Raw genomic sequence first — 41,529 nt, 5'->3', positions numbered from 1 at the left:
CGCGGTTCTTCGTCGCTGCGCTCACGCCCTCGTTCCTCGGGCGTTCGCTCCACTCCTGCAGAACCCCGCCGGCGCCCTCACGGCACACCCCCTGGAGCGCGGGTGGGCTTGCGGGCGACCGGCGCTTCGGTCCGCACCTCGCCCGCCACCACCCTCGTCAGAGGAAGCGCAGCACCAGCATCGCGGTGTCGTCGGTGTGGCCGCCGGGGGAGTACTCCTCCAGCTCGCGCTCGATGCGGCTGATGACGGCCTGGGCGGTGAGGCCCGCGCAGCCCGAGAAGATGCGCTCCAGGCCCGTGTCCCCGAGCATGTCGGAGTTGCTGCGCCGCTCGGTCACGCCGTCGGTCACCGCCAGCACCACCTCGCCCGGGCGTATGTCCACGCTCTCGGTGGTGAAGCTCACGTCCTCGAACGCGCCCAGGAGCGGCTGCGAGGTGCCGAACTGCTCCACCTCGCCCTTGCGGTTCAGCCGCAGCGGTAGCGGATGCCCCGCGCACACCATGCGCACCCGCATGCCGCCCTCGTCGTCGGTGGCCGGGGCCATCTCCCCGTACAGCATGGTCAGGAACCGGGTCGAGGTGTTCTCGTCGAGGATCGCCGTGTTCAGCCGGTGCATGATGTGCGACGGCGCGAACCCCTCCTTGGCTAGGGCCCGCAGGGTGTGCCGGGCCAGCCCGGTCACCGCCGCCGCCTCCGGGCCCGTTCCGCACACGTCGCCGATCGCGAAGCACCACCGGCCGCTGGCCGCGAACACGTCGTAGAAGTCGCCGCCGACCACGTTCTTCTCGTCCGCCGGGTTGTAGAACACCGCATGGTCCACGCCCGGGATCGTGGGCTCCTTCTCCTTGGCGGGCAGGAGGCTGCGCTGGAGCGCCACGCTCATGGACGCCTGCCGCTCGTGCAGCCGGGCGTTCTCCATCGCCGAGGCGACCCGGCGGCTGAGGTCGTCGGCGACGTCCACCTCGTCGCGGGTGAAGTCCTCGCCCTCGTTCTTGCCGATGGTCATCCTGCCGAGCTCGCGCCCGTGCGCCACGAGCGGGATGCTGATCGCCGGGCCGTGCGCCAGCTCGTGCACCAGCGGTTCGTCCAACCCGTGCTCGGCCAGGCCGGCCGCGGTCCACAGGGGCTGCGGGTCGCGCTGCTCGCTCGGCGGAGGGCCCTTCAGGAGCTCCCGCAGGACGTCGTTGTAGTTCTCGTTGCCGTGCATGACGTGTGTCAGCTTCGGCACGCCCAGCTCGGTGACGGTGTGGATCGCGCACCACCTGCCCAGCCGCGACGTGATCAGCTGCGCCGTCAGCGCGCCGGTCATCCGCTCGTCCAGCGTGCCGGCGAGCAGGTCGCTGGCCTCGGCCAGGAAGCTCAGCGACGCCCGCCGGTTGCGCTCCACCTCCGCCAGGCGGGCGCGCTCCACGGGCAGCGCGATCAGGTCGGCGCCCTCCTGGAGCCGCCGCGCCGCGGACTTGCCGAAGTGCCGGGCCCGCCGCGAGGCCACCCCCAGCAGACCGGTCACACGGCCGTCCACGATGAGCGGCGCCGTCACCAGGGAGCGCATGCCCGCGTGCGCCAGGCGTCCGCGGTGCGCACGGGCGGTGGCCAGGTCGTCGTTGATCACGGCGCCCGGCTCCGGCGCCGCCGACGCGAACGCCTCCTCGGTCCGTATGCGCAGCGGGCGCCACGGCAGGCCCGACGAGGAGAGACCGATCGCCGCGCGCACCTCCCACATGGTCTCGTCGGAGGTGGCGAGAGCGATGTAGGCCGCGTCCCCGCCCAGTGCCGTGGACGCGTACTCCACGGTCCGCTCCAGGAGCTGCGGCAGCGTCAGCCGCGAACCCAGGGCCGCGTCCAGGGCCGACCACGCGGCCGGGCGCGGTGTACGGACCTGCTGGGCGCGGCGCGGCACCGAGGGCGCCTCCAGGGTGGTCCGGCCGCCGCCGGAGTCGTCGATGCGGAACCACACGGCCTTGTCGGTGTGCCCGTAGCTCACGCCCCAGCTCGTCGCGATCGCCGACGCCAGGGCCAGGCCCAGTCCGCCGACGCGGCCCTCGCCCGCCGGTCCGGAGGCGTCCACGCGCAGTGGTCCCGCCTGGGGGACGGAGCGCTCGGGGGCGGAGTCGGTGACCATCACCTCGGTGGATCCCTCCAGCCGCCGCAGGACCACCTCGAGAGGGGAGCGCGCGTGTACGACCGCGTTGGTGACCAGCTCGCTCACCAGGAGGATCACATCGTCGAACGGAGTGGGCACACCCCAGAACAGAAGGGTGTCGTGGACGAACTCCCGGGCCGCGGACGCGGTCTCCGGAGCGGGTGGGAACTCTCGTCGAGCGACCTTCAACGCGTCGTGTGCTGGCAAGCCCTCGGGTCCTTCGTCGCTGGATACGGGGTTCGGAAAAGAGTGGTCGTTGACACGATACGCCGACTTCCCGGGCCCGACCGGACGGTATGCCCGCACGGCGGAGCAGCTCGGCGAAGGGACTGCCGACAGGAAGCCGCCTCTGTACTGTGGGATCGGCGGTTAGTGTAAGTCGACACTCCGCTCTTTCGGGCGGTGGTCCCGACGGTGCACTGGGAGGGATTCTTCGATGCCCGAGGCGGTCAACGAGGTTGCCGACGACCAGCTCGACGAGATTCTGCGTGCCCTGTACCGCATGCGCGACGGGGACTTCACGGTGCGGCTGCGCAAGCGCGGAGACGGCACGATGCGGGAGATCGCCTCTGTGTTCAACGAGGTCGTCGACAACAGCGAACAGCTCTCCAGCGAGCTGAAGCGGGTCGGCGACGTCGTACGCAACGAGGGGCGCCTCAACGAGCGGATCGTCATCAACTCGGCCCAGAGGGGCGCGTGGGACGAGAGCTCCAACGCCCTCAACAGCCTTCTCGACGAGGTCGCCGAACCGGTGACCGACGTCGCCCGCGTCCTCGACGCCGTCGCCGACGGCCAGCTGACGCTGCGCGCCTCCACGCAGGGGCGGCGCGGTGAGCTCAAGGGCGACCTGCTGCGCCTGGCCACCACCGTCAACCGGATGGCCGACCAGATGAGCGGCTTCACCCACGAGGTCACGCGCGTGGCCCGGGAGGTGGGCACCGAGGGCAAGCTCGGCGGCATCGCCAGGGTGGAGGACGTCTCGGGTGCCTGGCGCGAGGTCACCGAGGCGGTCAACCAGATGGCCTCCCGCCTCACCGTCCAGGTGCGCGACATCTCCGCGGTGACCACCGCCGTCGCCCGGGGCGACCTGAGCAAGAAGATCACCATCGACGTCCAGGGCGAGATGCTCGAGCTCAAGGACACGGTCAACACGATGGTGGACCAGCTGTCGACGTTCGCCGACGAGGTGACCCGGGTGGCCCGCGAGGTGGGTACCGAGGGCAAACTCGGCGGTCGCGCCAACGTGCGCGGGGTGCAGGGCATCTGGAAGAACCTCACCGACAACGTCAACTCCATGGCCGACAACCTCACCAACCAGGTGCGGGACATCTCCCAGGTGACGGCGGCGGTCGCCCGGGGCGACCTGACCCAGAAGGTCCAGGTGGACGTCCAGGGCGAGATGCTCGCCCTGAAGAACACCGTGAACACCATGGTCGACCAGCTCGACTCCTTCGCCGACGAGGTGACCCGGGTGGCCCGCGAGGTGGGTACCGAGGGCAAGCTGGGCGGTCGCGCCAACGTCAAGGGCGTGTCGGGTATCTGGAAGGACCTGACCGACAACGTCAACTCCATGGCCAACAGCCTCACCTACCAGGTCCGCAACATCTCGCAGGTGACCACCGCCGTCGCGGCCGGCGACCTCACCAAGAAGATCACCGTCGACGCCCAGGGCGAGATCCTCGAGCTCAAGGACACCATCAACAAGATGGTCGACCAGCTCGACTCCTTCGCGGGGGAGGTCACCCGTGTGGCCCGCGAGGTGGGTACCGAGGGCAAGCTGGCCGGGCAGGCCCACGTCCGCGACGTCTCCGGCGTCTGGAAGGACCTGACCGACAACGTCAACTCCATGGCCAACAACCTGACCTACCAGGTGCGGCAGATCTCCATGGTCACGCGGGCCGTCGCGGCCGGCGACCTCACCAAGAAGGTCACGGTCAACGCCAAGGGCGAGATCCTGGAGCTGAAGGAGACCATCAACGTGATGGTCGACCAGCTCGACGCCTTCGCCGACGAGGTGACCCGGGTGGCCCGGGAGGTGGGCACCGAGGGCAAGCTGGGCGGTCGCGCGGACGTCAAGGGCGTGTCGGGCATCTGGAAGGACCTGACCGAGAACGTCAACTCGATGTCGCACAACCTCACCACGCAGGTGCGCAACATCTCCGAGGTCACCACCGCGGTCGCCGCCGGTGACCTCACCAAGAGGATCGACGTCAACGCCCAGGGCGAGATCCTCGAGGTCAAGACGACGGTCAACGCCATGGTCGACCAGCTGTCGGCGTTCGCCGCCGAGGTCACCCGCGTCGCCTACGAGGTCGGCACGCTGGGCCAGCTGGGCGGGCAGGCCAAGGTGGAGGGCGTCTCCGGAACCTGGAAGCAGCTCACCGACAGCGTCAACGGCCTGGCCGGCAACCTCACCACCCAGGTCCGGGCGATCGCCGAGGTCGCCAACGCCGTCGCCAAGGGCGACCTCACCCGCAGCATCCAGGTCGATGCCCGCGGCGAGATGGAGCAGCTCAAGGACAACATCAACCTGATGGTGTCCAACCTGCGCGAGACCACCGCCACCCAGCACGACGCCGACTGGCTCAAGTCCAACGTGGCCCGCATCTCCGGCCACATCCAGGGACACCGCGACCTCAAGGAGCTGGCGCGCCTCATCATGACCGAGGTGACGCCGCTGATGAACTCCCAGTACGGCGTCTGCTACCTGCCCGAGGACATGGACGACCAGGAGGTCTTCCGCCTCTACGCGGGCTTCGGCTTCGACCCGGGGGAGGAGCGCCGCCGTATCCGCAAGGGCGTCGGGCTCGCCGGCGAGGCGCTCGCCCAGCAGACCGAGATTCTGGTCAGCTCCATCCCGCCGAACTACGTGACCATCAGCTCGGGGCTCGGCCAGGCCCCGCCCCGCCACGTGTACATCCTCCCGATCATCTCCGAGGAGCGGGCGCTGGGCGTTCTGGAGTTCGCCTCCTACGAGGAGTTCCACGAGATCCACAAGAACTTCCTGCGCCAGCTGGTCTCGCTCCTCGGCACCACCATCAACACCATCCTCGCCAACAAGCGCACCGAGGACCTGCTCGAACAGTCCCAGCAGCTCACCAACCAGCTGCGCGAGCGCTCCAACGAGCTCCAGCGCCAGCAGGAGGAGCTGCGCAACAAGAACGCCGAGCTGCGCCAGAAGGCCACCCAGCTCGCCAACCAGAACCGGGCGATCGAGCTCCAGAACCAGCAGATCCAGCGCTCCAGGAACGCCCTGGAGGAGCGCGCCCACCAGCTCCAGGTCTCCTCCAAGTACAAGTCGGAGTTCCTGGCGAACATGTCGCACGAGCTGCGCACGCCCCTCAACAGCCTCCTCATCCTGGCGCGCCTGCTCGCCGACAACGCCGAGCAGAACCTCACGCCCAAGCAGGTCGAGTTCGCCCAGACCATCCACAAGGCCGGCAGCGACCTGCTGCTGCTCATCGACGAGATCCTCGACCTGTCCAAGGTCGAGGCCGGCCGCGCCGAGGTCCAGCCCAGCGAGGTCTCCATCTCGCAGCTGGTCGACTACGTCGAGGCGACCTTCCGTCCCGTCACCGGGGACCAGGGCCTGGCCTTCACGGTGGACGTCTCGCCCGACATCCCCGACACCCTGTGGACCGACGAGCAGCGCCTCCAGCAGATCCTGCGCAACCTGCTGTCCAACGCGGTCAAGTTCACCCCGCAGGGCGAGGTGCGGCTGCTCATCGAGCCCGCGTGGGCCCTGGAGGAGGCCGACCTGGAGATGTTCGTGGAGGACGAGGAGGTCATCGCGTTCACCGTCGCCGACACCGGTATCGGTATCGCCGAGGACAAGCTCCAGGTCATCTTCGAGGCCTTCCACCAGGGTGACGGCGGCACCTCGCGGCGCTTCGGCGGAACCGGGCTCGGCCTGTCCATCAGCCGCAACTTCGCCCGTCTCCTGGGCGGTGAGATCCGGGTCCAGAGCGTGGCCAACCAGGGCTCCACGTTCACCCTCCTGCTGCCGGTGAGACTGCCCGAGGACGCGGGCGACCGGGCGGGCGAGGACACCGGCCTGGACGCGGTCCCGGTCCTGTCCTCGGTCCTGGGCACCGACCAGGACGACTACGTGATGCCGGCGGAGGACTTCGACGAGGCCATGGCGGCCCTCACCGACCTGGGTACCGAGACACTGCCCACGGTCCCGGTGCTCAAGACGCCCGAACTTCCGGCGGCCGGCGGGGAGAGCGGGAGCAGGGAGAGGTCCGAGCCGCGTTCCGACCCCGAACGCCAGGCGGTGCTGGCCGGGCAGCGCGTGCTCATCGTCGACGACGACGTCCGCAACGTCTTCGCGCTCACCAGCGCCCTGGAGGCGCAGGGGCTGGAGGTCCTCTACGCCGACAACGGCCACGAGGGCATCGCCAAGCTCGAGGCCAACGAGGACATCTCCCTGGTCCTGATGGACGTGATGATGCCCGAGCTGGACGGCAACCAGACGACCGAGCGCATCCGCCAGATGCCGCAGTTCGCCGACCTGCCCATCATCTCCCTGACCGCCAAGGCGATGCAGGGCGACCGCGAGCGCAGCCTCGCCGCGGGTGCCACCGACTACGTCACCAAGCCCGTGGACCTCGACCACCTACTGGACGTCATGCGCCGCTGGCTCACCGCCGGCCGGGAGGAGACCATCGCCGGTGCCGCGGCCGACGACGCGCGGGCCGCGCTCGCCGAGGAAGCGGACGGCCCGGCGGGGGAAGGCGATCCCGGTGAGGGGCACAATGGCGCCTGAGCCCCCTGCCGCCGCACCGGGGGCAACGAGCACAGAAGTGGGGGCGCCGCCGCCGGGGCCCCCACCGAGGACCTGGAGTAATCAGCCGTGACCCAGAAGGCCAACATCCTCCTCGTCGACGACCGCGACGAGAACCTGATCGCCCTGGAGGCGGCCCTCACCTCCCTCGACCAGAACCTCGTCCGGGCCAGCTCGGGCGAGGAGGCGCTCAAACAGCTTCTGGGCACCGATTTCGCGGTCATCCTCCTCGACGTGGTCATGCCCGGCATGGACGGGTTCGAGACGGCCGCGCACATCAAGCAGCGGGAGAAGACCAAAGACGTCCCGATCATCTTCCTGACCGCCCAGGAGATCGACCGGCACGAGGTCTTCCGCGGCTACGCCTCACGCGCGGTCGACTTCCTCCTCAAGCCCTTCGACCCCTGGGTGCTGCGCTCCAAGGTCGAGGTGTTCGTCGAGCTGCACCACCTCAAGGCGCAGATGCGCGAGCAGGCCCGGACCCTCCAGCGCGACCTCGGACAGGAGACGGGCGAGCCCGGCAAGATCCTCGCCGACCAGCTCGCCCAGCGCGCCCGCCAGGTCCAGCACGACCTCGCCGCCCTGCGCGACCACGTCGTGGCCCACTACCAGGAGGGCGATCAGCCGCTGGTCGAGGGCGTGCGCCGGGTCGACCAGGCCGTGGCCCGCCTGACCACCCTCGTGGACGCCCTCCACGGCCCCGACGCCCGCCCCTGATGCCCCCCACTCATCCCTTCAGACGGCCGACCGGGGCGGCAGGGCGAGGCCGATGTGCTCGCCGATCTCCTCGATCACGCCCAGGTCGGCGAGGCGGAAGCTGCCCCGGTTGCTGCGGCGGATCAGGGTGAGCGCTCCGCGTACGCCCCGGCTGCCCCGCAGCGGGACCGACAGCAGCGAGCCCGCGCCCAGGAGGGCGAGCAGGGGGGCGCCGGAGGAGGCCCGGCCCAGAACCTCCTCGTCCTCGATCAGGGGGAACAGCAGCGACTGCCCGCGGCCCAGGACCTCCCCGGGGATGCCTGAGTCCCCCGGGGCCGCCTCGGCGACCTCCCGGTGCTGGTCGGGCGTGGCGTCGGGTGGGCCCGCCACGGCGGCCCGCCGGGCCGCCTCCGGCCCCGACGGCAGGTCGCACACGTCGACGATCACCCAGTCGGCGTACGAGTCGGCGAGCAGTTCGGCGGCGTCGGCGAGCGCCGGCGGCCGACCCTCGCCGCCCGGTCCCGCGGAGCGCAGCAGAAGCCGGGTCATCCTCGTCAGCACGTCCAGGCGGCGGGCGGCCAGGACGACGACCTGGTCCTCCACCTCCGGTTCCAGGGGCGCGGGACCCTCCTCCTCGCCGCCGTTCATCGGCGGTGACATCGCCACCAGCACCAGCGGGTGCGCCTCGGTGGGCAGGTCGAGGCGGGTCATGGACAGGTGCACGTCCTCGGCCCAGCCGCGCTGGGCCAGCCTCGACTCCAGGTCGGCGTCGCCGTCGCCGCGCAGCACCGCGGCCAGCCACGACTGCATCGCCGCACGCCTGCGCAGGTCCACGAAGTGGGCGAAGGGCTTGCCGGTGAGATAGCCGGGCGCGCTGCCCAGCCGCTCGGCGCCCGCGTTGTTGATCCTGCGGATGTAGCCCTCGTGGTCGAGCAGCACCACGGGGACCGGCAGCTGGGTGAACAGCGCCCGGAGCAGCGGGCGCTCTCCCTCGTCGTCGGAGCGGCGCGGCTCGGGCTGCTCCGCGTGCACGCGGGCCAGCTGGTTCCCGGCCTCGCCCAGCAGCCGTTCGGCGTACTCCAGCTCGGCCAGTGCCGCCTCGGCGGTGCCCCGGGCGTCGTCGGGGTACATGGTGTGCGTGTCGCGCAGGGCCGCGATGCGCCCGCCCAGTGCGGTGATCTCCTGCTGCAGCCCAGCGAGGTTCACGCTCGGGTCTCCCTGTCGTGCCGGTGTCTGTGCCTTGCTCCGAAGCTAACGGATGTGCGACCCCTCGGCGGTACGCGGCTACCTTGGTGATGACGAGAAGCAGGGAGGCCGGATCGTGTGGACCGAGCGCCTGGCCCGGGAGATCGGCGCGCTGGTGCAGGCCGAGGGCACCACGCTCGAACGGGCCCTCGACCAGATGAGCAGGGCCGCGGCGCTCGGCGTCCCCGGCTGCTCCGCCGCGATCGTCGTCCTGTGGCGGGAGGTGGAGGGTGCCGACGGGTCGGTGCGCCACGTCGTCACCGAGTACGGGGCCTCACATGCCGACCTGTCCGCCGCCTTCGAGCACCAGTACACCACCGACCAGGGCCCCACGGTGGAGGCGGTGCGCGAGATGCGGCAGGTGCGTGTGAGTGACATCCTCCGGGAGTCCCACCGGTGGCCCCGCTACACCAGCATGGCCGTCCAGTCGGGTGACCGGTCCTCCCTCACCCTGCCGAGCCTGCTGCCGGGCGAAGGCGCCGACGACGACCGGGTGGTGACCTTCGGCGTGCACTCGGGGCGGGCCGACTCCTTCGACGAGAACGTGGTCGCCCCCCTGACGGCGCTGCTGGCCGAGCACGCCGCGGCCGCCCTGTACAGCGTGGGCCGGGCGGCCGACTCCGACCGCCGGACGGCGCACATGCGGCGCGCGATGTCGGCGCGGGCGGTCATCGACCAGGCCAAGGGCATCATCATGCACGCCCGGGGATGCGATGCCGACACCGCGTTCGAGGCCCTGCGCGAGGTCGCCCAGCGCAACCGCAAGAGGGTCGTCGACGTGGCCCGCGACCTCGTTCGGGAGAACACGGGGCCGCAGCAGGGCATGCGCAGGAGCGGTCGTGCGGGAAGGTGACAGTGGCCTTCCGGAGAGGAGGCGCACCCGCCCTGGCCGGGGACGAAGACCCCTGCGACATCAGGCGGGTGAGTCCCGAGCGTGACAGAAAAGCGTAATGATGATCGCAGGGGTGTTCCCGGTGCGGCCTCGCCGGTGGCAGTGCCGGGACATCCGGGGCCCGAGAGCGATCAAGGAGAACCGAGCGTGACCTCAGACATCTCGATCCGCCGAGAGGACGATGTCGTGGTCGTCACCCCCGCCGGGGAGATGGACGCGGTGACCTCCCCGGCCCTGGCCGAGGCCATCGACGGCGTCCTCCTCCCGGACACGCCGACGGGGGTGGTCGTCGACCTGTCCAAGGTCGGCTTCTGCGACTCCCGGTGCATCGGGGTCCTCGTGGCCGCCTACCGGCAGGCCCGGGACCTGGGCGCCGGCCTGATGGTCGCCGAACCCCAGAGACAGGTCCTGCGGCTCTTCGTGATCGCCGGGATCGACCAGGTGATCCCGATCGCGGGGACCGTCGGCGCGGCCGTCGAGGACCTCAGAGACTGAGGGGGAGGACGGCCTCCGTCCGGTCCAGGAAGTGCAGCCGTACCAGCGAGCCCTCCCTGCCCCCGCAGATCTCCACGAGATCGCTGGTCTGCCGGGCGATCCACAGGCCGTAGCCGCGCGTGCGCCGGCCGTCGGAGGGCCGGTAGCCCGTCAGGGGGTCGGTGAGCCGGCCGTGCTCGTCGAACACGTCGCACACCCAGCGGTCGGGCGCGCGCCACACGTGCAGGGTCCCCTTGCCGGCGCCGTGTTCCAGCACGTTGGCGGCCAGTTCGTTCACCGACACCACCATGCGGTCGGTGTCCTCCTCCGACAGGCCCGCGGTCTCGGCGAGCGCGATCAGGTCGCGGCGCACGCGCGGAAGCGGCTCGCGGATCTCCAGCCGGTGGACCGGTCCGCGCACCGGCAGCGGTTCGGGCGCGGACGGCAGACCGCGGAAGGCGGCCGTGCCCAGGTAGCGCGGATTGCGGTGCGGCCCGTGCGGCCCGGGGAGGACCGGGTGCGTCGCCAGGACTCCGGACCGGGCCTCCGGGGACAGGGCGTCCTCCTGGTGGACGCACAGCAGGCGCAGCCGGGTCTGCGCCAGCGCCGTGCAGAGCACCGACTCCAGCCGCTGCCACTCGCGCAGCTCCAGCGGGTCGGCGGGCACCACCGGCTCGGCCAGCACGGCCACGGGTGAGGGCTCGTGGGCGAGGGCGAACCGGTGCAGGAACGCCAGGGTGCGCCCCGGGGCGTCGTAGAGCCGGTTCCGGTCGACGACGCGCACACGGGCGCGCTCGGCCTCGCCGAGCAAGCCGGTGAGCGCCTCGGCGCGCCCGCCGGCCACGGCGAGGACGACGGGGCCGCCGGTGCCCAGTACGGAGCTCAGCCACGCGTCGGCCACCTCGAGGAAGTGTCGCTCGTGGCGGAAGAGCAGGCCCTGGTGTTCACAAGTCATGGGTTCATACGCGGGAGGTGTTGCCCGGGTCGGTGGTCACGGTACCCCCGGGCGGGGGCACCGCGAAAGGGTGTACCCGCCCCCCGGTGCTTCCGCACCGGGAGCGGGTACACCCGACCGGGGTGGGACGCGCCACGGGGCTCAGCGGTTGCTCCCCGAGAGCAGGAGACCGTCCGCCGGGTCCTCCTCGTGCTCGCCGGCCTCCGCCTGCTGCGGGCGGGACTGCTTGTAGGCGAGCTCGGTCTCCACCGCGATCCTCTGCCAGGTGAAACGGGAGCGGGCGCGGTCCACCGCGGCGATCCCGTACGCGGTACTCATGGTCGGGGTGCCCAGCACGGCGCGCACGGAGCGCGCGACCTCGTCGGGGCGGCCGGAGCGCATCAGCACGCCGCTGGTGCGGTGCAGCACCGCACCGGGCACGGCGCCCGTCGCGGTGGCCACCACGGGAAGGCCGCAGGCCATGGCCTCCAGCACGGCTCCGCCGTAGGGGTCGTAGGCGGCGGCGGACACGTACACGTCCGCGGAGCGCAGCAGCCGGGGCAGTTCCTTGCGCTCGACCGGGCCGGTCATGTGGAGGCGGTCGTCGACGCCGGCCTCCTTGGCCCTCAGCTCGATCCGGCGGGCGTTCTCGTCCAGGGACACGTCGGTGTGCTCGGAGGTGGACACCAGGAGCAGCTCGGCCTCGGGCAGGCGGACCAGGGAGTCCACGAGCCGGTCGGCGCCGCCCTCCTCGGACAGGGAGGTCACGGACACCATGCGGGGGCGCTCGCCCCGGCGCGACCGCCAGTACTCGGAGGAGGCGCTGCCGTCGGTCGTGAACTGGTCGGTGTCCACCCCGAAGGGGACGACGCTGACGTGCTGCCGGGGCACGCCCAGGCGGGCGAGCTCGTCCTGCTGGTCGGCGGAGCCGACCAGGACGCGGTCGGCGCGCGAGGCCAGGATCGCCTCCATGCGGGCACGCTGGGGCTCCTGGGCCAGGCCGGAGCGCTGCTCGCCCGCGTTGAGGGAGTGGAAGGCCTGGACGATCGGGATGCCGCTCTGGTCGCGTTCGCTGTGCGCCTGGGCGTGCAGTGCCGCCAGGCCGCTGGTCCAGCCGATCGCGTGGAGCACGTCCGGCACGTCCTCGTCGAGGACGGAGGCGAGGGCGGTGCCGAAGGCTCCGGTGTGGTCGGCCTGTTCTTGCTCGGACAGCGGCCTGGCGGGCCCTGCGTCCAGGTGGGACACGGAGACCCCGCGCGCCATGCGGGTACGTCCCTCGGGCTGGTCGGGGTCGCTGCGGCGGACGTAGACGGTCACCTTGTGGCCGCGCTTGGCCAGCTGGCGGGAGAGCGCGCACAGGTGCAGGCTCGCGGGGCAGGAGGGCTCTCCCCGGTGGGCGGGCAGGGGATGGGCGTGTTCGGCGACCATGGCGATCTTCACTGGGTCTTGACTCCTAGGACACGTGTGTCCGTCATGGGGCCCGAGGGGACTTCGGAGCGGGGAGCGAAGCCCGGGCGGGACGGGTGGTTCGGGAAAAAGGGGGGCCGGAATCCGTTACGGAGACGGCGGGGCAGCACGAGCACCCGAGTACTCGGTGAGTACACGGGTGAGCTGACGAGATAAGGGAAAGAGGCAGGGGAGACGCATGGAGACCACACCAAACGACCGTCGACAAAGGGACATCGCTCGCCACTGTGCGCAACCGGAGAGAGTCGCGCAGGGCGGGTCGTGTGTGTCTGCGTCTTAGACACCCAACGGGTTCATTGTGCCAGACCCCGGGGGAAGCGACAACGGGTGGTTCGGGCCCGTCTCTGCAACGCAGGTCGGAAAGGGCGTTCGGGTTCGGCCGCAACCTGGGTACCGAGGGACCCTGCTGAGCACAGAGCGCTGCCGTTACTGTCGGATCCGGGCACGTCCTGTCGCGCTCCGTACATCCGGCCGTGAAATCCGCAGCGGGAACTGCATATCCGGGCGTTTTCCGCCATGATGTACGCGGATTTCGACCGTCCCCGGCAACTGCTCGGTACGGTTGCAGGATCCGGACGCTGAACGGGATTCGACCAAGGTCCGGCGCGAGCCGGGAACCGGCCACGGCCGACGAAACGGGAGGAAGGGCGTATGGGTGTCGCTGGTGGGGAAGTCATTGTCACGGCCCTCACGCACCGGGGCGCTATCCGTCCCGCCAACGAGGACGCCGTCGTCATGGGAGCCCTGACCGTCGCCAGTGCGAACATGACCTCGCCGGTGCGCTGCGTGCTGCCGGTCGGCGAACCCGTCATCCTGGCGGTGGCCGACGGCATCGGAGGTCAGGCGGCGGGAGAGATCGCCTCCGAACACGCCGTGCACCGCATGGCGGAGATGGGGCCGCGGTTGGAGGGTCCCGAGGAGATCGCCCAGCTGCTCGTCAACATCGACGAGGAGATCAAGGACCACGCCCTCCAGCACACGGAGTTCGCCGGTATGGGCACCACCGTCGCCGGTGTCCTGCTCAACAGCGAGGGCAACTTCTGGTTCAACGTGGGCGACTCCCGGACCTATCGCCTGGAAGGGCGCCGCCTGGTCCAGCTCTCCGAGGACGACTCCCCCGCGCTGCCGCCCTCCGAGGACGGCCGCCCGGTCACGACCAACTTCATCACCCAGTCCCTGGGCGGCAGCTCCGGCGGGACGATGGTCCCGCACGTGGGACGCGACGACGCCGCCGACCCGAGCACCTGGCTGATGTGCAGCGACGGACTCTCGGACCTGGTGCTCCCCGAGGAGATGGAGCGCATCCTCGCGGAGGCGGGCAGCGACGAGGCCGCCGTGCACGCACTGTGGCAGGCCGCGATGGAGGCCGGGGGCAAGGACAACATCAGCATCCTTCTGGCCCGCCGTGTCTAGGCCGTCTTTTTCGGGCGCTCCCGCCGCATCGGCGGAGCCGATCGCCCGGCCGTGCAGCCCGAGATGATCCGCGGAGCAGGGCCTGGGGAGTGTCCGGGAACACCGCCGGTCCGGCGGACGGGGCCCGGCCCGCGACGGCGCTTCTTGTCCCTGGTGGCACTGCCGGCTCCGGCAGTGCCACCAGGAGCAAGACCCCGAGGGCGGGCCGGGACACCTCCGCGGCCACCGCGGTGGACGGAATTCCCCCCGCACCGTGCGGGCGGAGCGTCGACGGGCGGGGGCCCGGACACCGACCGGCGTCCGGGCCCCCGCGCTCGGTGCTACTCCTGGGAGCGGCCGCGCATGCGCAGCGCGACCACCGCCACCGCGGCGACGGCGATCACGCCGACCGCCACGACCACGATCAGGGCCGTGGGCACACCGCCCTCGTCCTCGGCGGCCTGGGCCTCCTCCTCGGCGGGCGCCGGTTCCTCCTCGGGGACCTCCTCGGCGGCCTCGTCCGGCGCGGGGGCCTCGGTCTCCTCCGGTGCGGCGGCGGCAACGGCCTCCTCGGTCACCGTGAAGACCAGGGAGTCCTGGATCGGGTGGCCGTCGGAGGAGACCACGCGGAAGCCGATCGTGTACTCGCCGGCCTGGTCCAGCGGGCGCAGGCCCACGGAGACGTCGGTGCCCTCGTAGGTGAGCTCCCCCTCCTCGTAGGTGGTCTCGCCGTCGGGACCGGTGACGACGACGGCGCTGCCGCTGCCGGCCTCCATGGGCGCGTTGTTGAAGGTGAGGACGATCTCCTCGGGAACGGCGTCCAGGGTCGCGCCGTCCTCGGGGTCGGAGCCGGTCAGGGTGTCGTGGGCCAGCGCGGGGGAGGGCGCCAGGGCCAGGACCGCGGCGGCCAGGAGCGCCGGCAGGGCGGCGGCCGCGCGGCGGCGGAGGGCGTGGGTCATTCTTCTCTTCTCTCGGGTTCGGCTCGTGCCCGGACGGGGTCCGGGCTCCTGCGTGCTGTGGTGGGGCAGGCGCGGGGGAGCGCGTGCCGGGCACGTCGGAGGAGCCGTGCGGGACGGCGGTGCCGGGAGCGGCGCGACCGGGCGTCCCGAGGAGGGGCGGAGGCGGAGTACGCGGGCGCGCAGCGGGGGGAGCGCGCGGGCCAGCAGACCGGCCAGGAGCCACAGCGCGGCCTCGCCGTGGGCGAGCAGGGCCGAGGCCAGCAGGGCCGCCCACAGGTGGGCGAGCAGCATTCCCGGAGCGAGACCGGTCATGTGCGCCGACAGGTCGTGTCCGCCGTGGCCGGACGCCGGCAGATGGGCGGTCGACCCCTGGAGCACCAGGTGCGCGGCGACCTGTGCGGCGGCCATGACGGCGAAGATGTCGCCGAAGCTGCGCATCCTGCGGGTGAAGGGAAGCAGCAGGGCGAGGAGGACCGCGGTGGCCGCGAGGAATCCGACCGCCCCCGCGGGAACCTCCGCCCACGCGTTGTGCCCGCCCCAGGCCAGCCCGGTGCACGCCGCGGCGAGGAACGCCGTGCGCAGGAGGCGGAGGGGGCCGTGAGCGGGTCGCACGTGAAGAAACCTAGGTCCTGTCCCGGGGGCCTGCAAGGGGTGGTCGGGCGGTCGGCCCCGCACCTCCCGGCGGGTTCGCCGGGGTACGGAGAAGCCGCCGGGCGAGGGTTCCTCGCGTCCGGCGGCTCGGGCTGTCCTGTCTCAGACCGCGGGTGCCAGTTCGCGGCGCATGTAGCGGCGTTCCTCGGGGGTGGTGCCACCCCAGACACCGTGGGCCTCGCCGGCTCTCAGGGCCCAGCGCAGGCACTCCCGGCGAACGGTGCAGCCGCGGCAGACGGCGAGGGCCTGCTCGGTGTCGGCCCGGCCGATCCCGGTGCTGCTCACCGGGAAGAAGATCTCCGGGTCGTAGGAGCGGCAGCTTCCCTGGATGACCCAGTCCTCGCTGTCGTGGTACAGGCGGTTCACGGTGCCTCCGATCCGTGGCTGGTGTGGTCCATGGTCAGGGCCCGCACCGTGGTGCACGGCGGGCTCGACGTTCGCGCCCTTCCGCGGTTCCGGACGCCGGACGGGCCGGCTCCGAGGGGTCGGTCGACGGGTGCCCGACCGGTTCGGAACTGCGGTGAAGCGATGCGACCAATTGTAGTACTACATGAGGTCGTACTACGCAGAGTCTGCTGGAACTTCGGCACATGATCAAGGGTCGGTCGGCCCCGTGTGGCCCTTTTCACCGGTTCCGCGGGCGCCGCGGTTCCGCGCCCGCCCCGTCGCGCGCCGAAGGGGGGCGGAGAAAAACCCCGGCACACGCGGGGGTGCGCGACTCCGCTGCCCTCATATGTGACACTCGTGTAACTGGGGTGTGACTTTCGGGCCGAGCGTCATAAAACGAAGAGGAAGTTATGTCGCGAGGTTCCCACCGAATCGATGTGACTTAACGCACGCCCAATACGGCCGCTTCAGGATCTATGTTTGACTCCGACACCTGCTTCCGCGCCTGTCGGCGTACTGCCGCGCCCCGGCCCGAGGCCTGCGGGCACCCCTTCGGGATTTCGGCCTGAATCGCCTGGTGGGCAAGGTGTGCGCGTAGCGCACGGCCTCCGAGCTCCCGTGTTCGTCCCAGCGGGACCGGCCCTCCGGGCGCCGATAAAAAGACTGGCCATACCCGGATTCTTTTTCGTGAAACATGCGCGCGGAATCTCGCTCGAACTTCTTTGCTCTTCGTTCGCTAAGTTCAATCGACGTGCCACATATACGAACGAACCTCCGAGCCCGCGACCACATCGACGACATCGAGACCGGGGCTTCCGCTGCCGGCGGAGAAGCCGGTGCCGCGAGCCGCGGAGGCGCGCGTCCCCCCGAGGACGACGGACTGCGCCTCGCGCACCCGTCGCTCGAGGACGGGCCGCACATGTGGCGGCTGGCAGGCGCCACGGGGATGGACGTCAACTCCCCGTACGCCTACACGCTCTGGTGTCGGGACTTCGCGTCGACGAGTGTCGTCGCCCGTGACGGGGACCGCGTGATCGCCTACGTCACCGGCTACGCCCGTCCCGACAGCCCGGACACGTACTTCCTGTGGCAGGTCGCCGTCGACCCCGACTACCGGGGCCGCCGCCTGGCCCGCCGCATGCTCGACTTCATTGGCGACCGGATCGCCGCCCGGGGACTGCGTCACCTCGAAGCGACCGTGACCCCGGACAACACCGCCTCGCGCGCCCTGTTCGCATCGTTCGCACGGGACCGCGGGGCGCAGATCATCTGGTCGCCCCTCTTCACCCGGGAGCACTTCCCCGCCGGTGAGGGAGCACCACACGAGCCCGAAGACCTCGTGCGCATCGGACCCCTTGGTCCCACCGAAGAAGCACACGCGTGACCGGCCGACCGCACCGGAACGATCACAGCCCCCGTCGTCCAAGCCAAGAGCCCACGAAACTGGGGAAAGGAACAAGGGAACCCACCATGGAGACCTTCGAGCGCCTCGAGTCCGAAGTCCGGGGATACTGCCGCAGCTGGCCGACGGTTTTCGACCGGGCCTCCGGAAGCCGTGTGTACGACGAGAACGGGCGCCCCTACCTGGACTTCTTCGCCGGGGCGGGCTCGCTGAACTACGGGCACAACAACCCCGAGCTGAAGGCGTCGCTCGTCGAGTACCTCACCGACGACCGCATCGTCCACAGCCTGGACGCCTACAGCGTGGCCAAACGTGACTTCCTGAAAACCTTCGAGGAGATCGTCCTCAAACCCCGGGGCCTGGACTACAAGGTGCAGTTCCCCGGCCCCGCCGGCAACAACGCGGTCGAGGCCGCCCTCAAGCTGGCCCGCAAGTACACCGGTCGCGAGACCATCGTGAACTTCACCAACGGCTTCCACGGCATGACCCTGGGCGCCCTGGCCGTCACCGGCAACTCGATGAAGCGCGGCGGCGCCGGCGTGCCGCTGGGCCACGTCGCCACCATGCCGTTCGACAACTACATGGACGGCCGCACGCCCGACTTCCTGTGGCTGCGCAGCCTGCTGGAGGACAGCGGCAGCGGCCTGGACAAGCCCGCCGCCGTCATCGTCGAGACGGTCCAGGGCGAGGGCGGCATCAACGTCGCCAGTGCCCAGTGGCTGCGCGAGCTCTCCGACCTGTGCCGCGAGTACGGCATCCTCATGATCGTCGACGACATCCAGATGGGCTGCGGCCGCACCGGTGACTTCTTCAGCTTCGAGGAGGCCGGGATCACCCCGGACATCGTCACGCTGTCCAAGTCCATCAGCGGTTACGGCCTGCCCATGGCCCTCACCCTGTTCAAGCGGGAGCTGGACGTGTGGGAGCCGGGCGAGCACAACGGCACCTTCCGCGGCTTCAACCCCGCGATGGTGACCGGTACCGAGGCGCTGCGCCGCTACTGGACCGACAACTCCTTCGCCGAGGCCACCAAGGCCAAGGGCGAGATGGTCGCCTCCCGCCTGGAGGAGATCGCGGCCGAGCACGCCGAGTTCGACGCGCACGTGCGCGGCCGGGGCCTGGCCCGCGGCCTGGCCTTCGGACAGGCCGGCATCGCCAAGGCGGTCGCGGCGGAGTCGTACGAGCGCGGACTGCTCATCGAGACCTCCGGCCCCGAGGACGAGGTCGCCAAACTTCTGCCGCCTCTCACCACGAGTGACGAGGATCTGCTGGCCGGCCTTGACATCATGGCCGAAGCGGCCCGTGCGGCGACCAAGGTGGCCCAGCCGGCCTAGGCTCTGTTTTCCTGATTGCCTCGGGCCGCACGGCCGCCGGGCGCCCCCTTGCCGCGTCGGAGGAACGTGAGAGGGAGCGTCCGGTCGGCCGTTCGCCGGGGCATCGGCTCCGCCGATACGGCGAGAGCATCCGAGGAACACGGCCCGGGGGCATCCGGCGGACCCCGGCCGCGGCCGGGGTCCGCCGGCGCGGAACCCGAAGTCGGGGCGGGGCCGGACCGGTGGCTTCGAGAAGCCGGAACGGCCCCGCTCCGCGTCAACCACCATCCGATGCGCATCGAGCGTGTAAAGGGGAGAGACCAGTGATCGTTCGCAGTCTGGACGAGATCAACGACACCGAGGCCGACATCAAGACGGAGAACTGGCGCAGCCGCCGGATCGTCCTGGCCAAGGAGAAGGTCGGTTTCTCCTTCCACGAGACCGTCCTGTACGCCGGTACCGAGTCGACGTTCTGGTACGCCAACCACGTCGAGCTGGTGCACTGCATCGAGGGCGAGGCCGAGCTGACCAACGAGGAGACCGGGGAGAAGCACATCATCACCCCGGGCACCCTCTACCTGCTCAACGGCCACGAGCGCCACACCGTCCGGCCCAAGACGGACTTCCGCGTCCTCTGCGTGTTCAACCCGCCCGTCACCGGGCGCGAGGTCCACGACGAGAACGGCGTCTACCCCCTCGTCCTCGAGGAGGAGAACGCGTAGCCGGACCCCGACGGGGCAGGATCCGCGACCCGCGGGTCCTGCCCCGTCCGCATGTGCGGTGCGTGATGCACCATCCACTCTCAGCTGCGAAAACGGCTCCCCGGTCACCCGTCTGTATGGCCCCCATAACCAGTGCATAACGGAGCAAAGAGGTTCCGTTACCCCCGGGCGGCCCCGGGGAGGGAGAACCCGCAGCTGATCCCGCCGAGCCCTGAGCCGCCCGGCGGACGACCTTGCCGCGGACCTGCCGCGGCCGCGCCCCACGGCGTACCCCCAGCGCGGCGCACCCCCGTCCCCCCGGGCGAGGCGCATCGATCGCGCGAGTCATGCGAGGAGTAGAAGTGAACAAGTCTGTCGCACCCATGATCCGAGGCACCTGGGGCCGCAGGGACGCACTCCGCCTGGGCGGCCTGGGCCTGGCCACCCTGGGCCTTGCCGCGTGCAGCCGGGTGGACGGAGGAGGAGCGCAGGAAGGCGGCCAGAGCACTCTCGACCGCCTCCGCGAGAAGGGCTTCGTCGCCGTCGGCCTGGCCAACGAGATCCCCTTCGGCTTCGTCGACGGCAGCGGCGAGCCCGCCGGCCAGTCCCCGGCCGTGGCCCAGGCCGTCTTCGAGGAGCTGGGCGTCCCCGAGATCCAGGCCTCCCCCGTCTCCTGGGACGGCCTCATCCCCGGTCTGCAGGCCAACCGCTTCGACGTCATCGCCGCGGGTGTGTTCATCACGCCGGAGCGCTGCGAGCAGGTCGCCTTCAGCGAGCCCACCGCCACCTCGCCCGAGGCGTTCCTCGTGGCCGAGGGGAACCCGCACGGCATCGAGCACTTCACCTCCTTCGTCGACAACCCCGACATCAAGCTGGCCGTCCTCAACGCCTCCGTGGAGCAGGGCTACGCCGAGTACTTCGAGGTCCCCGAGAGCCAGCTCGAACTCATCCCCGACCAGACCACGGGCTACGAGCTGCTCGAGGCGGGCCGGGTCGACGCCATCTCCATGCTCAAGGTCTCCCACGAGTACCTCCTCCTCGACCGCGGCGGCCCCTTCGAGGTCACCGAGGCCTTCTTCCCCGAGATCGACGGCAAGGAGGAGAAGGGTTGGGGCGGCCTGTGCCTGCGCCAGCAGGACACCGAGCTCCTCGACGAGGTCAACCGCGTGATCGCCGAGTTCAAGGAGAGCGGCCGCCTCCTCGAACTGGGTGAGGAGTGGGGCTTCACCGAGGCCGACCTGCCCGACGAGATGACCACCGCCGAACTCTGCGAGGCATGATCCCGCCGTGGAGTTCCTGATCGAGCGGCTACCGCTCTATCTCGAAGGCGCGTGGGTCACCGTCCAGCTGACCGCCGGAGGCATCGCGCTGGCCTTCGTGCTGGCCATGTTCTTCGGCATCCTGGGGACCCGGAGCGGCCGGTTCCCCAGGGCCGTGTCCACGGTCTACGTGGAGGTCTTCCGGGGCATCGCCGCCCTGGTGATCATGTTCTGGATGGCCTACGCGCTGCCCATCGCCACGGGCTTCCAGCTGGAGGGCAGGTTCGCGGCGATCCTCGCCGTCGGCCTCAACCTCGGTGCCTACGGTGCCGAGGTGGTGCGCGGCGCGATCAACGCCGTTCCCAGGGCCCAGGTCGAGGCGACCGTCGCGCTCAACATGTCGTGGTCGCAGAGGATGCGCCTGGTGGTCCTGCCCCAGGCGTGGGCGCAGATGCTGCCGACCTTCGGCAACCTGTCCATCGAGCTGATGAAGGCCACCGCCGTGGTCTACCTCATCGGCGTGGCGGACCTGACCGCCGTCGCCCAGCAGATGCGCCAGGGCACCGGCGAGACCGTGCTCGCGTTCATGGGGGCCCTGGTCCTCTACTACCTCATCGCCCAGGTGATGATCCTCGGCATCCGCCTGCTCGAACGGCGCGCCAACCGCAGGCTGGGCCGCATCCCTTCCGACGGCGGGGGACTGCTGGGCCTGCTCCGGCCGCCGACGCCCGCGGCAGGAGGGGGTAAGTGATGTTCTGGGACTTCCAGTGGACCTGGGAGGTCATGCCCGACCTCCTGCAGGGCCTGAAGGTCACCGTGCAGGCGACCCTCCTGGGCTACCTGATCGCCCTGGTCCTGGGCCTGGGCGTGGCCATGCTCCGGCGTGTGCCGGTCCTGGGCACCCTCGTGCACGCGGTCATGGAGTTCATCCGGACCACCCCGCTGCTGGTCCAGCTGGTCTTCGTGTTCGCCCTGGTGCCCTCCACCGTGACGGCACTGACCGTCGGCATCGTCGTGCTCGGCGTGCACTACTCGGCCTACACCGCCGAGGTGTACCGGTCGGGCATCGAGGGCGTGGCCAAGGGGCAGTGGGAGGCCGCCCGCGCCCTGAGCCTTCCCGCGTACCGCACCTGGGGGGCCGTCGTGCTTCCCCAGGCGATCCGCAAGGTCATTCCGGCGCTGGGCAACTACCTCATCGCGATGTTCAAGGACACCCCGCTGCTGCTGGCGATCACGGTGACCGAGCTGCTCGCCATGGCCCAGCGGGTCGGAAACGACGAATTCCGCATCGTGGAGGCCTACACCGTGGTCGGGTTCCTCTTCCTCCTCGTGAGTATCCCGTCCGCGTTCATCATCCGACGACTGGAGCGACGCTATGCCGCCGTCTGACAACCGGGCCGCCCCCGCGGCGGCGGACACGGACACGCCCGACACCGGTTCGCTGATCGTCTTCGACCAGGTGGTCAAGCGCTTCGGCGACCTCACGGTGCTCGACCACCTCGACTTCTCGGTGGCCCCCGGGGAGAGGGTCACGCTGATCGGGCCGAGCGGTTCGGGCAAGACCACCATCCTGCGCCTGCTCATGACGCTGGAGAAGGTCACCGAGGGCACCATCCTGGTGGGCGGTGAGCCGTTCAGCCACATGCGCCGCGGCGACCGCCTGGTTCCGGCGAGCGAGTCCTACCTGAGGGCCCGCCGCAAGACCATCGGCATGGTGTTCCAGCAGTTCAACCTGTTCCCGAACATGACGGTCCGCAAGAACCTCACCGAGGCCCCCGTGCACGTGCTCGGGCTCGGCAAGGAGGAGGCGAACGCCCGGGCCGAGGAGCTGCTGGACCTGGTCGGCCTCTCCGACAAGATCGACGCGCACCCCACTCAGCTCTCGGGCGGCCAGCAGCAGCGGGTGGCCATCGCCCGGGCGCTGGCGATGCGGCCGGAGATCCTGCTCCTGGACGAGGTCACCTCGGCCCTGGACCCCGAGCTCGTCGCGGGTGTGCTGGACGTCCTGCGCACGGTCGCCGAGACCACCGACATCACCATGCTGTGCGTGACCCACGAGATGGGTTTCGCCCGCGACGTGTCGAACCGGGTGCTCATGTTCGACCAGGGCCGCATCGCCGAGGCGGGCGCTCCGGAGGAGATCTTCGGCGACCCCAAGGAGGAGCGCACCAAGGCCTTCCTCAGGTCCGTCCTGGACAACGGCTACTAGGACCGGTGCCGTTCGGATCACCTCGAACCGCACGGCCGCCGACCGCATCGGCCCCGCCGATGCGCCGAGGGCCTCCGAGGAACACGGCCCAGGACGGCGTACACCGGACCCGCTCCGGTGCTCGGACGGCCGTTCACCAGGGAAATTCCCCTGGTGAACGGCCGTCTTTGCGCTATGCGACATGCCGTGCACGCTAGGTAACTTTTGGTGTCCCCTTGAGCAGAATGGGTGTTCTGAGGCTGGGGGGACTCTTGTGACCATGGTGCGTAGATGGGGCTTTGTTGCATCCGTAGCGACAGCCGTTCTGGTCCTGGGGGTGGCGATGGCCGCCCACCCGTCCTTGCGGAACGAGATCGCGGCGGAATTCGACGTCCTCTTCCTCGTCTCCTGGGCGCCGCCCGTGTTCGGCGGGCTGCTGGCATGGATCCTGGTCAAGGCGCTCGGTTCGCGCGAACAGCTGGACCGGCGGATCGAGGCCGCGATGGAGGGCCACCCTCTCGACCGCGAGCTGGGCTGGCTCGCCCTGTGCCTGCTGGGGTTCCTGGTCTGCCTGGCCGGGCTGACCGAGATCCTGCGCGTGTACGAGACGGCCGTCAACACCGACGTCGCGGTGGCGGCCTCGTTCGCCTCCCGGATGCTGTTCCTGCTGGTGCTCCCGATCCTGGTCATGGACCGCTCGGGGATCACCCTCGACGGGCGGGGCACCTCCATGCCCGGCATCGCCATGGGGGCCTCCGAACCGTGGCGGTGGCTGGGCCTGGTCCCCGTGGCCGCGGCGGTGGGGCTGACCGGGTACGTGCTCGTCCCCCACACCGGACTGCCGGAGCCGTCCTACCTCCTGATCGGCGTCCTTCTGGCGTACGCGGCCGTCTCGGTGTGCGAGGAGGTCTTCTTCCGGAGCATGGTGCAGACCCGTCTGGAGACCCGCATGGGCCGCTGGGGCGGGATCATGGCGACGTCCCTGCTCTTCGCGCTGGTCTACACCCTCCTCACGCCGTTCGACAGGTTCGCCCAGCTGCCCGGCGCGGGCATGGTCCACGACCTCGGCCTCGCGATGCTGACCTACCTGCCGTCGAGTGTGCTCTACGGGTACCTGTGGACGTGCTTTCGCAACGTGTGGGTCAACGTGCTGCTGCGGATCGGGCTGTTCGTCCTCCTCGTGCCGTCCGGCCTGGGAAGCGCGGTCGTCTGACCCTTCTCCGGCAGGACGGGTCGCGGACGGCCCGGCCTCTTCTTCCGTTTTCGCACGTCACTCGGAGAAAACTGACCGAATGTGCGTCTCCAGGGGCAGAAGTTCCCTTCGAACTGGGTACAAGATGGTGCATATAAGCCGCATTGCGGTCATTTTCCCATCATGGATGTGTCACCGTGCGGTCATCGAGGAGGGGGATTCTGGCCACTGTGAGTACGGAAACGGCACCGGCACCAGTACCCGCGGCGACCGGCATCATCGACCTGCCCGCGGACAGGTTCATGGACCGCGAGGAAGGGTGGCTCCGCTTCAACCAGCGTGTGCTCGAACTCGCCGAGGACGAGGACATCCCGCTCCTGGAGCGCACGCGCTTCCTCGCGATCTTCTCCAGCAACCTCGACGAGTTCTTCATGGTGCGGATCGCCGGGCTCAAGCGGCGCGTGGCCACCGGCCTGTCCGTCGCCCTGTCGAGCGGCCACCAGCCCCGTGCCCTGCTCGAGCGCCTCTCCGAGGTCACCCACGAGCTGATGCTCCGGCACGCCGCCTGCTTCGAGAAGAGCGTCACCCCCGCCCTGCGCGAGGCCGGTATCCGGATCGTGCGCTGGAGCGAACTGGAGGGCGACGAGCGCGAGTACCTGCGCGGCTACTTCGGGCGCTCCGTCTATCCGCTGGTGACCCCCTTCGCCGTGGATTCCGCCCACCCCTTCCCTTACGTCTCCGGGCGCTCGCTCAACCTCGCGGTCACCGTTCGCGACCCCCGGGACGGCCGCCGCATGTTCGCCCGGGTCAAGGTACCGAGCTCCCTGCCGCGCTTCTTCGAGCTCACGAGCCACGGCGGCAGCCGCTTCGTACCGGTCGAGGACATCATCGCCGCGCACCTCCCGCAGCTCTTCGAGGGCATGGAGATCGTCGAGCACCACGCCTTCCGCGTCACCCGCAACGCCGACCTCGAGGTCGACGAGGACGAGACCGACGACCTCGTCACCTCCCTGGAGAACGAGCTGCTGCGCCGGCGCTTCGGGCCCCTGGTGCGCCTGGAGGTCGAGCAGGACATCAGCGCCGAGGCCCTGGCGATCCTCACCGAGGAGCTCGGTGCGGAGGAGGAGGAGATCTACCGGGTCCCCGGCCCGCTCAACCTCGCCGGTCTGGCCCAGATCGCCGACCTCGACCGCCCCGAGCTGCACTACCCGCCCATGGTCCCGGTCGAGCCGCGGGCACTCACCTCCGGCGACCTGTTCGCCGCCATCAGGGAGCGGGAGGTGCTGGTCCACCACCCCTACGAGTCGTTCGCCACCACCACGGAGCGGTTCCTGGCCCTGGCCGCCAGCGACCCCGAGGTCGTCGCGATCAAGCAGACCCTGTACCGCACCAGCGGCGACTCGCCCATCGTCGAGTCCCTCATCGAGGCCGCACGCGCGGGCAAGGAGGTCGTGGTCCTCGTCGAGATCAAGGCCCGCTTCGACGAGCAGAACAACATCCAATGGGCGCGCAAGCTCGAACAGGCCGGCTGCCACGTCGTCTACGGCGTCGTCGGGCTCAAGACCCACTGCAAGCTCTCCATGGTCATCCGCCGCGACGACGACGGAACGCTGCGCCGCTACTGCCATGTCGGCACCGGCAACTACAACCCCAGCACCGCCCGCATCTACGAGGACCTCGGCCTGTTCAGCGCCGCGACCGAGGTGGGCGAGGACGTCAGCGGCCTCTTCAACAGCCTGACCGGGTTCTCCCGCAAGAAGCACTACCGCAGGCTCCTCGTCGCTCCCGGCGCCCTGCGCAAGGCGCTGCTCGGGCAGATCGCCGGCGAGATCGACAACGCCCTCAAGGGAGACCCCGCCCACATCCGCATCAAGGTCAACTCACTGGTCGACCAGGAGATCGTCGACGCCCTCTACCGGGCCTCCCAGGCCGGGGTGAAGGTCGACCTGTGGGTCAGGGGCAGCTGCGTCCTGCGCGCCGGCGTGCCGGGGCTGTCGGAGAACATCCGCGTCCGCAGCGTTCTCGGCCGCTTCCTCGAGCACTCGCGCATCTTCGTGTTCGCCAACGGCTGGCGCCCCCAGGTGTGGATCGGCAGCGCGGACCTCATGCCCCGCAACCTGGACCGACGGGTGGAGGCCCTGGTGCGCATCGCCGACGGGGAGCAGTGCCACCGCCTCATCGACCTCATGGACCGGGCGATGTCCGACGACACCTCGACCTGGCGGCTGCAGCCCGACGGGACGTGGGACCGCGTCACCCGCGACGAGGAGGGCCGGCCCCTGACCGACATCCAGGACCACCTGCGCAACAGCAGGCCGGGCCGGGCGGTGGAGGTGTGAGCGGGACCGCCGGTGACGCGCGTCCCGCCGGCGGCGCCCCCTGCCGGGCTGCGGAGCTCGGCGGCTTCCTCGAACCTGTCCGTTCCGGGGGAGCGCTGCTGTGGCGCGAGGGCGCCGAGGGGGTCAAGGTGGTCCTTGTCCGCCGTTCCGGTCGCGGCGACCTCACCCTGCCCAAGGGCAAGCTGAAGGACGGGGAGCACCTGGTCGCCGGCGCGGTCCGCGAGGTCGTGGAGGAGACCGGTCTCACACCGGTGCTGGGCCGCAGGCTGCCGCCGCAGCACTATCTCAAGGACGGCTGGCCCAAACGGGTGGAGTGGTGGGCGGCCACCCCGGCCGGGGGGAGCGGGGAGATCGACCGCCTTCCCGACGAGGAGATCGACCTCGTGGAGTGGGTGCCCGCCGGAAGGGCCCGCACCCGCCTCACCCACGACCACGACGTCGAGGTGCTCGACCACTTCCTGGCCGGCCCCGCCGAGACCTTCCCCGTCGTCGTCCTGCGGCACATGTCGGCGGGGGACAGGCACACGTGGGAGGGCGACGACCTGCTGCGTCCGCTGGACGCGGTCGGGCGGGCCGATGCCCTGGCGCTGCCCCCGCTGCTGGGCGCCTACGGGGAGTTCCGCGTGGTGACGTCGGCGGCGGCGCGCTGCGCGGAGTCGGTGCTGCCCTACACGGTGCGGTCCGGGATGACGGCGCGCACGGAGCGGGCGTTCACCGTCCTGGACGGGCACGGCCCCGACCGGGAGGCGGCCCGCGGGGCTTTCTCACGCCTCCTCGGGGAGGGTCTGCCGACGGTGGTGTGCACGCACGGCGAGCTGGTCCCCGATCTCGTGGAGGAGGCGCTCACCCGCCTGGGGGCGCCGGTCCCCCGGCAGCTGGGCCTGGACAAGGGGGCCTTCTGGGTGCTCCACGTCTCCGTGCCCGGCGGGGAGCTGGTGTCGGCGGAGCGGCACGGGGTCGGCGGCTGAGGTCCCGGCACCCCCGGACCGGCGTCCACCGTTTCGGGAGGAGCGGTGCCATCATGGGCCCATGGCCAGACACAAGGTTTCCCGCATCATCGTGATCGACGCTCCCGCCGCGCGGATCTTCGAGATCCTCACGACCCCCGCCCTGCACCCCGAGTTCGACGGCTCGGGGAGCGTGCGCGGCAGCATGGCGGGCCCCGAACGGCTGGAGCAGGACTCGGAGTTCGGCATGGACATGAAGATGTTCGGCCTGAGATACCGCATGCGCAACCGGGTGGTGGAGTACGAGAAGGACCGCCTCATCGCCTGGCGCCACGTGGGTCCGCACCGCTGGCGCTACGAGCTGGAGGAGCTGCCCAAGGGCGGCACGCGCGTCACCGAGACCTTCGACTACTCGTACGGGTTCCCGGCGTTCTACGTGCTGGGGGGCATGCCGGCGCGCAACGCCCGGGGCATCGAGGAGACCCTGGTGCGGCTCAAGGACCTGGCGGAGGCCCGGCAGGACTGAGCATCCGCCGCAGGCACTATCCACCGGACACGCCCTTCATGCCCTAAAGTTCGGGCAAGGGCCGGTGTTCTCCGCGTCTCCCAGCCGCCCGTGACGCGTACCCGGGCCCCGCACGACTTCGGAGAGTGGGGAGCGCTGGTGGAAACGACGTTGGGTGACGTCTGGCGTGAGGTCCTGTCGACGCAGGAGGAACCCGAGAGGTGGATCGTCCTGGGAGCGGCGGTCCTGGCCCTCGCGGCCGTCCTGTTCACCCCGGTGTGGCGGGTGGCGCGCAACGTCGTCACCATCGCGCACGAGGGCGGCCACGCCCTGGTCGCCCTCCTCAGCGGTCGCCGGCTGACCGGTATCCGGCTGCACTCCGACACCTCCGGGGTCACGGTCTCGCGCGGCCGGCCGACCGGTCCCGGCATGGTCCTGACCGTCTTCGCGGGCTACGTCGCCCCGTCGCTGATCGGCCTGCTCGGCATCGTCATGCTGATGTCGGACCGCATCACCGCGCTCCTGTGGCTGAGCCTGGCGGTGCTCGCCGCCATGCTGCTGATGATCCGCAACATCTACGGCGTGGTGTCGGTGGTGGCCACGGGGGCGGCGGTGTTCCTGGTCAGCTGGTTCACCCCGAGCGAGGTACAGGGGGCCTTCGCCTACCTGTTCATCTGGTTCCTGCTCTTCGCCGGGGTCAGGCCGGTCTTCGAGCTCCAGTCCCAGCGCCGGCGCCGGCCCTCCCCCCAGTCCGACGCGGACCAGCTCGCCAGGCTCACGGGAGTCCCCGGAACGCTCTGGGTGGGCGTCTTCGCGCTGGTGAACCTCGCGGTGACCGCGCTCGGTGTGTGGCTCCTGCTCTTCTGACGGTCGCGGACCCGGGGCGCGTCCTCCGGCCGCGCCCTCCTGCCTGCGCCGGGTCAGCCGGTGTGGGAGGCGTCGAGCGCCTCCGACACGGTGTCGAAGACGGGGATGCGCGTGTCGAGCGCGGTGACCCGCAGGATCTGGGCCACGCGAGGAGGCGGAGCCGCGATCGCCAGCAGGACCTGCTGCTCCTTGGCGGCCTTGTGGGCGCGGATGAGCACGCGCAGGCCGCTGGAGTCGATGAAGCGCAGGTCGGAGAAGTCCAGGACGACGCGCCCCCGCGGCTGCGTGGTGATGGCGTCGGTGGCCGCTTCCTGGAAACGGGCCTCGGTGGCCATGTCGATCTCGCCGTCCACGGCCAGGACGTGCCCGGACTCGTGCAGGGTGGAGGAGATGGTCAGGTCGGGCATGGCGACTCCGGCGTACTCGGGGCGAACCCGATGGGTCGGCGAGGCAGGCCGCGCACCGCGCGGGGAGTGGGCGTTGACCGGCAGGTTCAGTGCGTTACCTCGGTAGCCAAGCTGATGTCTCATCAATGTCCTCGCATGGGGCCCGTCAAGGGCCGGGTGTGACGCCTTTCCCTCTCCGCCTCGCATGCTGCGGGCGCCCTCACAGAAGTGAACGCGCCGACCCCGGCGGGAAGTTCCTGGCTGCTCCGGTGCGGCCGCCGGGGCGGGGACCGGTGCTGCGTCGTGGGAGGCCACTCCCGTGCCCTCCGCAATCTGGGAGAACCCGGCCGCTGCGGCGGGCATTCCCTGCGGGACGACGTGGGATCTGTGGCTGGGCCGTCGGAGCCGGCGTCGAGCCGGATCGTGGATCCTCGGTCAGGGTCGCCCGACCTGGGATCCTAGCACAGGGATGTAGCCGTTTCGTAACGCGAGAGACGCAAGGTCGTGCTCCTGGCGGTTTGCGCCGGGCGTGTCCGATGAGGTAAAGATCACAGGCGTTGGGCGGTCTGGGAGGATGCACGGCCCGGTGCCGTGTCCGTCCCCTCCTGCTGGAGGGTCCACACACAGGCCGACAGCGTCAGCGGGACCGCCACCGTCAGGGCGATCGCCGGGATGGCCACGCCCGAGTCGTTGACCGCGAACCCCACCAGCGCGGTGACCAGGGAACCCGTCAGACCGGCCCGCAGCGCGGGGGCGTACTCGTAGGCCCGCTGCAACGACCCGATGCGCCAGCTCGTCGGCCGGTTGAGGACCGCGAACAGGAACACCAGCGCACACGCCGCCAGCAGGGTCAGCTGCCAGTTGCCCAGGGTTCCCAGCATCGCCCCGAGCTTGCGGGAGAGCACGGTCCCCGCCTCGCCGTCGGCGACCTGGGCCGCGAACGCACCCAGATGGCTGCGCCGGTGCGGCGGGCGCAGGTGGTCCAGCCACGACATCGCGCCGATCGCCGCGACGGCGGCCGCACCCACGAGGACCAGCCGTCCCGGGGTCACCCGCGCTCCCGCGATCATCATCGAGGTGACGGCCAGCCCCGGCACCAGCGCGATCACTCCGCCGAAGTCGGTCCCCAGACCCGGCCATCCGACGATCAGCACCACCGCCGTCCCGACCACCAGGGTGACCACCAGGGCGGTCCGCCGCCGCCCCCGGACGACAAGCTCGTGGGAGACCCCCGCCACCGCCATCAGCATGCCGGTGGCGAAGGTCGCGAACGCGATGTTGCCGATCCCGTAGAACCGGCCGCCCACGATGGGGGAGTACCCCGTCGGTGAATTCATCTGCAGGTTGGCGCCGAAGCACAGATCGGCGAAGAGCACCGCGGTGGTCGCCCCCGCCACCACCGTCATCGGCCCGAGGATGCCGCGCCGCCACGGGCCCGCCACCGCCAGCGCCACCACCGCGGCGTCCGCGGCCAGCACACAGGCCAGCAGCGCGACGCCCGGGGCGGAGGAGGCCCACCACGGTATGAGGTTGGCCAGGTAGCTGGCCACGGGGAAGGCCGCGCTCGCCAGCGCCACGGTCCGCGTCACCGACAGCACCGTGGCGCGCTTGCCCCGGTGGCCCGTCCCGTACCGGTGCAGGGCCAGCGCGGCGACGGCGTAGATGAGGATCTGGAACGCCACGAGACCGCTGAAGAACCCCGGGATGGCCGCGCCCACCACGACCGCGGCGGTGTTGAAGTCCACCAGCCGCGCCACGGCCTCCCCGGTGTCCGCCGGGCGGTGCGCCACGTGCCAGGCCCGGCCGCTGGTCGGCTCGGTCGCCCGCAGCCCCAGCGACGTCAGAACGGTCGGTGTCGTGTCCGTGAGCGCCACCAGGCCGCGGCGCCGGGTCGAGTCGGAGGCCAGATACCCCCCGGGGCCGGTGAAGCCCTCCTCGGTGACCTCCCCCGACAGCGCCGCGGTGAGCCGGGAGGACCCGCTGTCCATGGACACCCCCACCACCATCAGGGACGATCCGGCGGGCAGACGCTCCACCAGCGCACGCAGGCGGCCGTCGATCGAGGTCAGCGCCCTGTCCCGGGCCCAGGCCGGCACGTCGTCCTGTTCGGCCTCCTCCTCGGGCCCGCCGTCCTCGGCCGGCTCCGGGTACAGGCGTGTCAGCCCCGGCAGCTCGACCGCGGCCAGCGACACCTCGGCCAGGAGCTCCGGGGACAGGTCGCCCACACCTTCGACGTAGTGGTCGACCCGTCCCTGTTCGTCGGCCACCCCCAGCGCGGCGCCGTGGCCGACGGCGAGCGTGCTCCCGCCGGCCTCCCGCACCGCCCGGCCCAGGAGGCCCACCGGCGCGGCGAAGGAGGACCGGGCGTTCTGGCGCACATAGGCCTCGAACCCGGGCACCACGGCGCCCGAACCGGTGCGCTCCGGCTCCGGTGCCGGCTCGCAGACGGTGAACTGCTCGCGCACGGACAGGGCCCGCTGCCCCGCCGACACCGACAACCAGCCGTCGGTGGGACAGGTGCGCGAGGTCGCCGTGCGGATCGACACGTTGCCGATCGCGGCGGTATCGGCCATCCGCCACAGCGTGGGCGTGTTCTCCTCGGTGATGTCCTGCCACAGCAGCCCCGGCACACCCACCAACACCACAGGTCCCTGCTGTCGGCCGAAGGCGTCCGGGTCGCGCGCGGACGTGTCGGCACCCTCCTGCGCGGACGCCGGCGCGGAGCACAGGGCCACCGCCAGCAGCAGGGCGCACCAGCGCACCGCACGCCGGATTCCCCCGGACACGGCTGAGGCGGACCGTCGTGGCATGGCGTAGGACCTTCCGTCGAGCGCTCGGCCGGTGGCCGGACCCCTCCGGTCGTCCCGGAGGCCCGGACGGCCGCTCGCGAAGGTCCCGGGATGCCGGGGCATCCGAAATACGGCCTGGTCGATCACCCTAGCGACGCGCGGTGCGAAGCCGGGGGAATCGGCGCCCCCCAGCGTGCCGTCAGCGCAGGCCCCACTCCCGGAGGACGTCCTCTGCGCCCGGACGGGGGAGTCCGCGGGTGACACCGCCCGGAGTGCGGCCGAAGCGCGGGGCCGGCCCCGGCACGACCCGGCCGCCCTCGCGCACCAGCGAGCCGCGGGCGCGCATGTGCGGGTGGTCGGGCGCCTCGTCGGGCGACAGCACCGGCGTCACACAGGCGTCGACCCCGTCGAAGACCTCCGCCCACGCGTCCCGGGTACGGGTGCGCAGGACCTCGGCGAACCGCTCGCGCAGCCGCGGCCACCCCTCCCGGTCCCACTGGTCGGGCAGGTCCTCCTCGGACAGCCCCGTCCCTTCCAGGAAGGCCGCGTAGAACTGGGGCTCGATGCATCCCACCGACACGTGCCGGCCGTCGGCGCACTCGTACACGTCGTACCAGGGAGCGCCCGTGTCCAGGTAGTTCGCGCCCCGCTCGTCGGACCAGAAGCCCCGCGCGCGGTCCTCGTGCAGCATCGACATCAGCAGCGCGCTGCCGTCGACCATCGCCGCGTCGACGACCTGGCCGCGCCCCGAGGCCTGCCGCTCCACGAGTGCGGCGAGGATCCCCGTGACCGCGAACATCGTGCCCCCGGCGAAGTCGCCGAGCAGGTTGACCGGGGGAACCGGTGGGCCGTCCGCACGCCCGACGACATGCAGGGCGCCGTTGACGGAGATGTAGTTCACGTCGTGCCCGGCGGTGTGCGCCAGCGGACCGTCCTGCCCCCAGCCGGTCACACGGGCGTACACCAGGCGCGGATTGAGCTCCAGGCACTCCTGGGGCCCCAATCCCAACCGTTCCATGACACCGGGCCGGAAACCCTCCAGCAGCACGTCGGCCCGCCCCACCAGCTCCAGGGCGCTCCTCCTGCCCTCCTCGGACTTCAGATCGGCGCCCAGCACGGCCCGGCCCTCGCTCAGGTGGGGCCCGGCCGCTCCGGTGCCCACCGCCTCGGCGGCCTGCGGCCGGTCGATCCGCACCACGCTCGCCCCCAGGTCGGCCAGGAGCATCGCGGCCATCGGAACCGGACCGATCCCGGTGAACTCGACGACGCGGATTCCGTTGAGGGGTCCCATGGGCACGACCTCCAGAGGGGGACTGGCCGGAGCGGTCCGGTCCATTGTGCGGTCCCGCTCCCTCCCGGGGCCATACCGCATCCCGCCGCGGCGGATCGGGCCGGACGGAGCTGGCACTATGTGGGGGTGACACAGACACCCGCATCCGACGACCGCTCCCGCCTGCTCACGCCCGCCGACGTGCGGGCACTCGCCGAGCGGTTCGGGATCCGGCCCACCAAGACCCTGGGCCAGAACTTCGTCATCGACCACGGCACCGTGCGCCGCATCGTCCGGGTCGCAGGCGTCACCGAGGACGACGTCGTGGTCGAGGTCGGACCGGGCCTGGGCTCGCTCACCCTGGCCCTGCTTCCGCACGTGCGGCAGGTCACCGCGGTCGAGATCGACCCGGCCCTGGCGGAGGCGCTGCCCGGGACCGTCGCCGCCCACGCGCCCGAGCTCGCCGACCGGCTCACCGTCGTGCACGGGGACGCGATGCGCGTCTCCGAGGTGCCGGGCCCCGAGCCCACCGCCCTGGTGGCCAACCTTCCCTACAACGTGTCCGTCCCGGTCCTGCTCCACATGCTCGAACTGCTGCCGAGCCTGCGCCGGGTCCTGGTCATGGTCCAGGCGGAGGTCGCCGACCGCATCACCGCCACCCCCGGCGGGCGGATCTACGGCGTGCCCTCGGCCAAGATCGCCTGGTACGCGCAGGCCCGCCGGGCGGGTGCCGTCGGCCGCAACGTCTTCTGGCCCGCACCCAACGTCGACTCGGGCCTGGTCGAGCTCGTCCGCCGTCCCCGGCCCGACACGAAGGCCTCCCGCGAGGAGGTCTTCCGGGTCGTCGACGCCGCCTTCGCCCAGCGCCGCAAGACCCTGCGCGCCGCGCTGGCGGGATGGGCGGGCTCCGCCCCCGCCGCCGAGGCTGCCCTGCGGGCCGCGGGAATCGATCCGTCGGCCCGCGGCGAGTCCCTGACCGTCGAGCAGTTCGCCGCCATCGCGGAGCAGGGTCCCTGATCCTCCCGCCGGCCCGTGGCCGCGGTTCCCTCCGGCCGCCGCCCACCGACCTCGGAGGGCCCGCCCGTCACTGCTCGGGGAAGCGGGCCGTCCTCTCCCCGGGGCGCCGGGGCCGCCGGCTCAGCGCCCGGCCGACCAGCCCCGCGGTCACGGCCGCGGCCAGGACGGGCAGCACCCACAGCACGTTGAACTCCCAGTCGCCCGTCCCCCGCATGACGAAGGCGAACGCCAGCCCGAGAAACAGCAGACCCGCGACCAGGGACCCCCAGTCGGCTCTACGCTTCGCCATGCCGCACCTCCACAACTCCGACCGCCGAGACGGTACTCACCCTGACCACCGGGGGGTCGTCCGACTTCCCGGCCCCGCCCTCCACCGCTCCCAGGTTCTCCTCGACGAGAAGCCCGAAGCCGGTCTCGGCCACGGTCCTCTCCGGCGAACCCACGTACACCGCACCCGCTCCCACACGTGAGCTCAGCTCCACCCGGGCGTCCCCCGGCAGGAGCAGCTCCGTACGGCCGGTGTCCACCCGCAGCGACACGTCCACCTCCTCTCCCGGGCCCAGGTCCTCCATACCCGTCAGGTCCAGGACCGCCGTCCCCCCGTGCAGCCGGTGGTCCCCCGCCTCGGCCTCGGCCACCGTCCCCGGCCGCCACACCTCCTGCCCGAGGCGTGCCTGGGTCAGGTCGGTCACCGACACCAGCATCAGCAGTGCCGTCAGCACCGTCCCGATGAGGAACAGCCCGCGGGTGCTGCCCGCCCACGTCCCGACCACGGCGAAGACGCCGACGACCGCCAGCGCGCCCGAGAGGAAGAACACCCCCGTCCCGGGCCCCAGCAGGAGCTGGACCGTCTGCGTGCTCCACACCGACGACCAGCCGAGAACGGCCGCGGAGGACAGCACCCCCGCGACCACGAGCACCCACAGCGCGAGCGAGCCGAGCGGGGCCCCGCGGCCCCGGCACCTCTCCGGCCCGGGCTGCCCCGCCGGCTCGTCCTCCTCCGCCTCGACGTCGGCGACGCGCTCGGCCACCGCGGCCAGGTCCACCGGGCCGGGCTGCGCCGAGGCCCACGGCTGGGCCGGGTTGTAGTAGGCGGGCTTCGGTCCCGGGGCGGGCGTCTGCGGCGGCGGCTCCTCCGAGGCCAGGTCGTCGCGCAGCTCGGCGAACGCCGCCCGCAGGTCCACGCCCCGGTTGCGCGCCGCCAGCACCCCCACAACCAGGGGCACCGCCAGCACCAGGGTCGACCAGCCGAAACCGCCGACCAGGCTGAACGCCGTCGCCACGGCGAGACCCACCCCGAGCAGCTTCGGCACCGCACGGGACGGGATGCTCCGGTTCAGCATCTGCTCGACGGTCGCCGGACCGCCCTGCGCGTCGCGCATGGTCATCCACGCACCGACGTACAGGATCACCCCCGCGGCCCCGCCGAACGCGGTCAGCACGAACCCCGTCCGCCACACCACCGGGTCGATCCCCGTGTAGCGGCCCAGGCCCGCGCACACACCCGCGAGAACGCGGTCGTCGTCCCCCTTGCGGAGCACCGGATCCGGTGACACCGTCTCCGCGGCGACCCCCGAGCCGTCCGGACCCGGACGGGCGAAAGCGGGTTCCTCGCTCATGGTCACTCACCGCACCCTTCTTCCCCACCCATGGTCATCCGCGCGCCCGCGAATGGGAATCGGGGACGACCCTGAAGACACCCTGACCGGGACCAGGGCGCGACCAGGGGCACGCCCCCGATGCCGACCCGACCCCCACCGGGCATTCTGGAGGTACACGGAAACGGAAGCGGTGATCGGACGATGTCGGCAACAGCCGCGGACAACCCGCAGCTCACCCGGGCCGCCGACGGCAGGCTCCTGGGCGGTGTGGCCGCCGGCCTGGCCCGGCACCTGGGAATCGACCCCGTCGTGATCCGCCTCGCCCTCATGGCCCTGAGCGTCGGCGGCATCGGTGTCGCGGTCTACGTCGCCCTGTACTTCTTCGTGCCCGCGGAGAAACCCGAGGAGGGGACCGGGGCCGAACCCGGCGCGGACAGCCGCCGCAAGGGCCGCGACATCTCCCAGCTCATCGCCTACGTCGGCCTCGCCGCGGGGCTGGGATTCCTGTTCCTGCTCTTCGGCGGCGTCTTCGACCCGCTGCTGTGGTTCGTCGTCTTCGGCACGCTCGGCGGCGTCATCCTGTGGCAGCAGGCCAACCCCGGCCGGCGCGGACAGTGGATGTCGAGCACCGTCGCCAACGGCACCGGCAGGTTCCTCATGCGCACCGGGACGGGCGTTCTGCTCGTCGTCGTCGGCGTCATCGGCTTCCTCGCCTTCCAGGAGCAGCTCCAGAACGCCCGCGCCGGACTCACCTTCGCGTTCACCCTCATCGCCGGGATCGGGCTCATCGTCGCCCCCTGGATCATCGGACTGGTCCGCGAGCGCGACCAGGAGCGCCGCGAGCGCATCCGCAACGCCGAACGCGCCGAACTCGCCGCGCACATCCACGACTCCGTCCTGCACACCCTCACCCTGATCCAGCGCCGCGCCGACGACCCCCGCGAGGTCCAGCGCCTGGCCCGAGTCCAGGAGCGCGCGCTGCGCAGCTGGCTCTACCAGCGGCCCGCCGACGCCGAGACCACCGTCTCCCCGGCCCTGGAGCGCGTGGCCGCCGAGGTGGAGGAGGAGCACGGCGTGCCCATCGAGGTGGTGTGTGTCGGGGACTGCCCCATGGACGAGGCCCTGGCCGCGATGCTGCGGGCCGCCCGCGAGGCCATGGTCAACGCCTCCAAGTACGCCGGCACCGACAGCATCTCCGTGTTCGGGGAGGTCGAGCAGGAGGAGGTCCTGGTGTTCGTCCGCGACCGCGGGGAGGGGTTCGACCTCGATGCCGTCCCCGAGGACCGCATGGGCGTACGCGGGTCCATCCTCGGCCGGATGGACCGCCACGGCGGCTCCGCGCGCATCCGCACCGCGCCGGGCGAGGGCACCGAGGTGCAGCTGTGCATGCCGCGGATCCCCGATCTCCGGAACGGGAGGGAGCATGGGTAGAGTCCAGGATGTGGAAGAGCAGAGCACGACCTTCAGCGACGGCGCGATCCCCCGCGTCGTGATCGTGGACGACCACCGGTTGTTCCGCAGCGGTGTGCGAGGGGAGCTCGGCGACGCCGTCGAGGTCGTCGGCGAGGCCGGCGACGTCGACTCCGCCGTGCACGTCATCGGGCAGACCCAGCCCGACCTCGTCCTCCTGGACGTCCACCTGCCCGGCGGCGGAGGGGTCGAGGTGCTGCGCCGGGTCCTGGCACAGCACCCCCGGATCCGCTTCCTGGCCCTCTCGGTCTCCGACGCCGCCGAGGACGTCATCGGCGTGGTCCGCGGTGGCGCCCGCGGCTACGTCACCAAGACCATCTCCGGAAAGGAACTGGCCGACGCCATCGTGCGTGTGGCCGACGGAGACGCGGTGTTCTCCCCGCGCCTGGCCGGGTTCGTGCTGGACGCCTTCTCCGCGACCGACGCGCCGCCGGTGGACCCCGAGCTGGACCGCCTCACCCAGCGCGAGCGCGAGGTGCTCCGGCACATCGCCCGGGGGTACGCCTACAAGGAGGTCGCCAAGGAGCTGTTCATCTCCGTCAAGACCGTGGAGACCCACGTGTCCTCGGTGCTGCGCAAGCTCCAGCTCTCCAACCGGCACGAACTCAGCAGGTGGGCGACCGCGCGCCGCCTCGTCTGAGAAGCGGTCCGGTGCCCGCCGCGGCGGACACCGGAACCGGTCAGCGCAGTAACCGGTCAGCGCAGCGCGTCGAGCATGCGGGTGAGGAACTCCTCCTCGGCTACGCCCGTGACCACCCGCACCGGACGGCGTTCGTCCTGCCCGGGGCGCGGCCGCAGGTCGGCCACGGTCATGCCGCGGGTGAGCCCGCCGGACAGCTCCACGCGCACCGGGGCGTCGAAGGACGCGGTGACCAGGTGCGCGTCCAGCAGCACCGCGGCGGCCAGCGGGTCGTGCATCGCGCACTGGCGCGAGCCGAAGATGCCCGTGTAGAAGTCGGCGTAGAAGTCCAGGAACTGCGAGGTGCGCCGCGCGCGCTCGCCCGGAACGGTCTTCAGCTCGTCCAGCCACGCCGTGGTCGCCACCGTCCGCATGGTGATGTCCAGCGCCACCAGGTCCAGGTCGAACCCGGCCCCCAGCACGGCCTCCGCGGCCTCGGGGTCGTTGGCGATGTTGGCCTCGGCGTGTGAGGACACGTTGCCCGGCACCTGCACCGCACCGCCCATCACCACCAGTTTGCGCACCAGACTCGGCAGGTTCGGCTCCAGTCCCAGCGCGATCGCCAGGTTGGTCAGCGGGCCCACCGCGAGGACGTCCAGCTCACCCGGGCTCTGCCGGGCCAGGCGCACCAGCAGCTCGGCCGCCGACTCCGCCACCGGCTCACGCGACGGCGCGGGCAGCTCCACGCCGCCCAGCCCGTTGCCGCCGTGGACGTGCGGGGCGAGCCGGGGCGGCTGCACCAGCGGCCGCGCGGCACCCACCGCGACGGGTACGTCCGGCCTGCCGTACAGCTCCAGCAGCCGCAGGGCGTTGTCGGCCGTGGCGTCGACGCCGCTGTTGCCGAACACGGCTCCCACGCCGGCGATCTCCACGTCGGGCCGGGCGGCGAGGTAGGCGAGTGCGACGGCGTCGTCGATCCCCGGGTCGCAGTCGACGAACACACGCATGGTCAAGGAAACTCCCCCGAGAACGGTGAATGGCCTCCTCATGGGAGGACCGGGACCAAGACAGACTAAACCGATGGTGAGAGGGGTCGGAGCGGTGCTCGGGGGCACTTCGTCACCGGGCGGCCGTAACCTGGGGTGCGTGTCCTCCCATGAGCAGCTTCTCGAAGGTCTGAACGGTCCCCAGCGCGACGCCGTCACCCACAGCGGCGGTCCGCTCCTCATCGTGGCGGGAGCGGGGTCCGGCAAGACCCGTGTCCTCACCCACCGCATGGCCCACCTCATGGCGGCCCGCGGCGTACGCCCCGGCGAGATCCTGGCGATCACGTTCACCAACAAGGCCGCGGCCGAGATGCGCGAGCGCATCCAGAACCTGCTGGGCACGCGCGCCGCCCACAGCATGTGGACCATGACCTTCCACTCCGCGTGCGTGCGCATCCTGCGCCGGGAGGTCCACCGGCTCGGCTACCCGAGCAGCTTCACCATCTACGACTCCGCCGACTCCGCGCGCCTGATGCAGTTGGTGTGCAAGGAGATGGACCTGGACCCCAAGCGGTACCCGCCCAAGTCGTTCTCCGCCCAGGTGTCCCACCTCAAGAACGAGCTGGTGGACTACGACACGTTCGCGGGGCAAGCGCAGAACGACCAGGAGAAGAAGCTCGCCGAGGCCTACAAGCTGTACCAGCGGCGCCTGCACGAGGCCGGCGCCATGGACTTCGACGACCTGATCATGGTCACGGTCAACCTGCTCCAGATGTTCCCCGACGTCGCAGAGCACTACCGGCGCCGGTTCCGGCACGTCATGGTCGACGAGTACCAGGACACCAACCACGCCCAGTACGTGTTCGTCCGCGAACTGGTGGGGGTGAACGAGGACCCCGCCTCGGCGGTGGTCCCGCCCTCGGAGCTGTGCGTGGTCGGTGACGCCGACCAGTCCATCTACGCGTTCCGCGGCGCGACCATCCGCAACATCCTGGAGTTCGAGCGCGACTTCCCGAACGCGCGCACCATCCTGCTGGAGCAGAACTACCGCTCCACGCAGACCATCCTCTCGGCGGCCAACGCCGTCATCGAGCGCAACGAGGGCCGGCCCGACAAGAACCTGTGGTCGGAGCAGGGCCAGGGAGCGCCGATCATCGGCTACGTCGCCGACAACGAGCACGACGAGGCGGCCTTCGTCGTCGGGGAGATCGACAAGCTGACCGACGACGGCGCGGTCACACCCGGGCAGGTGGCGGTGTTCTACCGGACCAACGCCCAGTCCCGCGTCTTCGAGGACGTGTTCGTCCGCACGGGGCTGCCGTACCGGATCGTCGGCGGTGTGCGCTTCTACGAGCGCAAGGAGATCCGCGACATCCTCGCCTATCTGCGTGTCCTGGCCAACCCCGAGGACACGGTCAGCCTGCGGCGGATCCTCAACGTCCCCAAGCGCGGCATCGGCGCCCGCGCGGAGGAGTCGCTGGAGCTGTTCGCCGCCCGCGAGCGCATCTCGTTCGCCGAGGCCCTGCGCCGTGTCGATGAGGTCCCGGGCATGGCCGCCCGCTCGGTCAAGGCGGTGCAGAACTTCACCGCCCTTCTCGAGGAGCTCGCGGCCCTGGTCCCCGAGGGGAGCCCGTCGGAGATCGTCGAGGGTGTCCTGGCCAAGACGGGTTACCTGTCGGAGCTGACCGAGTCCAAGGACATCCAGGACGAGAGCCGGGTGGAGAACCTGGAGGAGTTCGTCGACGTCGCGCGCGAGTTCGAGAACGGCTTCTCCGCGCTGCTGGAGGACGAGGCCCTCCTCGAGGAGGGGGAGGCCCCGGCGGAGGCCGATCCCACCCTGGTCGACTTCCTGGAGCGGGTCTCCCTGGTTGCCGACACCGACCAGCTTCCCGACGCCGACGCCGAGGGCGGGGTGGTCACTCTGATGACCTTGCACTCGGCCAAGGGGCTGGAGTTCCCGGTGGTCTTCCTGACCGGTATGGAGGACGGGGTGTTCCCCCACATGCGGACCCTGGGGGACAAGACCCAGCTGGAGGAGGAGCGCCGACTCGCCTACGTGGGGCTGACCCGCGCCGAACGGCTGCTGTACGTCAGCCGCGCCGCGGTGCGCAGCGCGTGGGGGAGCCCGTCGTACAACCCGGCGTCGCGCTTCCTGGACGAGATCCCGTCGAACCTGCTCGACTGGCGCCGCTCGGAGTCGGTGCTGTCGGCCCCGCCCAGCCGCACCATCGGCCGCGGCGGGAGCGCGCGCGGCGGCTTCGGCGGTGAGGGCTTCGGCTCGACCTTCGGCGGTGCGAGGACGCGGCCGGCCCGGAAGAAGGAGGCGCCGACGCTGAGCGTGGGGGACCTGGTCAACCACGACTCCTTCGGTATGGGGCGCGTGCAGCTGGTCGAGGGCGGCGGCGACAAGACCAAGGCCCGCATCGACTTCGGCGCGGACATCGGGGAGAAGGACTTCCTGGTGAAGTACGCGCCCATCGAGAAGCTCTAGGAACGCCACACCCAAGGTTCGGCAAACGTGTCCCGAGCACTCCGGTACCGGGGTAGAGTTGGTGACGACCGAGCGAGACGAACGCGTGTCAGCGGGCGTGCCGGTCCATCTCTTCCCCGGTTTGGCCGGTCCGAGCAGTGGCTCGGACAGGATAAACTCGG

The 41,529-nt window shown here is 71.2% G+C and carries 33 protein-coding genes; 21 read left to right on the top strand and 12 right to left on the bottom strand.

What is annotated here, in order from left to right; all coding sequences use genetic code 11:
• Positions 1 to 157 precede the first annotated feature (157 nt).
• Positions 158 to 2,332, bottom strand: coding sequence for a SpoIIE family protein phosphatase (locus tag FHS13_RS20575; RefSeq protein ID WP_184293615.1), 2,175 nt, complete (start codon positions 2,330 to 2,332; stop codon positions 158 to 160).
• Positions 2,333 to 2,579: 247 nt separating this feature from the next.
• Between FHS13_RS20575 and FHS13_RS20570 the strand changes: the two genes are divergently transcribed.
• Together FHS13_RS20570 and FHS13_RS20565 are read left to right on the top strand one after the other, a co-directional pair.
• Positions 2,580 to 6,911, top strand: a complete 4,332-nt coding sequence (locus FHS13_RS20570; RefSeq protein ID WP_184293608.1) for a HAMP domain-containing protein — start codon at positions 2,580 to 2,582, stop codon at positions 6,909 to 6,911.
• Positions 6,912 to 6,998: 87 nt separating this feature from the next.
• Entirely contained in the window at positions 6,999 to 7,646 is a 648-nt protein-coding gene (locus tag FHS13_RS20565) for a response regulator (protein WP_184293607.1), read from the top strand.
• Positions 7,647 to 7,664: 18 nt separating this feature from the next.
• On the opposite strand, the gene FHS13_RS20560 is transcribed toward FHS13_RS20565, so the two are convergent.
• Positions 7,665 to 8,756: a GAF domain-containing protein gene (locus tag FHS13_RS20560; protein ID WP_246405596.1), complete on the bottom strand. Its 1,092-nt coding sequence runs from the start codon at positions 8,754 to 8,756 to the stop codon at positions 7,665 to 7,667.
• 190 nt (positions 8,757 to 8,946) lie between these two features.
• Here FHS13_RS20560 and FHS13_RS20555 point away from each other — a divergent pair, with 190 nt between their 5' ends.
• Together FHS13_RS20555 and FHS13_RS20550 are read left to right on the top strand one after the other, a co-directional pair.
• Positions 8,947 to 9,723 (top strand): ANTAR domain-containing protein, encoded by a 777-nt coding sequence (locus tag FHS13_RS20555; protein WP_184293614.1) that lies wholly within the window; start codon positions 8,947 to 8,949, stop codon positions 9,721 to 9,723.
• A gap of 186 nt (positions 9,724 to 9,909) precedes the next feature.
• Positions 9,910 to 10,257 carry an anti-sigma factor antagonist gene (locus FHS13_RS20550; protein WP_184293605.1) on the top strand — a complete coding sequence of 116 codons (348 nt, stop codon included), beginning with the start codon at positions 9,910 to 9,912 and terminating at the stop codon, positions 10,255 to 10,257.
• Here FHS13_RS20550 and FHS13_RS20545 read toward each other — a convergent pair.
• Together FHS13_RS20545 and FHS13_RS20540 are read right to left on the bottom strand one after the other, a co-directional pair.
• A complete protein-coding gene (locus tag FHS13_RS20545; RefSeq protein ID WP_184293604.1) occupies positions 10,247 to 11,191 on the bottom strand; it encodes an anti-sigma factor RsbA family regulatory protein in 945 nt (314 codons plus the stop codon). The two genes, FHS13_RS20550 and FHS13_RS20545, sit on opposite strands and share 11 nt — an antisense overlap.
• A 141-nt stretch (positions 11,192 to 11,332) precedes the next feature.
• On the bottom strand, positions 11,333 to 12,610 hold the full coding sequence (locus FHS13_RS20540) for a glycosyltransferase (RefSeq protein WP_184293603.1): 1,278 nt from the start codon (positions 12,608 to 12,610) through the stop codon (positions 11,333 to 11,335).
• A gap of 678 nt (positions 12,611 to 13,288) precedes the next feature.
• Between FHS13_RS20540 and FHS13_RS20535 the strand changes: the two genes are divergently transcribed.
• Positions 13,289 to 14,050 carry a PP2C family protein-serine/threonine phosphatase gene (locus FHS13_RS20535; protein ID WP_184293602.1) on the top strand — a complete coding sequence of 254 codons (762 nt, stop codon included), beginning with the start codon at positions 13,289 to 13,291 and terminating at the stop codon, positions 14,048 to 14,050.
• Positions 14,051 to 14,370: 320 nt separating this feature from the next.
• Here FHS13_RS20535 and FHS13_RS21905 read toward each other — a convergent pair whose 3' ends face one another.
• Both FHS13_RS21905 and FHS13_RS20525 read right to left on the bottom strand, forming a co-directional pair.
• Positions 14,371 to 15,600 carry a copper resistance protein CopC gene (locus FHS13_RS21905; protein ID WP_184293601.1) on the bottom strand — a complete coding sequence of 410 codons (1,230 nt, stop codon included), beginning with the start codon at positions 15,598 to 15,600 and terminating at the stop codon, positions 14,371 to 14,373.
• Positions 15,601 to 15,741: 141 nt separating this feature from the next.
• Entirely contained in the window at positions 15,742 to 16,005 is a 264-nt protein-coding gene (locus FHS13_RS20525) for a WhiB family transcriptional regulator (RefSeq protein WP_184293600.1), read from the bottom strand.
• A 901-nt stretch (positions 16,006 to 16,906) separates the two neighbouring features.
• Between FHS13_RS20525 and ectA the strand changes: the two genes are divergently transcribed.
• The 12 genes from ectA (at position 16,907) to FHS13_RS20465 (ending at position 28,739) form a co-directional block, all read left to right on the top strand.
• Positions 16,907 to 17,410, top strand: coding sequence for a diaminobutyrate acetyltransferase (ectA, locus tag FHS13_RS20520; protein WP_281388867.1), 504 nt, complete (start codon positions 16,907 to 16,909; stop codon positions 17,408 to 17,410).
• A gap of 86 nt (positions 17,411 to 17,496) precedes the next feature.
• Positions 17,497 to 18,762 carry a diaminobutyrate--2-oxoglutarate transaminase gene (gene ectB / locus FHS13_RS20515; protein WP_184293598.1) on the top strand — a complete coding sequence of 422 codons (1,266 nt, stop codon included), beginning with the start codon at positions 17,497 to 17,499 and terminating at the stop codon, positions 18,760 to 18,762.
• A 302-nt stretch (positions 18,763 to 19,064) separates the two neighbouring features.
• On the top strand, positions 19,065 to 19,463 hold the full coding sequence (locus FHS13_RS20510) for an ectoine synthase (RefSeq protein ID WP_184293597.1): 399 nt from the start codon (positions 19,065 to 19,067) through the stop codon (positions 19,461 to 19,463).
• A gap of 362 nt (positions 19,464 to 19,825) precedes the next feature.
• The gene (gene ehuB / locus FHS13_RS20505; protein WP_184293613.1) at positions 19,826 to 20,722 is read left to right on the top strand and encodes an ectoine/hydroxyectoine ABC transporter substrate-binding protein EhuB; all 897 of its coding nucleotides are present in this window, start codon (positions 19,826 to 19,828) and stop codon (positions 20,720 to 20,722) included.
• Positions 20,723 to 20,729: 7 nt separating this feature from the next.
• Positions 20,730 to 21,452, top strand: a complete 723-nt coding sequence (ehuC, locus tag FHS13_RS20500; protein ID WP_184293596.1) for an ectoine/hydroxyectoine ABC transporter permease subunit EhuC — start codon at positions 20,730 to 20,732, stop codon at positions 21,450 to 21,452.
• Positions 21,452 to 22,090 (top strand): ectoine/hydroxyectoine ABC transporter permease subunit EhuD, encoded by a 639-nt coding sequence (ehuD, locus tag FHS13_RS20495; RefSeq protein WP_184293595.1) that lies wholly within the window; start codon positions 21,452 to 21,454, stop codon positions 22,088 to 22,090. The genes ehuC and ehuD overlap by 1 nt, the downstream gene beginning before the upstream one ends.
• Positions 22,077 to 22,910 (top strand): ectoine/hydroxyectoine ABC transporter ATP-binding protein EhuA, encoded by an 834-nt coding sequence (ehuA, locus tag FHS13_RS20490; protein WP_184293594.1) that lies wholly within the window; start codon positions 22,077 to 22,079, stop codon positions 22,908 to 22,910. Before ehuD ends, ehuA begins: the two co-directional genes overlap by 14 nt.
• A gap of 259 nt (positions 22,911 to 23,169) precedes the next feature.
• On the top strand, positions 23,170 to 24,102 hold the full coding sequence (locus tag FHS13_RS20485; protein WP_184293593.1) for a CPBP family intramembrane glutamic endopeptidase: 933 nt from the start codon (positions 23,170 to 23,172) through the stop codon (positions 24,100 to 24,102).
• A 281-nt stretch (positions 24,103 to 24,383) separates the two neighbouring features.
• Positions 24,384 to 26,420 (top strand): RNA degradosome polyphosphate kinase, encoded by a 2,037-nt coding sequence (locus FHS13_RS20480; RefSeq protein WP_246405580.1) that lies wholly within the window; start codon positions 24,384 to 24,386, stop codon positions 26,418 to 26,420.
• Complete coding sequence (locus FHS13_RS20475; protein ID WP_184293591.1) at positions 26,417 to 27,388, top strand: NUDIX domain-containing protein; 972 nt, start codon at positions 26,417 to 26,419, stop codon at positions 27,386 to 27,388. The genes FHS13_RS20480 and FHS13_RS20475 overlap by 4 nt, the downstream gene beginning before the upstream one ends.
• Before the next feature lie 61 nt (positions 27,389 to 27,449).
• Positions 27,450 to 27,893, top strand: a complete 444-nt coding sequence (locus tag FHS13_RS20470; RefSeq protein WP_184293590.1) for an SRPBCC family protein — start codon at positions 27,450 to 27,452, stop codon at positions 27,891 to 27,893.
• A gap of 150 nt (positions 27,894 to 28,043) precedes the next feature.
• Positions 28,044 to 28,739, top strand: a complete 696-nt coding sequence (locus FHS13_RS20465; protein WP_184293612.1) for a M50 family metallopeptidase — start codon at positions 28,044 to 28,046, stop codon at positions 28,737 to 28,739.
• Between the two features lie 53 nt (positions 28,740 to 28,792).
• Here FHS13_RS20465 and FHS13_RS20460 read toward each other — a convergent pair whose 3' ends face one another.
• The 3 genes from FHS13_RS20460 to FHS13_RS20450 form a co-directional block, all read right to left on the bottom strand.
• Positions 28,793 to 29,146 carry an STAS domain-containing protein gene (locus FHS13_RS20460; protein WP_184293611.1) on the bottom strand — a complete coding sequence of 118 codons (354 nt, stop codon included), beginning with the start codon at positions 29,144 to 29,146 and terminating at the stop codon, positions 28,793 to 28,795.
• A 527-nt stretch (positions 29,147 to 29,673) separates the two neighbouring features.
• Positions 29,674 to 31,935 carry a hypothetical protein gene (locus FHS13_RS20455; protein WP_246405575.1) on the bottom strand — a complete coding sequence of 754 codons (2,262 nt, stop codon included), beginning with the start codon at positions 31,933 to 31,935 and terminating at the stop codon, positions 29,674 to 29,676.
• Between the two features lie 178 nt (positions 31,936 to 32,113).
• Positions 32,114 to 33,205 (bottom strand): CaiB/BaiF CoA transferase family protein, encoded by a 1,092-nt coding sequence (locus FHS13_RS20450; protein ID WP_184293589.1) that lies wholly within the window; start codon positions 33,203 to 33,205, stop codon positions 32,114 to 32,116.
• 120 nt (positions 33,206 to 33,325) lie between these two features.
• Between FHS13_RS20450 and rsmA the strand changes: the two genes are divergently transcribed.
• The gene (gene rsmA / locus FHS13_RS20445; protein ID WP_184293588.1) at positions 33,326 to 34,201 is read left to right on the top strand and encodes a 16S rRNA (adenine(1518)-N(6)/adenine(1519)-N(6))-dimethyltransferase RsmA; all 876 of its coding nucleotides are present in this window, start codon (positions 33,326 to 33,328) and stop codon (positions 34,199 to 34,201) included.
• A gap of 67 nt (positions 34,202 to 34,268) precedes the next feature.
• Here rsmA and FHS13_RS20440 read toward each other — a convergent pair whose 3' ends face one another.
• Together FHS13_RS20440 and FHS13_RS20435 are read right to left on the bottom strand one after the other, a co-directional pair.
• Positions 34,269 to 34,490, bottom strand: a complete 222-nt coding sequence (locus FHS13_RS20440) for a hypothetical protein (protein ID WP_184293587.1) — start codon at positions 34,488 to 34,490, stop codon at positions 34,269 to 34,271.
• Positions 34,477 to 35,820, bottom strand: coding sequence for a PspC domain-containing protein (locus FHS13_RS20435; protein ID WP_184293586.1), 1,344 nt, complete (start codon positions 35,818 to 35,820; stop codon positions 34,477 to 34,479). The genes FHS13_RS20440 and FHS13_RS20435 overlap by 14 nt, the downstream gene beginning before the upstream one ends.
• 183 nt (positions 35,821 to 36,003) lie before the next feature.
• On the opposite strand from FHS13_RS20435, the gene FHS13_RS20430 reads away from it, so the two are divergent.
• Together FHS13_RS20430 and FHS13_RS20425 are read left to right on the top strand one after the other, a co-directional pair.
• A complete protein-coding gene (locus FHS13_RS20430) occupies positions 36,004 to 37,233 on the top strand; it encodes an ATP-binding protein (RefSeq protein ID WP_184293585.1) in 1,230 nt (409 codons plus the stop codon).
• A complete protein-coding gene (locus tag FHS13_RS20425) occupies positions 37,226 to 37,912 on the top strand; it encodes a response regulator (RefSeq protein WP_221443275.1) in 687 nt (228 codons plus the stop codon). Before FHS13_RS20430 ends, FHS13_RS20425 begins: the two co-directional genes overlap by 8 nt.
• Before the next feature lie 56 nt (positions 37,913 to 37,968).
• Here the strand turns inward: FHS13_RS20425 and FHS13_RS20420 are convergent, their stop codons facing one another.
• Complete coding sequence (locus FHS13_RS20420; protein ID WP_184293609.1) at positions 37,969 to 38,898, bottom strand: nucleoside hydrolase; 930 nt, start codon at positions 38,896 to 38,898, stop codon at positions 37,969 to 37,971.
• A gap of 139 nt (positions 38,899 to 39,037) precedes the next feature.
• Between FHS13_RS20420 and pcrA the strand changes: the two genes are divergently transcribed.
• Positions 39,038 to 41,368, top strand: coding sequence for a DNA helicase PcrA (pcrA, locus tag FHS13_RS20415; protein ID WP_184293583.1), 2,331 nt, complete (start codon positions 39,038 to 39,040; stop codon positions 41,366 to 41,368).
• Positions 41,369 to 41,529 lie beyond the last annotated feature (161 nt).

This window comes from Nocardiopsis algeriensis, assembly GCF_014203695.1.
GTDB classification, from domain to species: Bacteria; Actinomycetota; Actinomycetes; order Streptosporangiales; family Streptosporangiaceae; genus Nocardiopsis; species Nocardiopsis algeriensis.
The sequence above is the reverse complement of the archived record's forward strand: the minus strand, read 5'-3'. Positions and strand labels throughout refer to the sequence as shown.

Excerpts from the sequence above, each read along its gene's own strand:
- FHS13_RS20480 (WP_246405580.1), top strand. The coding sequence starts at position 24,384 with ATGGACCGCGAGGAAGGGTGGCTCCGCTTCAACCAGCGTGTGCTCGAA.
- FHS13_RS20485 (WP_184293593.1), top strand. The coding sequence starts at position 23,170 with ATGGTGCGTAGATGGGGCTTTGTTGCATCCGTAGCGACAGCCGTTCTG.
- FHS13_RS20535 (WP_184293602.1), top strand. The coding sequence starts at position 13,289 with ATGGGTGTCGCTGGTGGGGAAGTCATTGTCACGGCCCTCACGCACCGG.
- FHS13_RS20470 (WP_184293590.1), top strand. The coding sequence starts at position 27,450 with ATGGCCAGACACAAGGTTTCCCGCATCATCGTGATCGACGCTCCCGCC.
- ehuD (WP_184293595.1), top strand. The coding sequence starts at position 21,452 with ATGTTCTGGGACTTCCAGTGGACCTGGGAGGTCATGCCCGACCTCCTG.
- FHS13_RS20455 (WP_246405575.1), bottom strand. The coding sequence starts at position 31,935 with ATGCCACGACGGTCCGCCTCAGCCGTGTCCGGGGGAATCCGGCGTGCG.
- FHS13_RS20420 (WP_184293609.1), bottom strand. The coding sequence starts at position 38,898 with ATGCGTGTGTTCGTCGACTGCGACCCGGGGATCGACGACGCCGTCGCA.
- ehuB (WP_184293613.1), top strand. The coding sequence starts at position 19,826 with ATGATCCGAGGCACCTGGGGCCGCAGGGACGCACTCCGCCTGGGCGGC.
- FHS13_RS20560 (WP_246405596.1), bottom strand. The coding sequence starts at position 8,756 with ATGTACCCCGACGACGCCCGGGGCACCGCCGAGGCGGCACTGGCCGAG.
- FHS13_RS20460 (WP_184293611.1), bottom strand. The coding sequence starts at position 29,146 with ATGCCCGACCTGACCATCTCCTCCACCCTGCACGAGTCCGGGCACGTC.
- FHS13_RS20425 (WP_221443275.1), top strand. The coding sequence starts at position 37,226 with ATGGGTAGAGTCCAGGATGTGGAAGAGCAGAGCACGACCTTCAGCGAC.
- FHS13_RS20430 (WP_184293585.1), top strand. The coding sequence starts at position 36,004 with ATGTCGGCAACAGCCGCGGACAACCCGCAGCTCACCCGGGCCGCCGAC.
- FHS13_RS20435 (WP_184293586.1), bottom strand. The coding sequence starts at position 35,820 with ATGAGCGAGGAACCCGCTTTCGCCCGTCCGGGTCCGGACGGCTCGGGG.
- ectB (WP_184293598.1), top strand. The coding sequence starts at position 17,497 with ATGGAGACCTTCGAGCGCCTCGAGTCCGAAGTCCGGGGATACTGCCGC.
- ehuA (WP_184293594.1), top strand. The coding sequence starts at position 22,077 with ATGCCGCCGTCTGACAACCGGGCCGCCCCCGCGGCGGCGGACACGGAC.
- FHS13_RS20570 (WP_184293608.1), top strand. The coding sequence starts at position 2,580 with ATGCCCGAGGCGGTCAACGAGGTTGCCGACGACCAGCTCGACGAGATT.
- FHS13_RS20545 (WP_184293604.1), bottom strand. The coding sequence starts at position 11,191 with ATGACTTGTGAACACCAGGGCCTGCTCTTCCGCCACGAGCGACACTTC.
- FHS13_RS20450 (WP_184293589.1), bottom strand. The coding sequence starts at position 33,205 with ATGGGACCCCTCAACGGAATCCGCGTCGTCGAGTTCACCGGGATCGGT.
- FHS13_RS20440 (WP_184293587.1), bottom strand. The coding sequence starts at position 34,490 with ATGGCGAAGCGTAGAGCCGACTGGGGGTCCCTGGTCGCGGGTCTGCTG.